36 protein-coding genes and 1 riboswitch are annotated in these 42,055 nt (G+C 71.7%); of the genes, 10 read left to right on the top strand and 26 right to left on the bottom strand.

Annotated elements, in window-relative coordinates; all coding sequences use genetic code 11:
- Positions 1 to 242: 242 nt before the first annotated feature.
- The 4 genes from fxsA to ACGFU6_RS29075 form a co-directional block, all read right to left on the bottom strand.
- On the bottom strand, positions 243 to 818 hold the full coding sequence (gene fxsA, locus ACGFU6_RS29090) for an FxsA family membrane protein (protein ID WP_393615175.1): 576 nt from the start codon (positions 816 to 818) through the stop codon (positions 243 to 245).
- 66 nt (positions 819 to 884) lie between these two features.
- On the bottom strand, positions 885 to 1,652 hold the full coding sequence (locus tag ACGFU6_RS29085; protein ID WP_393615173.1) for a polyprenol monophosphomannose synthase: 768 nt from the start codon (positions 1,650 to 1,652) through the stop codon (positions 885 to 887).
- Positions 1,653 to 2,179: 527 nt separating this feature from the next.
- Positions 2,180 to 3,820: an amidohydrolase gene (locus tag ACGFU6_RS29080; RefSeq protein WP_393615171.1), complete on the bottom strand. Its 1,641-nt coding sequence runs from the start codon at positions 3,818 to 3,820 to the stop codon at positions 2,180 to 2,182.
- Between the two features lie 46 nt (positions 3,821 to 3,866).
- Positions 3,867 to 4,307 carry an Lrp/AsnC family transcriptional regulator gene (locus ACGFU6_RS29075; RefSeq protein WP_393615169.1) on the bottom strand — a complete coding sequence of 147 codons (441 nt, stop codon included), beginning with the start codon at positions 4,305 to 4,307 and terminating at the stop codon, positions 3,867 to 3,869.
- A 203-nt stretch (positions 4,308 to 4,510) separates the two neighbouring features.
- Between ACGFU6_RS29075 and ACGFU6_RS29070 the strand changes: the two genes are divergently transcribed.
- Positions 4,511 to 4,912: a hypothetical protein gene (locus ACGFU6_RS29070; RefSeq protein WP_393615167.1), complete on the top strand. Its 402-nt coding sequence runs from the start codon at positions 4,511 to 4,513 to the stop codon at positions 4,910 to 4,912.
- Positions 4,913 to 5,359: 447 nt separating this feature from the next.
- Here ACGFU6_RS29070 and ACGFU6_RS29065 read toward each other — a convergent pair whose 3' ends face one another.
- Complete coding sequence (locus tag ACGFU6_RS29065; RefSeq protein ID WP_393615165.1) at positions 5,360 to 6,532, bottom strand: acyl-CoA dehydrogenase family protein; 1,173 nt, start codon at positions 6,530 to 6,532, stop codon at positions 5,360 to 5,362.
- 393 nt (positions 6,533 to 6,925) lie between these two features.
- Here ACGFU6_RS29065 and ACGFU6_RS29060 point away from each other — a divergent pair, with 393 nt between their 5' ends.
- The gene (locus ACGFU6_RS29060; protein ID WP_393615163.1) at positions 6,926 to 8,200 is read left to right on the top strand and encodes a glycoside hydrolase family 18 protein; all 1,275 of its coding nucleotides are present in this window, start codon (positions 6,926 to 6,928) and stop codon (positions 8,198 to 8,200) included.
- A 74-nt stretch (positions 8,201 to 8,274) separates the two neighbouring features.
- On the opposite strand, the gene ACGFU6_RS29055 is transcribed toward ACGFU6_RS29060, so the two are convergent.
- The gene (locus ACGFU6_RS29055; protein WP_393615161.1) at positions 8,275 to 8,427 is read right to left on the bottom strand and encodes an SCO1431 family membrane protein; all 153 of its coding nucleotides are present in this window, start codon (positions 8,425 to 8,427) and stop codon (positions 8,275 to 8,277) included.
- A 115-nt stretch (positions 8,428 to 8,542) separates the two neighbouring features.
- A complete protein-coding gene (locus tag ACGFU6_RS29050) occupies positions 8,543 to 9,913 on the bottom strand; it encodes a peptidase C39 family protein (protein WP_393615159.1) in 1,371 nt (456 codons plus the stop codon).
- 174 nt (positions 9,914 to 10,087) lie between these two features.
- Here ACGFU6_RS29050 and ACGFU6_RS29045 point away from each other — a divergent pair, with 174 nt between their 5' ends.
- Both ACGFU6_RS29045 and ACGFU6_RS29040 read left to right on the top strand, forming a co-directional pair.
- A complete protein-coding gene (locus ACGFU6_RS29045; RefSeq protein WP_393615157.1) occupies positions 10,088 to 10,717 on the top strand; it encodes a uridine kinase in 630 nt (209 codons plus the stop codon).
- Positions 10,718 to 11,075: 358 nt separating this feature from the next.
- On the top strand, positions 11,076 to 12,980 hold the full coding sequence (locus ACGFU6_RS29040; RefSeq protein WP_393615155.1) for an AAA family ATPase: 1,905 nt from the start codon (positions 11,076 to 11,078) through the stop codon (positions 12,978 to 12,980).
- Between the two features lie 55 nt (positions 12,981 to 13,035).
- Here the strand turns inward: ACGFU6_RS29040 and ACGFU6_RS29035 are convergent, their stop codons facing one another.
- From ACGFU6_RS29035 to ACGFU6_RS28985, 11 genes are all read right to left on the bottom strand, one after another.
- The gene (locus ACGFU6_RS29035) at positions 13,036 to 14,133 is read right to left on the bottom strand and encodes a hemolysin family protein (protein ID WP_393615153.1); all 1,098 of its coding nucleotides are present in this window, start codon (positions 14,131 to 14,133) and stop codon (positions 13,036 to 13,038) included.
- On the bottom strand, positions 14,130 to 15,500 hold the full coding sequence (locus ACGFU6_RS29030) for a hemolysin family protein (RefSeq protein ID WP_393615151.1): 1,371 nt from the start codon (positions 15,498 to 15,500) through the stop codon (positions 14,130 to 14,132). The genes ACGFU6_RS29035 and ACGFU6_RS29030 overlap by 4 nt, the downstream gene beginning before the upstream one ends.
- A 184-nt stretch (positions 15,501 to 15,684) precedes the next feature.
- Positions 15,685 to 16,149, bottom strand: coding sequence for a PH domain-containing protein (locus ACGFU6_RS29025; protein WP_393615149.1), 465 nt, complete (start codon positions 16,147 to 16,149; stop codon positions 15,685 to 15,687).
- A gap of 22 nt (positions 16,150 to 16,171) precedes the next feature.
- Positions 16,172 to 17,020, bottom strand: coding sequence for an ATP phosphoribosyltransferase (hisG, locus tag ACGFU6_RS29020; RefSeq protein ID WP_393615147.1), 849 nt, complete (start codon positions 17,018 to 17,020; stop codon positions 16,172 to 16,174).
- A 62-nt stretch (positions 17,021 to 17,082) separates the two neighbouring features.
- Positions 17,083 to 17,355, bottom strand: a complete 273-nt coding sequence (locus ACGFU6_RS29015) for a phosphoribosyl-ATP diphosphatase (RefSeq protein ID WP_073739434.1) — start codon at positions 17,353 to 17,355, stop codon at positions 17,083 to 17,085.
- A 34-nt stretch (positions 17,356 to 17,389) separates the two neighbouring features.
- Positions 17,390 to 17,875 (bottom strand): 6,7-dimethyl-8-ribityllumazine synthase, encoded by a 486-nt coding sequence (gene ribH, locus ACGFU6_RS29010; RefSeq protein ID WP_024493156.1) that lies wholly within the window; start codon positions 17,873 to 17,875, stop codon positions 17,390 to 17,392.
- A gap of 54 nt (positions 17,876 to 17,929) precedes the next feature.
- Positions 17,930 to 19,228 (bottom strand): bifunctional 3,4-dihydroxy-2-butanone-4-phosphate synthase/GTP cyclohydrolase II, encoded by a 1,299-nt coding sequence (locus tag ACGFU6_RS29005; RefSeq protein WP_393615145.1) that lies wholly within the window; start codon positions 19,226 to 19,228, stop codon positions 17,930 to 17,932.
- Positions 19,225 to 19,869, bottom strand: a complete 645-nt coding sequence (locus ACGFU6_RS29000) for a nicotinamide mononucleotide transporter family protein (protein ID WP_123528367.1) — start codon at positions 19,867 to 19,869, stop codon at positions 19,225 to 19,227. The genes ACGFU6_RS29005 and ACGFU6_RS29000 overlap by 4 nt, the downstream gene beginning before the upstream one ends.
- Positions 19,866 to 20,483, bottom strand: a complete 618-nt coding sequence (locus ACGFU6_RS28995; RefSeq protein ID WP_393615143.1) for a riboflavin synthase — start codon at positions 20,481 to 20,483, stop codon at positions 19,866 to 19,868. The genes ACGFU6_RS29000 and ACGFU6_RS28995 overlap by 4 nt, the downstream gene beginning before the upstream one ends.
- Positions 20,484 to 21,584, bottom strand: coding sequence for a bifunctional diaminohydroxyphosphoribosylaminopyrimidine deaminase/5-amino-6-(5-phosphoribosylamino)uracil reductase RibD (gene ribD, locus ACGFU6_RS28990; protein WP_393615141.1), 1,101 nt, complete (start codon positions 21,582 to 21,584; stop codon positions 20,484 to 20,486).
- Between the two features lie 157 nt (positions 21,585 to 21,741).
- Positions 21,742 to 21,872: riboswitch (FMN riboswitch) on the bottom strand.
- Between the two features lie 140 nt (positions 21,873 to 22,012).
- Positions 22,013 to 23,209, bottom strand: a complete 1,197-nt coding sequence (locus ACGFU6_RS28985; RefSeq protein WP_393615139.1) for an ROK family transcriptional regulator — start codon at positions 23,207 to 23,209, stop codon at positions 22,013 to 22,015.
- Between the two features lie 153 nt (positions 23,210 to 23,362).
- On the opposite strand from ACGFU6_RS28985, the gene ACGFU6_RS28980 reads away from it, so the two are divergent.
- Both ACGFU6_RS28980 and ACGFU6_RS28975 read left to right on the top strand, forming a co-directional pair.
- The gene (locus tag ACGFU6_RS28980; protein WP_393615138.1) at positions 23,363 to 24,592 is read left to right on the top strand and encodes an MFS transporter; all 1,230 of its coding nucleotides are present in this window, start codon (positions 23,363 to 23,365) and stop codon (positions 24,590 to 24,592) included.
- Positions 24,593 to 24,858: 266 nt separating this feature from the next.
- Positions 24,859 to 26,253 (top strand): uracil-xanthine permease family protein, encoded by a 1,395-nt coding sequence (locus ACGFU6_RS28975; protein ID WP_393615233.1) that lies wholly within the window; start codon positions 24,859 to 24,861, stop codon positions 26,251 to 26,253.
- Between the two features lie 61 nt (positions 26,254 to 26,314).
- Here the strand turns inward: ACGFU6_RS28975 and ACGFU6_RS28970 are convergent, their stop codons facing one another.
- From ACGFU6_RS28970 to ACGFU6_RS28935, 8 genes are all read right to left on the bottom strand, one after another.
- The gene (locus tag ACGFU6_RS28970) at positions 26,315 to 26,710 is read right to left on the bottom strand and encodes a cupin domain-containing protein (protein ID WP_393615231.1); all 396 of its coding nucleotides are present in this window, start codon (positions 26,708 to 26,710) and stop codon (positions 26,315 to 26,317) included.
- The gene (locus ACGFU6_RS28965) at positions 26,710 to 28,158 is read right to left on the bottom strand and encodes an MFS transporter (protein WP_393615136.1); all 1,449 of its coding nucleotides are present in this window, start codon (positions 28,156 to 28,158) and stop codon (positions 26,710 to 26,712) included. Before ACGFU6_RS28965 ends, ACGFU6_RS28970 begins: the two co-directional genes overlap by 1 nt.
- Before the next feature lie 121 nt (positions 28,159 to 28,279).
- On the bottom strand, positions 28,280 to 29,212 hold the full coding sequence (locus tag ACGFU6_RS28960) for a GNAT family N-acetyltransferase (protein ID WP_393615134.1): 933 nt from the start codon (positions 29,210 to 29,212) through the stop codon (positions 28,280 to 28,282).
- Positions 29,209 to 31,344 carry a peptidase C14 gene (locus ACGFU6_RS28955; protein ID WP_393615132.1) on the bottom strand — a complete coding sequence of 712 codons (2,136 nt, stop codon included), beginning with the start codon at positions 31,342 to 31,344 and terminating at the stop codon, positions 29,209 to 29,211. Before ACGFU6_RS28955 ends, ACGFU6_RS28960 begins: the two co-directional genes overlap by 4 nt.
- A 76-nt stretch (positions 31,345 to 31,420) precedes the next feature.
- Complete coding sequence (locus ACGFU6_RS28950; protein WP_393615130.1) at positions 31,421 to 32,260, bottom strand: SDR family NAD(P)-dependent oxidoreductase; 840 nt, start codon at positions 32,258 to 32,260, stop codon at positions 31,421 to 31,423.
- A 181-nt stretch (positions 32,261 to 32,441) separates the two neighbouring features.
- A complete protein-coding gene (locus ACGFU6_RS28945) occupies positions 32,442 to 33,287 on the bottom strand; it encodes an amidohydrolase family protein (protein ID WP_393615128.1) in 846 nt (281 codons plus the stop codon).
- The gene (locus tag ACGFU6_RS28940) at positions 33,284 to 34,471 is read right to left on the bottom strand and encodes a mandelate racemase/muconate lactonizing enzyme family protein (protein WP_393615126.1); all 1,188 of its coding nucleotides are present in this window, start codon (positions 34,469 to 34,471) and stop codon (positions 33,284 to 33,286) included. The genes ACGFU6_RS28945 and ACGFU6_RS28940 overlap by 4 nt, the downstream gene beginning before the upstream one ends.
- Positions 34,471 to 35,841 carry an aspartate aminotransferase family protein gene (locus ACGFU6_RS28935; protein ID WP_393615124.1) on the bottom strand — a complete coding sequence of 457 codons (1,371 nt, stop codon included), beginning with the start codon at positions 35,839 to 35,841 and terminating at the stop codon, positions 34,471 to 34,473. The genes ACGFU6_RS28940 and ACGFU6_RS28935 overlap by 1 nt, the downstream gene beginning before the upstream one ends.
- Positions 35,842 to 36,129: 288 nt before the next feature.
- Here ACGFU6_RS28935 and ACGFU6_RS28930 point away from each other — a divergent pair, with 288 nt between their 5' ends.
- The 4 genes from ACGFU6_RS28930 (at position 36,130) to ACGFU6_RS28915 (ending at position 41,939) form a co-directional block, all read left to right on the top strand.
- Positions 36,130 to 36,987, top strand: a complete 858-nt coding sequence (locus tag ACGFU6_RS28930) for an IclR family transcriptional regulator (protein WP_393615122.1) — start codon at positions 36,130 to 36,132, stop codon at positions 36,985 to 36,987.
- 208 nt (positions 36,988 to 37,195) lie between these two features.
- Positions 37,196 to 39,343: a peptidase C14 gene (locus ACGFU6_RS28925; RefSeq protein WP_393615120.1), complete on the top strand. Its 2,148-nt coding sequence runs from the start codon at positions 37,196 to 37,198 to the stop codon at positions 39,341 to 39,343.
- 41 nt (positions 39,344 to 39,384) lie between these two features.
- Entirely contained in the window at positions 39,385 to 40,641 is a 1,257-nt protein-coding gene (locus ACGFU6_RS28920) for a Gfo/Idh/MocA family protein (RefSeq protein ID WP_393615118.1), read from the top strand.
- Positions 40,642 to 40,682: 41 nt separating this feature from the next.
- Positions 40,683 to 41,939: an ABC transporter substrate-binding protein gene (locus ACGFU6_RS28915; RefSeq protein WP_393615116.1), complete on the top strand. Its 1,257-nt coding sequence runs from the start codon at positions 40,683 to 40,685 to the stop codon at positions 41,937 to 41,939.
- Positions 41,940 to 42,055: the final 116 nt, after the last annotated feature.

Raw genomic sequence — 42,055 nt, 5'->3', positions numbered from 1 at the left:
CGGCCACGGACCACAGCCGGATCACCTCCGCCGGCACCCGGCCCAGCCCTTCGCCGTGCCCCCCCCCCCCCCCCCCCCCCCCCCCCCCCCCCCCCCCCCGCCCGCCCCCCCCCCCCCCCCCCCCCCCCCCCCCCCCCCCCCGCCCCCCCCCCCGCCCCCCCCCCCCCCCCCCCCGCGGCTCTGTTCGTGTTGTCGGCGTTCGGGTGTCGGACGGCTGGGGTGCGCGCGCCGGCCGAGCGGGTCTACGGCGTCAGGGGCGGGCGACGGTCGTCGTCGGGACGGGCGGGGTCGTCCCGGATGACCTCGCCCTGGACGACCTTGCCGTCGGGCCGGTGCATGCGGGCCTGCTGGAAGGCGTCCGAGAGGCCGCCGGGGGCCGCACCGCGCATCCGGCGCTCCAGCGAGCGCTCCGCGTACTTGCTGAGCGCCGACCGGACCGGCGGCACCAGGAGCAGCAGTCCGGCCACGTCCGAGATCATCCCCGGAATCATGATCAGCAGTCCGCCGAGCATGAGGAAGCCGTTGCCCCTGCTGCTCGCCGGAGCGGGCGACGAGCCGTCGGCGCCCGGCTGCCCCGGCATCTGCTGGAGCGTCTCGGTGAGATTGCGGAAGGCACGGCGACCCGCCGACTTCATCACCACGGCGCCGAGCACGACGCCCGCGGCCAGGAGCAGCAGGACGGTGAACCCGCCCGCCACGTCCGCCACCACGATGAGCAGCCAGATCTCCAGCACCGCCCAGGCGGCGATGGCGAGAGGTACGAGGGTCCGGGCGCGCGAGCGCTTGCGGGCGGTCGGGGGCGGTGTGCCGGTCGTCATGTCCCCAGTGTGCCTGGCCACGCGTCCTGGCGCGGTAAGGGGGCGAAGATCATCCGGCCCGGGACGTCAGGGTGCCCGGCGTCCGAGCACCCGGTTCGTGCGGGTGGTGACACCCCAGGCGGTCACCCGCCAGAGCGCCTCGACGAGGATGTCCCGGCTCATCTTGGAGTCGCCGACCTCCCGGTCCACGAAGGTGATCGGGACCTCGACGACGTGGTAGCCGGCCTCGATCGAGCGGCGTGCCAGGTCGACCTGGAAGCAGTAGCCCTGCGAGGCGACCTCGTCGAGTCCGATGCCCTTCAGGGTCTCCGTGCGGAAGGCCCGGTACCCGCCGGTGACGTCCCTGGTCCGCAGGCCGAGCATCAGCCGCGAGTAGGTGCTGCCGCCTCGGGAGATCATCTCGCGGGACTTGGGCCAGTTGACCACCCGCCCGCCCGGGACCCAGCGGGAGCCAAGCACCAGGTCCGCGCTCTTGAGGGCGGTGAGCAGCCGGGGCAGTTCCTCGGGCTGGTGGGAGCCGTCCGCGTCCATCTCGACGAGCACGCCGTAGTCGTGGTCCATGCCCCAGCGGAAGCCGGCGAGGTAGGCCGCGCCGAGCCCTTCCTTGCCCTTGCGGTGCAGCACGTGGACCTGGTCGTCCGCGCCGGCCAGTTCGTCGGCCAGCTTGCCGGTGCCGTCGGGGCTGTTGTCGTCGGCGACCAGGATGTCGGCCTCCGGTACGGCGGCGCGCACCCGGCTGACGATCGGCTTGATGTTCTCGGCCTCGTTGTAGGTCGGAATGATCACCAAGGTTCTGCCGAGCGGGCCGTATCGCCTCTGACCGCCGTCGTTCACTAACCGCCCCTTAAGTCCGTACGCAGACACACACCATATCCAGCGCGGCGGGGCCGCCGAGCGACCCGGTCGGGGCGGTTCGGCGGTGGCGGCGGACAGAAGCGCGGAAGTACGGACAGAACTGCGGATCGGGGCCCGGCGTCCTTCGGGCCGACCTGGGACCCGCCGGCTGCGGGTCGACCTAGAGCCGTTGTCTACTGAACGTCCGGGCCCCACCCGGGTCGCACCCTCCGTCCGGCTGAAACCTTCCCTCGCCCCCGAGGCGCGGGCGCTGAACCTGGCTGTCAGTGGTGGTGCGCCGGTGCGGCACACCACCTCATGACCCAGCGGCGTTCGACGACTGCGTGGAGGTTTAACCGGTCGGACGTCCTGTGGTGGACTCGGCCGAACCTACCGGCCAGTGGGCGCATTCTGTCAATAGTTGCCTGACCTGCACCCTTTACCGAACTTGCCTGGTCAGTACCGGAGATCCCCAGGTCGCGGGAGAACCGGGGCACCTTCGATCGGCGGTACGAAATGTCCGCACATCACTCGTTCGGCCGTACGTAGACAGTTTGTCCGAAGACGACGGTGCGCAGGCAGACGGGGAGTTCGGCCCCCGGGCTGAGGTCGGGCAGTCCGGGCGTCCCCGACCTGGGATCGGTCGACCAGCGGGCGACCCGGTCGTCCGGGGCCTGGACCACCAGGTCATCGGTGCGCCAGACCGCGTAGTCGGCCGGGGCACCCGGCACCAGGGTGCCCGCGTCGTCGCGGCCGACGGCCCGCCAGCCGCCCCTGGTGTGAGCGGTGAAGCCGGCCCGTACGGAGATCCGGTGCTCGGGCGTCCGGTGGAACGCGGCGGCCCGCACGGTCCCCCACGGGTCGAGCGGGGTCACCGGGCTGTCGGAGCCGAACGCGAGGGGCACACCGGCCCGCAGGAGGGCCGCGTAGGGGTTGAGGGTCCTGGCCCGCCCGGCACCCAGCCGTTGGGCGTACATGCCCTCCTCACCGCCCCAGGCGGCATCGAAGGCGGGCTGGACGGAGGCGGTGAGTCCCAGTTCCGCGAAAGCGGCGACGGTCTCGGGGGTGAGCATCTCGGCGTGCTCGATCCGGTGCCTGGCGGCCCGCACCCGGCCCAGGCCGACCCTGTCGGCGGCCGCCCTGACGCCATCGACGACGGCACCGAGCGCGGCGTCACCGATGGCGTGGAAGCCCGCCTGCAGCCCGGCCTCGGTGCAGGCCGCGACGTGGGCCGCGATCTGCCCGGCGTCCAGATGGGCGGCGCCGGTCAGCGAGGCGTCGGCGTAGGGCTCGTGCAGGCAGGCGGTGTGCGAGCCGAGCGAGCCGTCGACGAAGAGGTCCCCGGCCGCGCCCACCGCGCCGAGCTCCCGGATGCGCCGGGCGTCCTTCTCGTCGGCGACCTGCTCGGCCCAGTAGCCGAAGACCCGCGGTCCGGGCCGTCCGGCGGCGAGCTTCAGCAGCGCGGTGAAGTCCTCCTCGTCGGAGATGTCGGGGCCGCCGCACTCGTGGACCGTGCCGATGCCCAGGGACGCGGCACGGTCCAGGGCGGCACGCTGGGCGTCGGCACGCTGGAGCGGTGAGACGGCGCCGTGGGCGGCGGAGCGCACCGCGTGGTGGGCGGCGGCGGTCAGCGGCGCCTCGGGGTGGTAGCCGGCCATCGAGGTGACCGAGGGGACCAGGTCCAGCAGCGCGGTGCTCGCGACCGCCGAGTGCACGTCGATCCGGGGCAGGTAGACCGGCCGGCCGCCGGCCGCCGCGTCCAGCTCGGAGCGCGAGGGCGGACGCCCCTCGGGCCAGCGCGTGGCGTCCCAGCCGTGCCCGAGGACCACCCGGTCGGCCGGGTGCGCCGCCACGTACGTCCGTACGAGGGCGAGGGCCTCGTCCAGGGTGCGGGCGCCGGAGAGGTCAAGGCCGGTGAGGGCCAGGCCGGTCGACGTGGTGTGGACGTGGGCGTCGGTGAACGCGGGGGTGACGAGCGCTCCGTCGAGGTCGATCACCTCGTCGACGCCGCCGGCGAAGGCGTCGGCGGCTCCCTCGGAGCCCACCCAGGCGACATGGCCCCGTTCGACCACCATGGCGGTGGCGAAGGGGTCGGCGGGGCTGTGGACGTCTCCACCGCGCAGCAGCACGGTGCGGTGTTCGCTCTGGGGGGCGGTGCTCTCGGTCATGGGGACCAGTCTCCCGCCTGGAGGGTGCCGCCCCGTGCCCGGCCCCTCAGATCTGCGGCGGCCGGGCCTCGTACGGTGTGGAGAGGACGACGGTGGTGCGCGTGGAGACACCGGCGAGCGAGCGGATGCGCGTCAGCAGGTGCTCCAGTTCGAGCGGGGTCGCGACGCGCACCTTCAGGATGTAGTTCTCGTCACCCGCGACGCTGTGGCAGGCCTCCAGCTCCGGGATCCCGGCGAGCCGCTCCGCGATGTCGTCCGGGGCGCTCGGGTCGAAGGGCTTCACCGAGATGAACGCGGTCAGCGGCAGGCCGACGGCCTCGGGGTCGACGACCGCGGCATAGCCCCGGATCACCCCGCGCTGCTCCAGCCTGCGGACTCGCTGATGCACCGCCGAGGTCGACAGGCCGGTGGCCTTGCCCAGGTCGGTGTAGCTCATCCGCCCGTCCCTGACGAGCAACTCCACGATTTGACGGTCCAGCTCCTCCATATGGATCAATCTATGGCCCCGGGCCCCTCCAGGCACAGCCGCAGGAGCCTTCGCAGGGCACCCCGTGGTGGTCATGTGATGAATGCCACAGGTTTACGGGTCGGTAGCCGGGCACCTCGCGGTTACGGCCGATCCGTGACGGGAAGTGCTTGCTTTGGCCGAGGCCGCGACGCCGTGCCGGCCCACCCGAGGGGGGAATTTCCATGCAGAACGTCAAGGTCACCGGACGTACCGAACCGGAGCCCGTTGATCCTTTCGAGGACACCGGTCCCGACGCGTACGACACGCTTGAGATGTACCGGGTCACCTGCCCGGACTGCGCACAGCCGATCGCTCTCCTGGCGGACGAGACCGCGCTGCCGGAGCACGCACTGTGCCCGACTCCGTGGAACCCGTTCGTCCTCACGGTGTGCGCCGGTACCGGCCGCCCGGCGTCGAAGGCGCAGTCCGCGGACGAGTCGCCCGACGTCCAGGAGCAGGAGACGGCCCTGCTGCTGACGCTCCCTCAGGGGCTCGACTGGAGGATGCAGCCCTTCTCGCACGCCGGGGACATCGGCTCCCGCCCCTTCCGGATGCCGCAGCAGCTCCGGCGCGAGGCCGCCTGATCCCGCGCTCCCGCCCGCGCGGGAGCGCGTACCGCCCGGCACGGCAGAACCGCGCCGCACCACGACGGCCCGGCCGGCGTGGTGCGCTCGGCGAACGGCGCCCGTGCCGCCGCGGAGAACCTGGCGAACGGGCGCCCGAATCAGCCGGACAGTGACCCGGCCCCGCCCCCCGGCGTTGGCCTGGCATGACCCTGCTGCATTCCACGGCCGGCCCCGGTCGACGACGTCTCGCCGTTCCGGCCTCCGAAGAATCGGTTCCGCAGCCCGAGGCCTCACCGCTCCCGCAGCCCGAGCCGCCGCGCCCGGTGCCCCATTCCACCGATCCACCCATCTACCGGGCCATGCTCCGGCACTGGGAGGGCACCGGGCGGACCATGCCGGGCCGCCACGACCAGGAGTGGAACCGGATCATGACGACGCCCGTGTGGTCGGACCGGCCGCTGCGGGTCAGTGCGTCTCAGGACCCGCGAGGTGGCGCGCGATGACCATGCGCTGGATCTGGTTGGTGCCCTCGACGATCTGCAGCACCTTCGCCTCGCGCATGAGCCGCTCGACGGGGAAGTCCAGCGTGTAGCCGTATCCGCCGAGCACCTGGACGGCGTCGGTGGTGACCCGCATCGCGGCGTCCGTGCAGAACAGCTTGGCCATGGCCGCCTGCCGCGAGAACGGGCTGCCCGCGTCACGCAGCCTGGCCGCCTCCAGATAGAGCGCCCGGCCCGCCTCGATCTGGGTGGCCATGTCCGCGAGCATGAACCGCAGCCCCTGGAAGTCCGCGATGGGACGGCCGAACTGCCGGCGCCCGGTGGCGTAGGCGACGGCCTCGTCCAGCGCCGCCTGCGCCACGCCGATGGCGCACGCGGCGATGCCGAGGCGGCCGGAGTCGAGTGCGGACAGCGCGATCGCGAAGCCCTGCCCCTCCTCGCCGATCCGGCGCGCGTCCGGGACCCGTACCCCGTCGAAGTGGAGCTGGGCGGTCGGCGAGCCCTTCATCCCCATCTTCTTCTCGGGTACGGCCGCGCTCAGCCCGTCGGCGTCGCCCGGAACGAGGAAGGCGGTGATCCCGCGCGCGCCGTCGGCGCCGGTGCGGGCGAGCACGGTGTAGAAGTCCGCGACGCCACCATGGGTGATCCACGCCTTGGTGCCGGTGATGACCCAGTCGTCCCCGTCCCGTACGGCCTTCGTCCGCAGCGAGGCGGCGTCCGAGCCGGAGGCGGGCTCGGAGAGGCAGTAGGCGCCCAGCAGGCCGCCCGCGAGCATGGCCGGAAGGTGTTCGGCCTGCTGCTCCTTGGTGCCGTACCCGGCGACCGCGTGGCAGGCCAGGGAGTGGACGCTGACGCCGAGCCCGACGGTGAGGCGGGCGGAGCTGAGCTCTTCGAGTACCTGGAGGTACACCTCGTACGGCTGGTCGCCGCCGCCGTGGGCCAAGTCGTAGGGCAGTCCGAGCAGGCCGGAGCCGGAGAGCAGTGTGAAGACGTCGCGCGGGAACCGGCCGGCGTCCTCCTCCTCGGCCGCTCGTGGCGCGATCTCACGCTGGACGATGTCGCGGACGAGCCCGATGAGCTGCCTGGACTCCTCGGTGGGCAGTCGGCGTTCCACTGACTGCGGGGCACGGTCGGGCATGACGGCGCTCTCCTCCCTGTCGGGCGTTGCGGCGGTCGCGCGCGCGGGGTGGGTGCGGCGCCGCCGGGGGATCTCCGGGCGGAGCCCGAAAAGACTGCGGTCCAGCCGATGTTGCCCTCCCGGATTACGAGAGGTGCCGGTCAGCGGCTGTGGCGGCTTGAGTATGCCCGATAGGACGGTATCCGTCACTGGGCGATGAGGCACTTCGGCCACGGCGCGCGATCACGGGTCGTCCTGGCGGACGATCAGCGGAATTGGTCCGAACCATTGACCCAACTGGTCTAGTCCTTCTACGGTTCACCGCGAACCGGCTTTCCGCGTTCATGCCAATTCTGTGCGAGCGCCGAAAGCCGGTCGTCCACCGGCAAGCCCCCTCCCCCACGAGGAGCAACGATGATCGGACTGCATCGCCCGGGAGCGCGTCTCCGGGCGCTCGCCGCTGCCGCCTGTACCGCCGCCCTGGGCGCCGCCCTGCTGGGCGTCGCGGGCACCGGGTCCGCCGGCGCGGCCCCCGCCGACCTGCAGGCCGCCGCCCCTGCGGCAGCGCCCGCCGCCCCCACAGCGGCCGGCAGCAAGGTGGTCGGCTACTTCACCGACTGGGGTGTCTACGACCGCAATTACCACGTCAAGAACATCGAGACCTCGGGCTCGGCCGACAAGCTCACGCACATCAACTACGCCTTCGGCAACGTCCAGGGCGGCAAGTGCACGGTCGGTGACTCCTACGCCGACTACGAGAAGACCTACACGGCCGACCAGTCGGTCGACGGGGTCGCGGACACCTGGGACCAGGACCTGGCCGGCAGCTTCAACCAGCTGCGCAAGCTGAAGAAGCTGCACCCGGACCTCAAGATCCTCTGGTCGTTCGGCGGCTGGACCTGGTCCGGCGGCTTCGGTGAGGCCGCGAAGAACCCGGCCGCGTTCGCGGACTCCTGCTACAGCCTGGTCGAGGACCCGCGCTGGGCCGATGTCTTCGACGGCATCGACATCGACTGGGAGTACCCCAACGAGTGCGGGCTGACCTGCGACACCAGCGGCCGTGACGCCTACGGCAACCTGCTGTCCGCCCTGCGCTCCAAGTTCGGCACGGACAACCTGGTCACCTCGGCGATCAGCGCGGACGGCTCCGACGGCGGCAAGCTCGACGCGGTCGACTACGGCGGCGCGGCGAAGTACGTCGACTGGTACAACCCGATGACGTACGACTTCTTCGGCGCCTGGGACGCCAAGGGTCCGACGGCACCGCACTCGCCGCTGAACTCCTACCCGGGCATCCCCAAGGAGGGCTTCAACAGCGACGCGGCCATCTCCAAGCTGAAGGCGGCGGGCGTCCCCGCCTCCAAGCTGCTGCTCGGCATCGGCTTCTACGGCCGGGGCTGGAGCGGCGTCACGCAGGACGAGCCGGGCGGCACGGCGACCGGCGCGGCCCCGGGTACGTACGAGGCGGGCATCGAGGACTACAAGGTCCTCAAGAACAGCTGCCCCGCCACCGGCACCGTCGCCGGCACCGCGTACGCGCACTGCGGCACCAACTGGTGGAGCTACGACACCCCGGCCACCATCGGCACCAAGATGGACTACAAGAACCAGCAGGGCCTGGGCGGCACCTTCCTCTGGGAGCTCAGCGGTGACACCACCGACGGCGAGCTGATCAAGGCGGTCAACTGACCTCGGTGCGGCGGTCATGACGGTGGGCGGGGAGCCGGGCGGGCTCCCCGCCCACCGTCACGTCCGCCGGCCGGTCACATCAGGCCGATCTGCGTGACGAACATCGCGATGACGACGACAAGCGTCCAGCCCAGGACGTTCTCCAGCAGCTTGGAGCCGTCGTCGGGCCCGCCGGTCCGTGCGCGGCGGCGGGCATGGGTGGTGGTTGCGGCGGCAGTCGCGCTCATGGCATCTCGTTCGGTCGGCCGGCAGTCGTTGTCCCCCGAGGACCCGACCACAGTGCCAGCCGGAGCGGCCCCCGGGGTAGAGAGCTGCGTCACTGTCCCCGGGAGCAGGGACGCGTCAGCGGACCCCGACAGCGGCCAGAGCCCGGCGCTGGGCGGGTGTCGGGTGTGCGGGGAAGTAGAGGTAGCAGACACCGCCTGTGCCCGAGACCACACTGCCGCTCGCGTTGTAGCGCTTGGTCCGCAGCCAGATCGTCTCCCACTCGTGCCGCCGGTAGACGCGGCGGACCGCCTCGTCGTCCGGGGAGGCGGGGTCGTTGGCGATCACGTCGCCGTCCGCGGTGAAGCCGATGACCGTCATCAGGTGCCCCGAGGTGCCGTACCCCGCGCCCGTCAGCTCCTCCTTCAGGAACGACTGGGACGTTATGGCCGGGATACCCGCCCGGACCAGGGTCTCCAGGTCCTTCAGCGAACCGAGCCGGGTCACCACGGCGCTCATGTCCTCGTAGGTGGCCGCGTAAGCGGCGTTGAACGGCCAGTTGCCGCAGCCCTCGTACTGGTTGTCGTAGGTGAAGCGCGCCGCGTGGCAGACCTGCGGGTCCGCCAGGCCCGGCTTCACCCAGGAGAGGTCCTCGGCGCTGGGGTGGCGTCCCCAGTACTCGATGATCATCTGCGAGGAGGTGGGGCTGCACCACGCCTCGCCGCCGTTGTCGTACTCGGGGTACTGGCCGGCGTGCACGTTCTGCGAGTAGCGCGGCACCGGCAGCTCCCGGACCAGGCCGGGGACCGAGGCGGGCACGGTGAAGCGGTCGGGGATGTCCGAGGCCATCGCGCCCAGGCGCCAGACGGTGGGGGTGAGCCGGGTGCCGGGGGTGCGGTACAGGGTCAGCCGCAGCCGGTAGGACACGAGCCGCAGGCCGCTCGCCGCGTCGTCCACCGAGAAGGTGTCGGTCCAGATCGAGCTCTTGCCGTCGCTCTGGTCGTCGACGGAGGTACGGCGGATGTCGCCGTCGCCGGCCGCCCAGCGCCCCATGACGTACCAGGGGGTGTCGGTACCGTCCGAGTAGGTGCCCCGCAGTTCGATCTGGATCCAGGTACCGGCCGGCGTGTGCGCGTTCCAGGAGGCGATCGCCTCGGTGGCCGGGACGGCGGAGCGGTGGACGGGCGAGGTCCAGGTGGCGTACTCCCAGGCCGCCGTCGTACCGGTGTGCGGATCGGTGTAGTCGGTACGTCCCAGCGGGTGGCCGATCACCAGGCCCGCGCGGCGGCCCGCGACGGCGCGGGTTCCGGCGCCGGACCCGCAGCGCCAGTCGGTGTACGTACTCCAGGAGTGGTTGTCCACGGAGGCTGCCGCCGTCGAGGGTGCGTGGTGCGGGGCGGAAGAGGGCGCTGCGGCCGCGGCGGAAGCGGTGGACGACACCGCTCCGGCTCCGGCCGCTGCCGCGATGGCGGCGGCCAGCACGGTTCGGCGTGAGGTCGGACTGGGCATGGGCGAGACCCCCGGTCGTAGGCGGAATGGGGCTTCAGGTGCACGACAGTGCGCCAACTATTGCGGGTCGCCACCCGGTTCGGCCAGCGATTCGCCTCGTGCCGCAGGACCAATATTGGTCTCGACCACTGGCGTGACCTGCGACGGCCTCGCGCCGGCTCGTAGGGTGGACGGATGAGCGACCTCTCACCGCACGCCGCGCGGCTGCGCACCCTGCCACCGTCCTGCGGGCCGGTCCGGCTGATCGCCGTCGACGGCCACGCCGGATCGGGCAAGAGCACCTTCGCCGCCCGGCTCGCGGCCGAGCTCGGCGACGCGCCCGTCCTGCACCTGGACGATCTGGCCAGCCACGCCGAGATGTTCGACTGGACGGACCGGTTCCGGAGCCAGGTCGCAGGACCGCTGTCGCACGGGGAGCCCGCACGCTACGAGCCCTACGACTGGACGGCCCGGCACTTCGGCCCGCCGCGCACCCTTGAACCCGCCCCGGTGGTCCTGGTGGAGGGAGTCGGCGCCGGACGACGGGCGCTGCGCCCCCTCCTCGCGCACCTGTTGTGGATGGATCTGCCCGCCGCCGAGTCCTGGGAGCGGGGCCGGCGGCGCGACGGGCCGGCCCTGACGGCGTTCTGGGACGACTGGACCACCGCCGAATCAGCTCATTTCTCGGCCGACCCCTCCCGCGCCTCGGCCGATGTGCTGATGCGTCAGTTGCCTGTGGGGTACGAGTGGTTGGAGGGATCCGGCGCGACAGCGCGAGCGAGTCATTCCGTCACCCAAAGTGATCATCCGGTACCGCCATACTGAGCAGTCGGAAATCGGCCCGGAAGTGCCCCGGCTCTGCTTGACCCGGGGCGGTACAGGTCTTACGTTCTCAATGTGCGGCTTTTCGGAGCCCCCGCAGACACGAAGCCCCCGGTTGTTCCCCCGTGATCGGGGGCTTCGTCCTGTGCCCGGCGCCCGGCACCGGCCCCGTTCCACCCCATTCCGCTCACCCTCGGTCACGGCCCCCCTTCGGCCTGCGGCGCCCTTAGTCGGACACTCCCTGCGCAGGTACGATGCCTCTCGGTGCGGTCAATTCCCGTCCACGGCACAGCGGTTCGGCACGCCTTGGCGGGCAGCCGTGCGGCGGGACATCCTGGGGGCACGGTTTGTGGGGGACCAGATGGACATCGGCACGCAGGGCGCACAGGCCCCGGCCGACCTCGCCTGGCTGCGCGGCGTGGACGCCTACACGATGGGCGCCTACCCGCAGGCCGAAGAGGAATTCAGAGCTGCGGTACAACTCGATCCCGGCATGGCGGACGCCTGGCTGGGCCTCCACGCGCTGCGGGTCGACACCACGACGGCGCTGCTGCATATGTACAGCCACCGTGACCGCTTCGGCGAACAGCGCGGCCGTCACCGCCGCACGCTGAACTCCTGGTACTGGCTGGGCTGGTGGGTACAGCCGGTGCTGGAGAGCCCGCGCGACCTGCTGCTGGCGCACGCCTCGCACTGGCTGGACGGACGCCATGTGCCTGAGCTGGACCGGGCACTGGCCGGGTTGCCCCCGGTGGACGCCGACGCACAGGTGCGCTTCCTGCACGCCTGCCGCTCCTACCTGGTCAAGGACTGGGAGCAGCTCGTACGCCATACGGAACAGCTGATCGAGGACCCGCTCCTGGGCATCGAGGCCGGGCTGTTCGGCGGGATGGCGCGGGTGCGGCTGGAGATGTACGGGCAGGCCGAGCCGCTGCTCTCCACCGCCCTGATGCGCTGCCGCAGCGAGCAGCCGCAGCGCAAGGAGCTGCGCTACTGGCTGGCACGGGCGCACGAGGGGACCGGTCGCAGCGCGGCCGCGCTGCCGTTGTACCGGGCGGTGCACCGAATCGATCCGGCGTTCATGGACACCTCGGCCCGGCTGGCGGCGATCGCGGACTACGACGGGCTGGACGGCTCCGACGAGCTGTCCGGGCTGGCCGCCGTGTCCCTGACGGGCCTGGGCGGCGACGGCACCTTCGTGGAGGGCCAGCCGGACGGCGACTCGATGCTGGGCACCGATCTGGTGGACGGCCGGGAGCTGCGCCCCGGCGTCGTCGAGCCGCAGGACCTGCCGGGGGTCGGGGTCTCACCGCCGCCGGGCGGGGCGCGGGAGAAGACCGCGGTGCCGGGTCAGTCGGCGCCGACGCTGTTCCCGGCCGGCCCGAGCGATCCGGTGCTGCTGGCCGAGGCCTTGGCGGAGCTGGAGCGGATGGTCGGGCTGGATCCGGTGAAGCGGCAGGTCAAGGCCTTGTCCGCGCAGCTGAACATGGCGCGGCTGCGGGCCGGCCAGGGGCTGCCCGTACAGCCGCCGAAACGGCATTTCGTCTTCTCCGGGCCGTCCGGTACCGGGAAGACCACGGTGGCCCGCATTCTTGGCCGGGTGTTCTACGCGCTGGGCCTGCTGGGCGGGGACCACCTGGTCGAGGCCCAGCGGGCGGACCTGGTCGGCGAGTTCCTCGGCCAGACCGCGGTCAAGGCCAATGAGCTGATCGACTCCGCGCTGGGCGGGGTGCTGTTCGTCGACGAGGCGTACAGCCTCTCGAACACCGGCTACAGCAAGGGCGACGCGTACGGGGACGAGGCGCTTCAGGTCCTCCTCAAGCGGGCGGAGGACAACCGGGACCACCTCGTCGTCATCCTGGCGGGCTACCCGGAGGGTATGGACCGGCTGCTCGCCACCAATCCCGGGCTGTCCTCGCGGTTCACCACCCGGGTGGACTTCCCCAGCTACCGCCCGCTGGAGCTCACCTCGATCGGTGAGGTGCTGGCCGCGGAGAACGGGGACGCGTGGGACGAGGAGTCGCTGGACGAGCTGCGTGCCATCAGCGGCCATGTGGTCGGCCAGGGCTGGCTCGACGAGCTGGGCAACGGGCGGTTCCTGCGCACGCTGTACGAGAAGAGCTGCGCCTACCGCGATCTGCGGCTCTCCGGTTACGCGACGGTGCCCACGCGGGACGATCTGGCGACGCTGCGGCTGCCGGACCTGATGCAGGCGTACGGCGAGGTGCTGTCGGGGCGCCGGCCCCCGGAGCGGCCGGCCGGGTGAGCCCCGGCCGCCGGGCGGGTACGGTGACCCGCCCGGTGGCCGGGGACGGTGCGGGTCAGCCGACCAGCGCCGTCAGTTCGTCCGAGCCGGACTTCCGCTCATCGGTGCGGCGCGGCTCCGATACCCGGTGGGCCGGGTCCCGTACCTCACCGACGAGCATCTCCAGGACGTCCTCCATGGCGACCAGGCCGAGTACCCGGCCCGAGGCGTCGGCGACCTGGGCCAGGTGCGTCGCGGCGCGGCGCATCACGGTCAGGGCGTCGTCCAGCGGGAGTTCGGCCCGTACCGTCGCCATCGGGCGCCACACGTGCTGCGGGACCGCCCGCTCGCCGTCCTCCAGGTCGAGGACGTCCTTGACGTGCAGGTAGCCCATGAACGGGCCACCGCCCTCGGCGCAGACGGGGAACCGCGAGTAGCCGGTCCGCACCGTGAGCGCCTCGATCCGGTGCGGGGTGACGGACGGGTCGACCGTCACCAGGTTCGCCCGGCGCAGCAGCACATCGGTGACGGGCCTGCTGCCCAGCTCCAGCGCGTCCTCCAGCCGTTCCTGGGCGTCGGGCCCCAGGAGTCCGGCCTGTCCGGAGTCCTCGACCAGCCGGTTGAGCTGCTCGCTGGTGAAGACGGCCTCCACCTCGTCCTTCGGCTCGACGCCGAAGATCCGGAGCACCAGCCGGGCGCAGGCGCCGAGCGCGGAGGTGACCGGGCGGCAGAGCCGGGCGAAGCCGACCAGGCCGGGGCTGAGCCACAGCGCGGTCTTCTCCGGGGCGGCCATCGCCAGGTTCTTCGGGACCATCTCGCCGATGACGAGGTGGAGGAAGACGACGAAGACCAGCGCCAGCACGTAGCCGAGGGGATGGATCAGGCCCTCGGGCAGGTGCACCGCGTGGAAGACCGGCTCCAGCAGCTGGGCGACGGTCGGTTCCGCGACGGCGCCCAGGGTCAGCGAGCAGATGGTGATGCCGAACTGGGCGGCCGCCATCATCTGCGGCAGGTTCTCCAGGCCGTACATCACCTGGCGGGCCCGGCCGGACCCGGTTGCCGCGAGGGGTTCGATCTGGCTGCGGCGTACGGAGACGAGTGCGAACTCGGCGCCGACGAAGAAGCCGTTCGCGAGGACCAGGAGTCCGGCGAAGAGCAACTGGACCAGGCTCATCGCGCCGCCTCCAGGACGCCGCGGCCCGCCGGTTCGGCGGTGACCTGGTCCGCGGCCCCGGCGAGGCGCACGAAGCGGACCTTCTCGGCCCGGTAGTGGCCGACCTGGCGGACCGAGATCCGCCAGCCGGGCAGTTCGGCCCGGTCGCCCGGGGCGGGGATCCGGCCGAGCAGGTCGGCGACGAGACCGGCCACGGTCTCGTACGGGCCGTCGGGCACGTCGAGCCCTATCCGGCGCAGGGTGAGGACTCGGCAGCTGCCCTCGGCGTCCCAGGCGGACCGGCCGTCCTCGGGGGCGGCGGGGGCCAGTTCCGGGCGGTCGGCGCCTTCGGCGTCGTGCTCGTCCCTGACCTCTCCGACGAGTTCCTCGATGATGTCCTCGAGGGTGACGACACCTGCGGTGCCGCCGTACTCGTCGACCACCACGGCGATCGGCTGCTCCTTGCGGAGCCGCTGGAGGAGCTGCTCGACGGGCAGTGTCTCCGGGACCAGCAGCGGGGGCACCGCGATCCGGCCGGCCGTGGTGCGCAGCCGGTCCCTGGCGGGAACCGCGAGCGCGTCCTTGAGGTGGATCATGCCGACGACCTCGTCGATGCGTTCCCGGTAGACGGGGAAGCGGGAGAGGCCGGTGGCTCGGGTGAGGTTGAGGACGTCCGCCGCGGTGGCGGACGTCTGGAGGGCGCTGACCTTCACGCGCGGCGTCATCACGTGCTGGGCGGTGAGCCCGGCGAGCGACAGGGTCCGTACGAAGAGGTCCGCGGTGTCCTGTTCGAGGGTGCCGGCCTCGGCGGAGTGCCTGGCCAGGGAGACCAGCTCGCCCGGGGTGCGGGCGGAGGCCAGTTCATCGGTCGGCTCCACGCCGAGCAGCCGCACCAGCCGGTTGGCGACGGTGTTCAGCAGGCCGATCACCGGCCGGAACACCATGGTGAACCGGTGCTGGGGACCGGCGACGAACCGGGCGACCTGGAGCGGCTTGGAGACCGCCCAGTTCTTCGGTACGAGTTCGCCGATCACCATCTGCACGGCGGCCGCGAGGAGCATGCCGATCACCACGCTGATGCCGGGAACGGCGCCGTCGGGGAGTCCGGTCAGGGCGAGTGGGCTCTCCAGCAGCTGGGCGAGCGCCGGCTCGGCGAGCATGCCGACCACCAGTGAGGTGATGGTGATGCCGAGCTGGGTGCCGGAGAGCTGGAAGGAGAGTTCGCGCAGGGCGTCGACGACGGTACGGGCCCGCCGGTCGCCCTCGGTGGCGGCGCGCTCGGCGTCCGCCCGTTCCACGGTGACGAGCCCGAATTCGGCCGCCACGAAGAATCCGTTGGCGAGGATGAGAAGGAATGCCGCACTGAGAAGCAGCAGGGGGGTGGTCATGCCGCCGCCTCCGCGGAAGGGGCGGCGCAGGTACTACCGGAAGATCCGTCCATTGCTGGAGGGAGTCACTCCTTGGGTCGCAGGAAGGCCCCGCGGGTCTCGGGGACCTCTGGTGGGGGCGGGGCGCCACAGGGCGCCGCCGCCCACCAGAGTAATCAACAAGAGGCCCTGCGGGGCAGGGGGCTCAGCCGTTGTCCGTGCCCGCGCCGTGGTTCTCGGCCAGGGCGCGGAGTGCGCGGGCGTCGCGGATGGCCTGCTCCTTGGCGATTCCGGGCTGGATGCCGAGGGCGGGCATGCTGGTTCCGTCGCTGAGGTCGAGGAAGACCCACGGGTCACCGGCACGCAGGTTGACGCGCACGATCTCGGCCCAGGACAGGCGCCTGGTGCGGGTGAGATTGACCACGGTCACCCCGCTCTCGTCCGCGACGATCTTGGGCCGGCTGAGCAGCGCCAGAACGCCGAGGAAGACCAGCGCGGTGAAGACGAAGCTGGCCCGCTCCCCCGCGCTGAGCTGCTCCAGGGTGAAGGCGACGACGGTGATGACGACGAACATCACCACGCCGACACTCAGCAGGACCACCCGGGTGCGGGTCGGCCGGAAGGTGACCGGGAGGGCGGGAGATCCGGTCCGGGGTGCGGGGGCTGACATGGTCTTCTTCCGTGTCCCGCCGTCAGAGCCGGCAGGCGTGGATGGCGGTGGTGAGGATCGCGCGGGCGCCGAGGTCGTACAGGTCGTCCATGATCCGCTGCGCTTCCTTGGAGGCGACCATCGACCGGACGGCGACCCAGCCCTCGTGGTGCAGCGGGGAGATGGTCGGCGACTCCAGGCCCGGGGTGAGGGCGACCGCGCGCTCCAGGTGCTCGACGCGGCAGTCGTAGTCCATCATCACGTAGCTGCGGGCGACCAGGACGCCCTGGAGGCGGCGCAGGAACTGCTGGACCTTGGGCTCGTCGTCCGGGGCGCCGCTGCGGCGGATGACGACCGCCTCGGACTTCATGATCGGTTCGCCGATGACTTCGAGGCCGGCGTTGCGCAGGCTGGTGCCGGTCTCGACGACGTCGGCGATGATCTGTGCGACACCGAGCTCGATCGCGGTCTCGACGGCGCCGTCCAGGTGGACGACCGAGGCGTTGACCCCGGTCTCGGCCAGGTGCTTGGCGACGATGCCCTCGTAGGAGGTGGCGATCGTCAGCCCGTCGAAGTCCTGCGGGCCGGCGGCCGTGCCGGGCTTGGTGGCGTAGCGGAAGGTGGAGCGGGCGAAGCCGAGCTGGAGGATCTCCTCGGCCTCGGCGCCGGAGTCGAGCAGCAGGTCACGGCCGGTGATGCCGATGTCGAGCCGGCCCGAGCTGACATAGATCGCGATGTCGCGCGGGCGCAGGTAGAAGAACTCCACCTGGTTCTCGGGGTCGACGAGGACGAGCTCCTTGGACTCCTTGCGCTGCTTGTAGCCCGCCTCATGGAGCATCGCCATCGCAGGCCCGGAGATAGCACCCTTGTTGGGGACGGCGATGCGCAGCATGAGGTCGGGTTTCCTTTGCGAAAGGGGTGTGCGGAGCGTGCGGGCGGGTGCGGAGGTCGTGCTCAGAGATGGGCGTAGACGTCGTCGAGCGAGATGCCGCGCGCGACCATCATCACCTGGACGTGGTAGAGCAGCTGGGAGATCTCCTCGGCCGCCGCGTCCTTGCTCTCGTGCTCGGCGGCCATCCAGACTTCGGCGGCCTCCTCCACGACCTTCTTGCCGATGGCATGCACACCCTTGTCCACCAGTTCGGCGGTACGTGAGGTGGAGGGGTCGCCGTCGGCGGCCTTGAGCTGCAGCTCGGCGAAGAGCTCTTCGAAGGTTTTGTTCGCCATGATGTCCTTAGAATACGGGGTGCCCGGCGCGCACTCAGCGCCAGGGTTCGCTGACCGAGCGCAGTGTGGTCGCGGTGGCGACGGCGGCGGTGACCGCTTCGTGCCCCTTGTCCTCGTTGGACCCTTCGATGCCCGCCCGGTCGAGTGCCTGCTCCTCGGTGTCACAGGTGAGGACACCGAAGCCGACGGGTACACCGGTGTCGACCGCGACCTGGGTGAGGCCGTTGGTGACGCCGTGGGACACGTATTCGAAGTGCGGGGTGCCGCCCCGGATGATCACACCGAGGGCGACGATCGCGTCGTACCCGCGGCCGGCCAGCACCTTGGCGACCACCGGGAGCTCGAAGCTGCCGGGGACCCTCAGCAGGGTCGGCTCGTCGATGCCCAGCTCGTGCAGGGCGCGCAGCGCGCCGTCGACGAGTCCGTCCATGACCTTCTCGTGCCACTGCGCGGCGATGACCGCCACGCGCAGGTCACCGCAGTTGCGTACGGACAGTTCGGGTGCGCCCTTGCCGCTCATGTCTCTCCTACCGCTCGTTTCCTTGATGGCTGCCGGCAGTGCCGGTGGTGCTGTCTACTGGTTGCCGCAGGTCGACACCTTGGCGGCGTCGAGCCAGGGCAGGTCGTGGCCCATGCGGTCCCGCTTGGTGCGCAGGTAGCGCAGATTGTGCTCGCCGGCCTGGACGGGCATCGGTTCCCGGCCGGTGACGGCCAGGCCGTGCCGCAGGATCGCGGCGGTCTTGTCGGGGTTGTTGGTCATCAGGCGCAGGCTGCGGACGCCGAGGTCCTTGAGGATCTGGGCGCCGGCCGCGTAGTCGCGGGCATCGGCGGGCAGCCCGAGCTCCAGGTTGGCGTCGAGGGTGTCGACGCCGCGCTCCTGGAGCTCGTACGCGCGCAGCTTGGAGACCAGCCCGATGCCGCGTCCCTCGTGGCCGCGCAGGTAGACGACGACACCGCGTCCCTCGTCCGTGATGCGCCGCATGGAGGCGTGCAGCTGGGGGCCGCAGTCGCAGCGCTCGGACTGGAAGATGTCGCCGGTCAGGCACTCGGAGTGGACCCGGACCAGGACGTCGTCGCCGCCGGCGATGTCGCCGTGGACCAGGGCGACGTGCTCGACGCCGTCCACGGTGGAGCGGTAGCCGTACGCGGTGAACGCGCCGAAGTCCGTCGGCAGCCGGACCTCGGCCTCGCGGCGGACGGTCGGCTCGGAAGTACGGCGGTAGGCGATCAGGTCCTCGATGGAGATGATCGTGAGGCCGTGCTTGCGGGCGAACGGGACGAGCTGGGGAAGGCGCAGCATGACGCCGTCCTCGCCCGCGATCTCGACGATCGCCCCGGCGGGCCGCAGTCCGGCGAGCCGGGCGAGGTCGACGGCCGCCTCGGTGTGCCCGTTGCGCACGAGCACGCCGCCGGTGCGGGCGCGGAGCGGGAAGACGTGGCCGGGGCGTACGAAGTCACCGGGGCCCGCGACGCCGCCGGCGAGCAGCCGGAGTGTGGCGGCCCGGTCGGCGGCGGAGATGCCGGTGGTCACGCCGTGCGCGGCCGAGGCGTCGACGGAGACGGTGAAGGCCGTCTTCATCGACTCGGTGTTGTGGCCGACCATCTGCGGGAGTTCGAGCCGTTCCAGCTCGTCGTTCTCCATGGGCGCGCAGATGAGTCCCCGGCACTCGCTCATCATGAAGGCGACGATCTCGGGGGTGGCCTTCTCGGCCGCGATGACGAGGTCGCCCTCGTTCTCCCGGTCCTCGTCGTCGACGACCACGACGGGCCGGCCGGCCGCGATGTCGCGGATGGCCTGCTCGACGGGGTCGAGGGCGAGGTCGTCGGCGGGCGCGTGCTGTTCCCGGTGCAACCAGGTGGGCTGGGCAGTCATGCCGTGGCTCCTTCCAGAGCGGGTGTCCGCGTACGCAGCCACCAGTCGCGCATGCCCCACAGGACGAGGGCCCCGTAGACGACGTAGATGAGACCGGAGAAGGCGAGACCGCTGTGGAAGTTGAGCGGTACGCCGACCAGGTCGACGAGGAGCCAGGCGAACCAGAACTCGACCATGCCCCGGGCCTGGGCGAGCATCGCCACGAGGGTGCCGGCGAATATGTACGCGTCCGCCCACGGGCTCCAGGAGAGCGAGGGGAAGGCGGTGAACAGGCCGCCGACCGCGAGCGTGCCGACCGCGGCCCCGCCGAGCAGGTAGCCGCGCTCGCGCCAGGTGGCGAACCGTACGGCGATGGTGCCGTCCTGGGCCTGCTGCCTGCCCCGGGTCCACTGCTGCCAGCCCCAGACGGCCACGGCGATGACGATGACCTGCTTGCCGACGCTGCCCGCCTGGTGCACGGAGACGTTGGCGGCGACCAGGACGACGCCGGACAGCAGCTGGGCGGGCCAGGTCCAGATCGAGCGGAGCCAGCCCAGGGTGAGGGCGATCAGACCGATCGTGTTGCCGATCATGTCGGACCAGATGATGTGCTGGTCGAAGACGGTGAACGCCTCCGAGTTCAGCCAGTGCAGGGCGCTCACTTCGCCGGCTCCTCGGGCTCCTGCGCGCGGTGGCCGAGCAGCCGCTCGACGTACTTCGCGATGACGTCCACCTCCAGGTTGACCGGGTCGCCGGGCTGCTTGTGGCCGAGCGTGGTCAGGGCGAGGGTGGTGGGGATGAGGCTGATGGTGAAGTAGTCGGGCCCGGCGTCCACCACGGTCAGGCTCACGCCGTCGACGGTGATCGAGCCCTTCTCCACCACGTACCTGGTGAGCCCGGCGGGCAGGGAGACCTTCACGATCTCCCAGTTCTCGGAGGGCTTGCGCTCGACGATGCGGCCCGTGCCGTCCACGTGGCCCTGCACGATGTGCCCGCCGAGCCGGCCGCCGACCGCCATGGGCCGCTCCAGGTTGACCCGGGAGCCCGCCCGCAGTGCGCCCAGGCTGGACCGGTTCAGCGTCTCGGCCATCACATCGGCGGTGAACTCCTGCTCGCCGTGGTCGACGACGGTCAGGCAGACGCCGTTGACGGCGATCGAGTCGCCGTGCTTGGCGCCCTCGGTGACCACGGGCCCGCGCAGGCGGAATCGGGAGGAGTCGCCGAGGTTCTCGACGGCGGTGACCTCACCCAGTTCTTCGACAATTCCGGTGAACACTCAGTTTCCCTTCGGAGCAGGGCCGGGGACGGCGGTGATGCGCAGATCGGGCCCGATTCGCACGGTCTCGGTCACCTGGAGGCGCAACGCCTTGGAGATGGTGGGGATTCCGGCGTCGGCGAGGGCCGCGGGGCCCGCGCCGAGGAGCACGGGGGCGAGATAGCCGACGATCCGGTCGACCGCTCCCGCCGCGACGAAGGCCCCGGCCAGGGTCGGTCCGCCCTCGAGGAGCACGGAGCGGATGCCGCGCCCGTGGAGGGCGGCGAGCAGCGCGTGGATGTCGAGGCCGGGGCCGGCCTCGGCCCGCGGCAGCCGCAGGACGGCCTCGTCGGGGAGGTGGCGGGCGTCGGCGTCCTCGGCGACCGCGATCAGGGTGCGCGCGACGGTGTCGAGGACCCGGGCTCCGGGGCGTACGGCGGTGGCGGCGGTGTCGACGACGACCCGCAGCGGCTGGACCGCGCCATCGATGCCCCTGACCCCGAGCTGGGGGTCGTCGGTGCGGGCGGTGCCGGAACCGACCAGGACGGCGTCCGCCTCGGCGCGCAGCCGGTGGACGTCGGCGCGGGACTCGGCGGAGGTGATCCAGCGGCTGGTGGCGTCGGCGGCCGCGATCCGGCCGTCCAGGGTGGCCGCGTACTTCCAGGTGACATGGGGGCGCCCCAGCCGCACGGAGGTCAGCCAGGCGGTGTTGCCCTGCTCGGCCTCCTCGGCGAGCAGCCCCTGCTCGGCCTTGACGCCGGCGGCGCGCAGGGTGTCCCCGCCACCGGTGGCCTGCGGGTCCGGGTCACCGACCGCGTACACGACGCGGGCGATCCCGGCCTCGATCAGCGCCTGCGCGCAGGGGCCGGTGCGTCCGGTGTGGTTACAGGGTTCGAGGGTGACGTAGGCGGTGCCGCCGCGCGCCTTCTCGCCGGCCGCGCGCAGGGCGTGGACCTCGGCGTGGGGCCCTCCGGCGCGCTGGTGGAAGCCCTCACCGACCGGCCGGCCCGAGGCGTCGAGAACGACACATCCGACCACCGGATTGGGGCTGGTGGAGCCGAGACCGCGGGCTGCGAGCGCGATGGCTCGGCGCATTGCGGTGGTGTCGGCTGCGGTGTCCACCGGGTCCTCCTGCCTCTTCGGGCACGGACTCCGGGGCCTGTCGATGACGACAGATGAAGCGGTACGCAACACGGGGAGGACGCCGGATGCCGGAAAAACGGATGGATCGGTCGCCCGAAAACCATCGCCGACGGCGGCGTACCCGTGAAACGGCCCGCCGCGCACTGCCTCCCATCCGGACTTTAACCGTCGGTCCAGGAATCCCACCTGGTCAACCGGCCGCTGGCTGCGGACGGGTCGCGGACTATAACCGCCGGTTCGGAATTGCACCGACCCCGGAGTGCGCTGCTACTGGTACCCGAACAGTGTGCCACGAGTGGGCGTGACCCATACGGGTGAACGCTGTGGAGTGGCTCACAGACAGCCTGTGACAAGGGCTGTTTCCGCCACTTTTCCCTTGGCCCCTCGCGGGGTGCGGGGTTCCGTCCTCAAACGCCGGACGGGCTGGATCTGTCCGGCATGAACAGCGCGTCCTGCGCCGCCTCCCGCGCCGCGAGCAGCGCGCCGCGCAGGACCGCGGTGCCGCCGAGCAGACCGGCCCTGACCTCGGTGCGCAGCGGGGACATCATGGCCAGCCGCTCCTCGACCCGGGCGGCCAGCGCGTCGCCGCCCGCGAGGCCGACCTCGCCCGAGAGCAGCAGGCACCCCGGGTCCAGGACCGAGATGACCGCGGACGCGCCCAGGGCCAGCCGGTCAGCGAGCGCGTCGAGGAACGCCTCACTGTCGCCCTCCCCCGCGAGGGCCGAGCGGACGGCGGCCGCCGAGCCCGGCTCCCGGCCGCCGGCCGGGGCGGCGATGCCGTGGGCGGCCGCCAGTTCACAGAGCGCCGCCGAGCCCACCAGGGAGTGGAAGCCGCCGTCACAGTTGACGGCCGAGGGGATGCCGACGGTGCCGGGGACCGGCATGAAGCCGATCTCGCCCGCCCCGCCCGAAGCTCCTCGGCGCAGCTTCCCGTCCAGCATGACGGCCGCCCCGACGCCGTGTCCGAGCCACATCAGGACGAAGGTGTCGTGGTCGCGGGCCGCGCCGGCACGGTGTTCGGCGACGGCGGCGAGATTGGTCTCGTTCTCGACGAGCACGGTCGCGGGCAGCCGCTGCTGGAGCGCGCGCACCAGGGTGCGGTGCCAGGCGGGCAGTCCCGTGGTGTCGCGGAGTTCCCCGGTGACCGGGTCGATCAGGCCGGGGGCGCCGACGCCGACGCTGTGCAGGGGCGCGGTGCCGGCTCGTCGCGCGGTGCGTTCCAGGAGGGCCACCGCCTGTTCGACGGCGTCGTCGGTGGCGGTCTCGCCGCCGATCGGCAGGGTGGCCTCGGCCAGCGTCTCGCCCAGGAGGTCGGCGACGACCAGGGCGAGGCTGTCGGTGCGTACGTCGAGGGCGGCCAGGTGGGCGCGGTCCGAGACGATCCCGTAGAGCCGGGCGTTGGGCCCGCGGCGCTCGGCGCCGGCCTCTCCGACCACCCGGACCAGGCCCGCGCCCTGAAGCCGTTCGACCAGGTCGGCGACGGTGGGCCGGGAGAGTCCCGTCAGGGTCTTCAGCTGCGTGGCCGTCAGCGGGCCGTCCTGCTGGAGGAGCCGCAGGGCGAGCCGGTCGTTGATGGCCCTGGCGGTGCTCGGTGATGCGGGCATGCCGGGATCCTTCCAGACTGCGGCCGCGAACGACGCCGGCACGGTCTATTTATCAGGCAGGGTTCCTGATAGTTTACTGCCCGCATCGTGGAGAAGGGCGCCGGGGAGCGTCACAGCCGCGGCATCGGAGAATTCCCAGGGGGGCACGGCGGTATGACGACGGATTCCACGGCAACGGTCTTCAGCACGGAGCAGGTGAGGCGCGCGAGGTATGCCATCGCCACCGTCTTCGCGGTACACGGAGCGGTGACCGGCAGTTTCGCCACCCGGGTGCCGTGGATCCAGGACCACGCCGGGCTCAGCGCCGGACAGCTCGGCATAGCCCTGGCCTTCCCGGCGATCGGCGCCTCGCTCGCGATGCCGCTGGCCGGCGCGATCAGCCACCGGTTCGGCTCCCGGACCGCGTTGCGCGGGCTGCTGATGCTGTGGACCCTGGCGCTGGTCCTGCCCGCCCTGGCCCCCAACCTGCTGACACTGTGCGCGGCGCTCCTGGTGTACGGGGCGTCGGCGGGCATGTCGGACGTGGCGATGAACGCGCTCGGCGTCGAGGTGGAGAACCGGCTCAACAAGTCGATCATGTCCGGGCTGCACGGGATGTGGAGCATGGGGGCGCTGATCGGTTCGGCGGCGGGCACGGTGGCCGCCCATGTGGGCGCCGACGCGCGGCTGCACCACGTCATCGCCGCCCTCGTCCTCACCGCGCTCGGCCTGATCGCCTGCCGGCGGGTGCTGGACCTGCGCAGCGAGCCGGACGCGGAGGCTCCGCCCCGGTTCACGCTGCCGCCCAGGTCGGCCCTGATCATCGGCGCGGTGGGCTTCTGCGCGGTGTTCGCCGAGGGCGCCAGCCTGGACTGGTCGGCGGTCTACCTCCGGGACGTCCTGGACAGTTCCGCAGGTCTGGCGGCCGCGTCGACGACCGCGTTCGCGCTGACCATGGCGGTGGCCCGGATCGCCGGTGACCGGGTCGTCGACCGCTTCGGCGCGGTACGGACGGTGCGGACCGGCGGCGTTCTCGCCACCGTCGGCGGCGTCCTGGTGGTCGCCGCGCCCAACGCGCTCCTGGCGATGTGCGGGTTCGGGCTGATGGGCCTCGGCATCGCCGTGGTCGTGCCGCTCGCCTTCGCGGCGGCCGGGCGCAGCGGGTCGAACCCGAGCCGGGCGATCGCGGGTGTCGCGACGATCACGTACACCTCGGGGCTGATCGCTCCGTCGGCCATCGGCTCACTGGCCGAGGCGACCTCGCTGGTCGTCTCCTTCGGGCTGGTCTCGGTGCTGGCCTTCGGGCTGGTGCTCGGGGCCGGTGTGCTGCGGGCGGGCGACCGCAAGGTGTCCTCACCGGCCGCCGGTGTGCCGGGCCCGGCGCCGGCCGAGCCGCGTCTCTGAGCCGACACGGGCTCCGCACGGACCGGCCCCCGCACGGCCCGGCCCCCTGACGGGCCGGGCCGTTGCGCCGTACGGATCACCGGGCCGCCCGCGCCCTGAGCCATCCGGGTCACCGGGTGCGGCGGGCGGTGGCCCCGCGCCTCCGTGCCCGGCTCCCGGCCGGAGGCGGGTGACGGACCGGGATTAACATGGCGCTGATCATTTCCGCGGTCCGCGCCGTGCCCCGTGAGGCACCGGCCTGCCGCACCTACACACAGGGAGCAACCATGGGCGGCCTCGGCGTGCGCTGGACCTTGCACGGCGACGGGAAGACGCCCGCACCGGGAGCGGTGGTCCGCCCCGACGAGCGGCTCTCCTGGCCCCGGACCTTCGGGCTCGGCGCCCAGCACGTGGTCGCGATGTTCGGGGCTTCGTTCGTGGCACCGGTACTGATGGGTCTCGACCCGAACCTGGCGATCATGATGTCGGGTGTCGCGACGGCCATCTTCCTGCTGGCCACGCGCGGGCAGGTGCCCAGCTACCTCGGCTGTTCGCTCTCGTTCGTCGGGGTGGCCGCGACCATCCGGGCCGGCGGCGGCAGCAGCGCCGTGGTCACCGGCGCGGTCTTCGTGGTGGGTGCGGTGCTCTTCCTGGCCGGTCTGGCGGTGCAGCGGTTCGGCGCGCGGATCATCCACGCCGCGATGCCGCCGGTGGTGACGGGCGCGGTCGTGATGCTGATCGGCTTCAACCTGGCGCCGGTCACCGCGTCCACGTACTGGCCGCAGGACCAGTGGACGGCGCTGCTGGTGATGCTGTTCACCGGACTGGCCGTGGTCTGCCTGCGCGGGTTCCTCTCCCGGATCGCTATCTTCCTCGGCCTGGTCTTCGGCTACGTCCTGTCCTGGGTCCTGGACCGGGTGTTCGGGAAGATCCACTCCCCCTCGGGCGGCGCCGAGGCCGTGGACCACTGGCGGCTGGACCTGGGCGGGGTCTCGAAGGCCGACTGGATCGGGCTGCCGACCTTCCACGCGCCGATCTTCGAGTGGTCCGCGATCCTGGTCGCGCTGCCCGTCGTCATCGCGCTGATCGCGGAGAACGCCGGCCATGTGAAGGCGGTCGGCGAGATGACGGGCCGCTCGCTCGACGGCAAGCTCGGCACCGCGATCGCCGCGGACGGCGCCGCCTCGATGCTGTCGACCGCGGTGGGCGGTCCGCCGAACACCACGTACTCCGAGAACATCGGCGTGATGGCCGCGACCCGGGTGTACTCCACCGCGGCCTACTGGGCGGCCGCCTGCTTCGCCCTGCTGTTCGGCCTGTGCCCCAAGTTCGGCGCGGTCGTGGCGGCCATTCCCGGCGGTGTCCTCGGCGGGATCACGGTGATCCTCTACGGCATGATCGGTCTCCTCGGTGCCCAGATCTGGTTGAACGCCAAGGTGGATCTGCGCAATCCGCTGAACCTGGTGCCGGCCGCCGCGGGCATCATCATCGGGGTCGGCGGCGTCAGCCTGAAGGTGTCCGACAACTTCGAGCTGAGCGGGATCGCGCTCGGCACCATCGTCGTGATCACCGGCTACCACGTGCTGCGGGCCTTCGCCCCGGCCCACCTCAAGACGCAGGAGCCGCTGCTCGACTCGGGGACGTCCGGCTACGACGGGAAGCCGCCGGCCGACACCGCCTGAGCCTGAGCCGGTGCCGGGCCGGCTCAGGCTCAGGCTCAGGCGGTGTCGGGCCGGCTCCGGATCAGGGGGTACCGGTGCGCTTTTCGAGACGGGTGCCGTTGCGAAGGGTGATCGACATGAGGTCGCTGGGAGCCTCCAGCTCCAGGCGGTGCCAGCGGCCGCGGGGAACGATCACGGCGTTGCCTGCCCGCAGCCGCACCATGTCCTCGGCCCCGCCGGGCTCGTCCGGACGGAAGTGGACGCGGATGCCGCCGGCCAGGCAGCACACCGCTTCCTCGGCCGCCGGGTGCATCTCCCAGTAGTCGGCGTGCACGTCGGCGTCGGTCTCGACGTGGAACGTGGCGATCTGCCAGGCGCCCGAGCCGTCGTTCGTCATCTGCCGTTCGGCGGCGCGGACTTCACCTTCGGGGTGGAAACACAGCGCCGAGGCGAACAGGTCGACGACGGGGGTCGTCATCATGAGTGTGTTCCTTCCAACTGGTTCTCTGTGGAGCCGGTGGGCTGTCGGAGGGGTGTGACGGTCCGGCGGCGCGGCAGCACACAGACGGCCACGACCGCCGCGAGCACGAAGACGGCCGCTGCGAGGGCCAGACCCAGGGCGTAGCCGTCGGTGAGCGCGGCGGCGCCGGTGCCAGTGCCGGTGCGGTGCGCGGCGACGGTGGCCAGGGCTGCCAGCCCCACGGAGCCGCCGAGCTGGCGTGAGCTGTTCATCAGGCCGGAGGCCATGCCCGCCTCGCGCGGAGCGACACCGGTGGTCGCGGCCGCCGCGACCGGGGCCAGGACGAGTCCGGCGCCGACGCTGGTGACCAGGGACGGGCCGAGCACATCGGTGAGGAAGCTGCCGTCGGGGCCGATGAGGGCGAACCAGGCCAGCCCCGCGGCCGCCAGCAGTGCGCCGGGCACCAGGGACACCCGGGGGGTGCGTGTCGCGGTGACGCGGGTCGCGACGACGGTTCCCGCGACCAGGCCCAGGGAGAAGGGCAAGAACGCCATGCCGGTCGCCGCGGCACCCATCCCCAGGACCTGCTGCATGTAAAGGGACACGAAGTAGAAGGCCGTGAACTGCCCGGCCGCTGCCAGGAACACCAGTACGTTCGCACCGGCGACCCAACGGCTGCGCAGCAGGCCGAGGCGCAGCAGCGGCGCCTTGACCCGTGACTCGACGACGACGAAGGCGGCCAGCAGCACGGCCGCGGCGGCGAGGGACGCCCAGGTGACCGGGGAGCCCCAGCCGAGGGTGTCGGTGCGCACGACACCGAGCACCAGCAGCCCGACGCCGCCCGTCGCCAGGACGGCGCCCAGCGCGTCCAGCCTCTCGCGCCGGGCGGGCGAGGTTCCGGCGGGCACCCCTGCGGGGATGAGCGCGAGGGCCGCCGCGACGACGGGCAGGTTGATCAGCATGACCCAGCGCCAGCCCGCGTACTCGGTGAGCAGTCCGCCCGCCAGCACGCCCAGCGCGCCGCCCGCCGCGTTCACCCCGCTCCACACCCCGAGCGCGCGCACGCGCCTGGGGCCTTCGGTGAACGTGGTGGTGAGCATCGCCAGCGCGGCCGGCGCGGCAGCGGCGGCGCCCAGGCCCTGCCCGGCGCGGGCGGCGATCAGCTGCCAGGGCGCCTGGGCCAGTCCGCCGGCCAGCGAGCACAGGCCGAACACGGTCAGCCCCAGCGCGAACATCCGGCGCCGGCCGTACAGGTCACAGGCGCGTCCCCCCAGCAGCAGGAAGCCGCCGAAGGCGAGCGCGTACACGTGTACGACCCACGACAGGTCGAGCGGCGCGAATCCCAGGGCGGTGTGGATCGCCGGCAGCGCGACGTTGACCACGGACATATCCAGGGCGAAGACGAACTGGGCGACGGCGGCTGCCGCCAGCACCACGCCCGGCTTCTCGCGGGAGTTTTTATACATGTAAGAAAACTAGCGTCGGAGGACGGCCCTTGTCGACACCGGGGCATGACGAGGTCGCGCAGCACCCTCGGTGCTGCGCGAGAGCCGGCGCACCCGACCGGGCGAGCCGCGACGGGTTCGGTCAGAAGCAGTCCCCGTACCAGTGCACCGCGCCGGGCGCCGAGACAGTTGCGCGTACCGACCCGGCCGGGGCGCGCAGCGGCCGCGCCATCCCCACGTGCTCCGTGACCTGACCGGCCTCCGTCAGCAGGACCGGCAGCGCGGCCCGCACGCCGGGGGTGACGGGAATCCGGACCCGGGCCCGGGTCAGCCCCGCCGCCCGGCCCCCGGCGGCGGCCGCCGCGAACAGCGGCCCCAGGCACGCGTCCGTACCCGCGAACTCGCGCACCTCCACGCGGTCTTCCTCGTGCCCGGCCACCAGCCAGCCGGCGAGCGCGCCGGAGACCGGGTCCTGGGCCACGAGCGACCGGTCGATCGCGCCGTACCAGGCGGGCACACGTACCGCCCAGTCCTCGGGCGCCCGCAGCGAGCTGAGCGGCCGCTTCGCGTTGTACGCGTGGTGCAGCGCGGCCACCTGGACCGCGTCCCGCGCGGTGGCGGCGCGGACCCGGAAGGCTCCGGCGGCGGAGGGCGCGGCGAGTGTCCCCTCGGTGTACGTGCTCGCGAACTCCTGCCATCCCGAGCCCCGGTAGACGCCGGGCGTCCCGGTGAACAGCAGGGACCAGGCGCACTGTTCGGCCGTCATGGTGCGTTCCGCCGCCGCCAGCAGCCGTCGCACCAGCCCCTGCCCCCTGGCTTCGGGGCGGGTCGCGACACTGCCGATGCCGCCGACGCGGCGCGGGGTGCCTTCCGCGTCGCGGATCAGCCTCGGCACGTAGACGACGACCGCGTCGATCCCCTCCCCCGCGTCGTTCTGCGCGACGAAGGTGTGCCGGTGGCGGTCCGGGTCGAGCGCGTGCAGCGCGGCGAGGTGCGGGGAGTCGAAGCACCGCTTCCACAGGGCGGCCAGCGCCGGGTCGTCGCCCTGGGTGGCGGTGCGGACGGTGGCGCTCACAGGATCAGGTTCCCGTCCGTGCGCACCCGCTCGCCGTCCCCGGGCATCGCGCTGCGCCGGGTGCCGTCCTCCACGCACCCGGTGTGCAGGACCGAGTCCATTGCGTCGGGGGCGAGGTGGAGGAAGCCGCCGGTGAAGCGGCTGCCGGTCGCCGCGTAGTGGTTCACGCCGTCGGCGATCCGCACGTGCGCGGTGTCCGCCGAGGCGGCGGTGCTGCTGAGACCGGTGAGGTCCCAGGTCGTGCTGCCGGGGCCGGGCGCCCGGCCGAGCAGCGTCCCGGCCTTGTTGCCGCCGGTGATCCTGGCGCCGCCGGTGACGGTGATCCGCTGGTCGCGCACGCCGCTCAGTTCGATGCCGGTGTTGCGGAACGTACCGCCGTCCAGGCGCAGATCGGCCGAGCCCACCGAGAGAGGAGCCGCGTCGTCGGAGCCGGTGACGGTGCAGTCGGTGAGGTGGACGGGGCCCGCCCCCCGCAGGACGAGGCCGTCGGCGCCCTTGAACGTGCAGCGCACGAAGTGGACGGGCGCGGTGACGGGGGTCTGCACGAGTACGGCGCCGGCGGGCGGTTCGAAGGAGCAGTCGCTGATGGTGGTCGGCCGGGTGGAGCGGTCCGAGCGCTGGGCGACGGCGAAGGTCTTCGCGGTGCAGCCGCGCACCTGGGCCCCGTCGGCGTTCACGGTGAGGGTGCCGGCCTGGTCGAAGGTCGGGCGGGCGATCACCGTGATGTCCTCCAGGGTCAGGTCGGTGATCTTGGTGTTGGCGGTGAACCAGGAGCAGACATGTCTGCGCACGGTGATCCGCTTGGCGGAGATCCCCCACTGGGCACCCGAGTTGGCGATGTCCATGAGCCCGGAGTTGCCGTCGAAGAGCAGGTCGTGCTCGTACTGGCCGTGGGTGGTGAAGGGGTTGCCGCCGGCGTCGTCGCCGTCGCCGTGGCAGTTGACGACGGTGCAGTAGGCGGAGGCCGTGAGGTCGTTGAGGTGGCGCACGTTGCTGGTCGTGCAGTCGGCCACCCGTCCGTACAGGCAGTAGATCTGCTGGGTGAGGTAGCCCGCGCCGCCGTACTCGACGGTGGGCGGGTTCTTCAGCGAGCACTCCTCGGTGCGGAAGCGGGTGCACCAGCGGCGCATGACGACCGGCCAGAAGGTCCCGGTGGCGTGGATGCCGGAGACGTCGCAGCCGACGGCGTACTCGAAGCTGACGGGGTGGGAGCCGGTGTACTCGTCGGGTCCCGCGCCCTCGAAGAGCATGTTGCGGATGTGGGTGTTGCGCACCGGCTCGGTCCGGGTCCAGGTGAGGGTCCGGCCCTCGGCGAGCTCCCAGCCGTTGAGGTAGCCGATCCGGATGTGGCCCGCGTCGATGATCTCGGTGATCTCGACGAGCTTCTGCAGTTCGCGCTCGTCCCCGCCGCCTCCCGCGACAGGGTCGACCTGCACCTTCCACCACTGGCCGACCGCGAACACCTTCGCGTCGGGGACCGGGAAGGTGTCGGTGAGCTCGATGACCTTGCCGGAGAGTGTGTGTGTGACGGTGGTGTCGGTGATGGTGCCCCGGAAGGAGAGGACGGCGCCGAAGGGGTTGTCGTGGGTGTTCTTCTCGATGCCGGTGGTGGTGATGTGGTGGCCGCCGAAGTCGAGTTCGATGTTGGAGCGGTCGAAGCGGTGGCGTTTGGTGAACAGGAGGTCGGTGTGGGCCTCGATGCGGTGGACGCTTGTGTCGTTGACCATGGTGTCGAGGGCGGTGTCGGCTGGGGTCTTGGCGTCGAGGTGGCCGAAGGTGCGGAAGTCGAGCGTTCCGGTGTGGAGCTGGTGCCAGCGTCCGGTCTTCGCTCCGGTGGGGGCTATGACGGTGCCGCCGTTGTGTGCGGCGGTGGACTTCTTGTTCCAGCGCAGGGCCATGGTGCCGCCGTCGCCGGGGGCGTGGTAGCCGGCCAGCAGGATCTGGGTGCCGTCGGTGAGCGGCTTGGTGTTCAGGGCCCGTAGCGCGGCGACCGTGTCCAGGTTCAGGACGTCGCCGGTGTGGGCGGGGACGGCCTGCGCGGACCCGGCGGCCACGGCCGAACCGGCCATGACCAGACCGGCGAGACCCGAAGCCCGCAGCAGATTCCGGCGGGACGAGGCGTTTGCGGACATGACGGAGGTGCTCCTCGCGTTGTCGATGCGTGCTCGGGGGAACCGCCCACCGGTCGGGCGCGGTCGGAAGGAGCGGTCAGATCGTGTTGCGGTACGGCGGCATGAAGCGCATCCGGGGCATCTGGTCCGCCAGCACCCCGCCGTCCACGACGATCCGCGCCCCGGTCAGATAGGCACCCGCGTCCGAGGCGAGCAGCAGCAGCGCGCCCACACATTCGTCGGGCCGCGCGTACCGGCCGAGCGGGATGCGCTCGCGGTACGCGGCCTCGAAGGCCTCCCGGTCGAAGGGGAACTCGCCGTCGATGGGGGTCTCGACCATGCCGGGGGCCAGGGTGTTGGCGGTGATGCCGTGCGGGGCGAGCTCGATCGCCAGGGTCTCGGTGAGCAGCTGGGCGGCGGCCTTGGAGGCGTTGTAGTGCGTGAGGCCGGCCTCGGCCACCAGGGCGTTCTTCGAGGTGATGGTGATGATGCGGCCGGGCACGGAGTCCGCCGTCATGTGTTCGGCGATGCGCTGGCTGAGGAAGAACACCGCGTCCACGTTGACCCGCATGATGTGCGACCAGCTGGCCGGCGTGATCTCGTTGAAGCGTTCCAGCGCGGCCGTGCCCGCGTTGTTGACCAGGATGTGCAGCGGCCCGTTCTCGGCGCGCACCGCGTCGGCGAAGCCGCCCAGCGCGTCGATGTCCGCGAGGTCCTGGCCGTACACGCGGCAGCGCCGCCCGAGCGCCTCCACCTCCGCCGCCGTCCGCTCGACGCCCTCGGCGCCCGGCAGGTCCACGAGCACCAGGTCGGCGCCCGCCTCGGCCAGCCCCACGGCGAAGGACCGGCCGAGGCCCCGGGCGGCCCCGGTCACCACCGCGGTGCGGCCGGTCAGGTCGAAGCGGTCGGTGCCCCGGGGCGGGACGGCTGCGGTCATGGCGGGAACTCCTCCAGGCGGAGAGATGCGGAACAGGGCCTGCCCGGCCCTGTTCCGGTCGGGGTCGGGCCGCCGCGCGAGGGGACACATGGGTGGTGCGCGGCGGCCCTGCTGCCGGCCGGCGCCCCCGGACAGGGGGATGAACCGGGGCGCCGTGCCGGCAGTTCGGGGGAACGGCGGGTCAGCCGTTCAGGCCCAGCAGATCGAGGGAGGGCCGGTGGATGATCTCCTCGATCGCGTCCGCGTCCAGCGGCGGCAGCCCGGGGATGCCGGGGATGCGGGCGATCTCCCGGAGCCCCTTCACCGAGTCGTCGACCGTCGTGAACGGGTAGTCGCTGCCGAACAGCACCTTGTGGAAGACCCCGTAGTCCTGGACCAGCCGGAGGCTGTGCCAGAGCTGGAAGGGCCGGTAGTGCAGGGCGCTGAGGTCGGCGTACACATGCGGGTGCTTGCGGATGACCGCGATGCACTCGCCCTCGAAGGGGTGGCCGAGGTGGGCCAGGACCATCCGCAGTTCCGGGTGGCGGATGGCGACCGCGTCCAGGTGGCGGGGCATCGCCCACTCCAGCGGTGCGCTGGAGACGAAGGTCGTGCCGGTGTGCACCAGGAGCGGCAGCCCGTGCCGTTCGGCGTAGGTGTACAGCTCGTCGTACTCCTCGGCGGCCGGGTCGAAGCCCGCGTACATCGGCATCAGTTTGATGCCGCGCAGGCCGAGCTCCTGGTGGCCGTGGCGCAGTTCCTCCTGCCAGCCGGGCTGGGTGGGGTCGAGCGCCAGGTAGCCGATCAGCCGGTCGGGCTGCTTGCCGACATACGCGGCCACGGCGGCGTCGTCGACCCAGAGGCCGCTGCGCCTGGCCTTGCCGCCGACGACGATCGTGCGGGTGGAGTCGGGCGCGGTGGCGGCGTACTCCTCCCACTTCACCGTGAGGTCGACTTCGCCCGCGTGGGCGCGGGCGGAGTCGGAGCTGAAGGGGTCGGTGAAGTCGTGGCTGTGCCGGAAGAGGTGGGAGTGGACGTCGGTGATCATGTGCGGTTCCGCTTCTCCCAGCCGTCCGCGAACATGTTCCAGAAGCGGTGGCTGGGCGGGTGTTCCTCGAAGACCTCGTCGACGAGTTCGACGCCGAGCCCGGGGGCGGTGGGCAGCCCGATGCGGCCGTCCTCCATCGGGAGGGTGCCCTTGAGCGCGTCGAAGACGAACGGCTCCAGGAGCCCGTCGAAGGTTTCGAGGATCTTGAAGTTGGGGATTCCGAGCGCCGCGTGCACCGAGACGGTGGTGCAGAGCGGGGAGTTGGAGTTGTGCGGGGCCACCAGCATGCCGTGCGTGTCGGCGATCGCGGCGAGCTTCCTGACCTCGGTGAAGCCGCCGGCCATGGACAGGTCGGGCTGGATGATGTCGACGGCGTTGGTCGCGAACAGCTGCTTGTACTCGTAGCGGTTGTGGAAGTGCTCACCGCCGGAGATCGGGAACGTGGCGCGCTGCCGCAGTTCCGCGTACCGCTCGATGTGGGTCCAGGGCATCGGCTCCTCGAACCAGCCGATGTCGAAGGGCTCCAGCTCCCGCACGAGACGGGCGGCGGTCGGCATGGCGAACCGGGCGTGGCCCTCGATGAAGAGGTCGATGTCCGGTCCGATCGCCTCGCGGACGGCGGCCACGAGGTCGATGGAGCGGCGCAGTTCGGCACGCTCCAGCTCGTGCAGGCCGGGGCCGAAGGGGTCGAACTTGAGGGCGGTGAAGCCCTTCGCCACGGTCTCCTTCGCCTTGGCCGCGAAGGTCTCGGGCTCGCGTTCGCCGGTGTACCAGCCGTTGGCGTAGACGCGTACGTCGTCACGGCAGGCGCCGCCGGTCAGCCGGTAGGCGGGGACGCCGAGCGCCTTGCCCATCAGGTCGTACATCGCCTGGTCCAGGCCGGACAGGGCGACGCCGCCCATGTCGCCGCCGCGCAGGAAGTCGCCCTGGTAGACGCGGAGCCAGAGCTCCTCGACGTCGAAGGGGTCGGCGCCGATCAGGTGCCGGCCGGCGATGGCCTCGGTGAGCGCGCAGACCTCGGCGACGCGGTAGGGGTGGGTGATCTCCCCGATGCCGCTCAGGCCCTCGTCGGTGTGGACCCGGACGTAGCCGAAGTCGCGCCAGGAGGTGCCGAGCATCAGCGTCTCGACGCGGGTGATCCGTCCGGCGGGGCCGGCGGGACGGGTGCGGTTGACGGTCAGCATCAGCGGGTCGCTCCGCCCATGGTCGAGGTGTTCTCCAGGTCGCGGGCGCCGCCGTCGGCCAGGACGGCCTTGACCGCGGCCTCGGTGCCCTCGATGAGACGGTCCACGTCGGCGTCGCTGTGCGCGTAGCTGATGTGGCTGCGCTTGAGGTTGAGCGGCAGCTCGAACAGGCCGTGCTCCAGCAGCTTGCGGCGGTAGCCGACGAACAGCGAGGCGTCGTTGGCCAGCAGGTCCGCGTAGGTGCGGGGGGCCTCGCCCGGCATGAAGTAGCTGACGAAGACGGAGCCGTAGCCGGTGACGACGGCGGGGACGCCGAGGCGCTCGTACAGTGCGGCCAGTTCGGTGCGGACGCGGCCGCCGAGCCGGAAGACGTGGTCGTGGACCGGTTCCTCGCGGAGTTTGCGCAGGGTGGCGAGGGCGGCGGCGACGACGGACGGGTGGCCGTTGTACGTGCCGGCGAAGAAGGCCGGGGCGCCGGGGCGGGTGGAGAAGAGGTCCATCAGGTCGGCGCGGCCGCCGATCGCGCCGACGGGGGCGCCGTTGGCGATGGCCTTGCCGAGGGTGGTGAGGTCGGGGGTGACTCCGGAGATCTGCTGCCAGCCGCCGAGGCTGTGGCGGAAGCCGGTGATGACCTCGTCGAAGATCAGGACGCTGCCGGCCCTCGTGGTCTCCTCGCGCAGGGTGGTCAGGAACTCCTGGTACGGCAGGAGCGCGCCGACGTTGTGCGGGACGGGCTCGACGATGACGGCGGCGATGTCGGAGCCGTGGTCGGCGAAGGCGGTCCGGACGGCCTCGCTGTCGTTGAACGGCAGGACGAGGGTGGCGTCGAGGACCTCGGGCAGGATGCCGGTGGAGATCGGGTCGTGGCCGCCGACCTTCTCGGGCGCGGAGATGACGTTGAGGCTGACCGAGTCGTGCCAGCCGTGGTAGCAGCCCTGGAACTTGACGACGAGGCGGCGGCCGGTGGAGGCGCGGGAGACCCGCAGCGCGTGGAACGTGGCCTCGCTGCCGGTGCTGGTGAGCAGCACCTTCTCGATGGAGGGGATCAGCTCGGTGAGTTGTTCGGCGAGGAGGACCTCGCCCTCGGTGACGCCGACGCCCATGTGGCCGAGGGTGGCGCCGGCCTGGGCGGTCGCGCGGGCCACGTCGGGGTCGTTGTGGCCGAGCAGCGGCGGGCCGAACGCCGAGTGGAAGTCGGTGTACTCGCGTCCGTCGGCGGTACGGAACCGTGCGCCGTCGGTCCCGGTGACGACCAGGTCGGTCAGTCCGGGAACGCTGCGCTGACCGCTGTTCACGCCGCCGGGTACGACCTGGCGGGCGCGTTCGGCGAGTCGGGCTCCGGATTGGTTGCCTACCGGGCCTGAACTCATGGTGCTTGCTCCTTGCGTCGAGAGTCGTCGGTTTTCGCGGGCCCTGCCCGGCCCGTGAGTCCCTGGCGCCATCCGCCCGGCAGTCGCCGCAGGAAGAGGTGATCCGTGGTGCTCGGTACTGCGTTTCGATTTTTCAGAACACTGTTCTGTAGAGCCGAACAGTGCCTGGATATTACGTCCACCCCTGAAACCGGTCAACCCCCTTCCAGCCACACAGAGCCCCGATTCCCGGGATTTCTTGGCTCTCACGTACATCCAGGCATCCCATAGGCACTACGCTGTTCTGCTATGACGAACAGCGCTGCTCCTGAGGAACCGAAATACTGGGTCAAGAGCGTGGCCAGGGCAGCCGACATCCTCGAAGCTCTCGCCGCCCCCTCCCAGGGGAACGGCCTGAGCGTCACCGAGGTCGGCCAGGTCTGCTCCATCTCCAAGAGCGCCGCGTTCGGCATGCTCCAGACCCTGCGCGCCTACGGCCTCGTCTCGGACGACGGCGAGGGCATGAACCGGCGCTACCGGCTCGGCATGAGCCTGGCCAGGCTCGGCGACCGGGCCAGGTCCCAGGTCTCGCTGCGCGGGGTCGCCCACCCCGTCCTGCGCGAACTCACCCGCACCACCGGCATGGCCTCCAGGCTCGCCGTGCCCGAGGACGGCCACGCGGTCGTGGTGGACCAGGTCGAGCTCGACCAGCGCGTCCGGCTCGATCTACGGATGGGCCAGCGCGAGCTGCCGCACTGCACGGGCCTGGGCAAGGCGCTGCTCTCGGCGGTGCCGGCGGGCGAGGCCGCCTCGATCGTCGAGCGGTTCGGGCTGCCCCGGCGCACGTCGCGCACGATCACCGACCCGGCGACCTTCATGTCCCACCTCCGCGACATCGCCAGGGTCGGCTACGCCCTGGACGACGAGGAGGACGCCGAGGGCATCATCTGCATCGGCGCACCGGTCTTCGACGACCGTTCGGTGTGCGCCGGCGCCGTCTCCATCACCGGCCTCAAGACCGGCCTGCCGGCCTGGCGCTACCAGGAACTGGGCGGCCAGGTCCGGGACTCGGCCCGTCGGATCAGCGTCTCGCTGGGCTGGGTCGACGACCCGGAGGACGACACATCGGACACCGTCACCTCACATTCCGACGAAATCGGGTCTTGACCGATCGGCACAACCCGCCGTAGGTTCCCTGCCAACCCCGGTGACGCTCACCCGTCACCGGCGATTTACCCCTCCCGGTCCGATTCCGACGCCTGCCCACCGCGTCGTGAACATCCGACGACCGGACCCTTTTCAGCCATCCGCCGCATGGCAGTCCACCGCAGGAACGCTCCCTCACTTGTCGCGCTTCTTGGAAGGCGAAGTCCGCATGAGCGTTCCGCACCACTCCACCTCTGCCTCGTCCCGTCGCAACGTGCTGCGGGCTTCGGGTCTCGCCGGTCTGGTCATGGCCGGTTCGGCCGTGGCCGCCGGGTCCGCGCAGGCCGTCCCCGCCCACACCGGCGACGTCCTGAACCTGGACACGGTCGCCGCGCTACGGGCCCTGAACACCAAGCCGCTCACCGACGGCACCCAGATCCTGCTGGCCGGCTACCACGCCCCCGGCGACGGCGGCACCATGGCCCTGCGCTGGAACAAGAAGTCCACCGCCGCGCACAACGGTGGCACCGTCATAGCCCCCACCGGAGCGAAGACCGGACGCTGGCACCAGCTCCACACCGGAACGCTCGACTTCCGCACCTTCGGCCACCTCGACGCCAAGACCCCAGCCGACACCGCCCTCGACACCATGGTCAACGACACAAGCGTCCACCGCATCGAGGCCCACACCGACCTCCTGTTCACCCGACGCCACCGCTTCGACCGCTCCAACATCGAACTCGACTTCGGCGGCCACCACATCACCACCACCGGCATCGAGAAGAACACCCACGACAACCCCTTCGGCGCCGTCCTCTCCTTCCGGGGCACCATCACCGACACCACCGTCACACACACACTGAGCGCGGCGATGCCGGACCTCTCGGACCTCTTCGAGGTCGGGGACTCCTCGAAGTTCGCGGTCGGCCAGTGGTGGGCGGTGGAGATCAACGCGCTGTCGGGGCAGTACGAGAAGGAGATCCAGCGACTCGTCCAGGTCACCGGTGTCGTCGACGCCACGCACATCCGGGTCAACTACCAGATCGGCTGGGACCTGGCCGCAGGGCGCACCCTGACCTGGACCCGGATCGAGCCCGTCGACCGCGCCCACGTGCGCAACATGGTCTTCGAGGGCTGGGGCGAGGACGAGATGACCGGCTCGCACCCGGTCGCCTACGAGTACGCGGTGCGCTGCGACGTCTCCGGCATCGAGGCCATCGGCACCTTCTGGCCGGTGGTGATGCGCCGCTGGTGCACGTACTACCGCACCGAACAGTGCTCGCTGACCAACCCGAAGTCCGTCACCTACGGCGGCGCGGGCTACCTCACCCAGCAGATCTACTGCCTCTACGGGCATGTGGAGGACTGTCACACCTCCAACGCCCGCCACCTCAACGACTTCACGGCCTCGGCCTACTGCTACGTCACCAACTGCCACGGCGACGGTGACGACGAGGGCCCGTTCGTCACCCACGGCCAGTTCGAGCACGACCTCACCTACACCGGAAACTCCGGCCTGATGACCTTCGCCAACTCGGGCACTCCCTGGGGCGGCCGGGCCAAGCGGATCACCGTGCGCCGGCACGCCTGCTCCTGGTTCGTGGCCCGCGTCAAGATCACCGACCTGACGCTCGAAGACGTCCTGGTCATCGGCAAGAAGTCCCTGGACGGCTCCGGAATGCTCTGGGTCAACGCGGACGGCGTGCAGATGCGGGGCTGTACGGCGACGGGTCCGCTGATCGTCTCCCGGGCCTCCGACCTGTCCGCCCGCCCCAACGTGATCGCCGACTCCTCCTTCGCCTTCGCGGCGGGCGCGGAGATCACCCAGGCAGGCGTCAGCGCCCCGCTCACCCTCCAGGGCACCACGCTGAAGGGCGTCGACGGCGCGGTGTTCAACGGCACCGGGCCGCTCACCCTCGACCAGTGCACGCTGACCGGCTCGAAGGACACCGCCCCGGTCTCGCTGGCCCACTCCGACGTCAGCGTCCTGGGCGGCGAACTCCGCGACACCGGCCTCAAGCTGACCTCGGCCAAGGACCAGCGGCTGCGCATCGACGGCACACGCCTTTCCGGCACCAACAAGGACGGCGCCCTGCTCGCCCGTACCGGAGCCGGCCGGACCGTCGACTGGCAGCTCAGCGGCCTCGACTCGGCCGCGCCCGGGGGCACCGCCCATGTGCTGCTCACCGAGGGCACCAACCGCTACCGGGCCACCGGCTCCACCTTCACCGGGGGCCGGCTCGAACTGCGGCCGGCGGCGTTCGGCGGCTCCAGCCATCTGCTGCACACCGGCTGCGTCGAGGACGGCACCGAGCGCACCGCGCTCCCGGACGAGGGCGACCGCGTAGCCCACACCGCGGCCACGCTGCGCTTCTGACCACCTGGGCCCCCGCGCCCATCGAGCACCAGGGATACCCCGTGTCCACGCATACCCCGATCACCGGCAGGCCCGTACGCGTCGCACTCGTCGGCGCCGGCAACCGCGGTCAGACGTACGCCGAGTGGATCAAGGCGCACCCCGAGCGCGCCGAACTCGTCGCCGTCGCCGATCCACGCCCCGCGGCGCGGGCGGCGGCCGGCGCGCACGTCGGGTTCGACGACTGGCGGCCGCTCGTGGAGGACCGCATCGCGGACGCCGTGATCGTCGCCACCCAGGACCGCTTCCACGTGGAGCCGGTGCTGGCCCTGGCCGGGGCCGGTTACGCGATCCTCGCGGAGAAGCCGCTCGCCCCGACCGAGGAGGAGACCCGGCGGATCGTCGAGGGGGTGGAGCGGGCCGGGGTGCTGTTCGCCGTCTGCCACGTCATGCGGTACACGCCGTACACCGACCTGGTGAAGGAGGTGGTGGACTCCGGGGTGCTCGGTCAGCTGGTCTCCCTCGACCATCTGGAGCCGGTCGGCTGGTGGCACTACGCGCACAGTTACGTCCGCGGTCCCTGGCGCAGCGAGAAGGACTCCTCCCCGATGCTGCTGGCCAAGTCGTGCCACGACCTGGACTGGATCACGTACGTCATGGGCGGCCGGATCGAACAGGTCACCGGCTTCGGCGGGCTGAAGCACTTCCGGCCCGAGAACGCCCCGGCCGGGTCCGCCGACCGGTGCCTGGACTGCGCGGTCGAGGCGGACTGCCCGTACAGCGCGCTGAAGCTGTACATGCCGACGCTGCGCGAGAAGGGCGCGGTCTGGCCGGTCACCCATGTCACCGAGGCGACCGACGAGGCCGGTCTCGTACAGGCGCTGCGCGAGGGCCCGTACGGGGTCTGCGCCTACCGGAGCGACAACGACGTGGTGGACCACCAGGTCCTCGCCATGCAGCTGACGGACGGGGTGACCGCGACCTTCCAGATGGTCGCGTTCACCGAGCAGACCCACCGCCAGACCCGGATCTTCGGCTCGCACGGCTGGCTCATCGGTGACGGTGAGCGGGTCACGGTGCAGGACTTCCGAACCGGCGAGTCCACCGTCCACGAACTCGGCACGTCCGGTTCGAACGCCGCCGACGGGCACGGCGGCGGGGACGCCGCACTCGTCGAGGCGTTCGTCACCGCCGTCGCCACCGGCGACCCGGGGGCCGTCCGCTCCGGTCCCGCCACCTCGCTCGGCAGCCACCTCGCGGCGTTCGCCGCCGAACGCGCCCGGCACACCGGCACCGTCCAGACGGTCCCGGCGCAGTGACTTCCCCTCTTCCCGCCCTCAGGTTCCCGGAGGACCACCTCATGTCCCGTCTCCTCACCCGCCGTTCCGGAGTCCGCGCCCTCGCCGCCCCCGTCCTGGCCACCGCGCTCGCCGCCGGTGTGCTGGCCGGCTGTTCCGGCAGCGGCGGCGACGACAACACCGTGACCATGTGGACCTACCCGGTCATCTTCGACGAGGCCAAGAACAAGGCGTACTGGGACGGCCTGGTCAAGGCGTTCGAGAAGAAGCACGACGGCGTCACGGTGAAGGTGGAGACCTTCCCCTGGGCCAACCGCGACACCGCCCTGGCCACCGCCATCGCCTCCGGCAAGGGCCCCGACGCCGTCTACCTGATCCCGGACCAGCTGCCGAAGTACACCAAGAACATCGTCCCGGCCGACGACTACATGCCGGCCTCCGCCAAGTCGGACTACACGGACTTCGCGCTGAAGTCCGTCACCGTGGACGGCAAGCCGCTCGCCACCCCGATCCTGACCAGCGCCAACCCGCTGATCTGCGACAAGCGGGTGTTCGACGCGATCGGTGAGAAGACCTACCCGACGAGCTGGGCGGACCTGGAGGCGCTCGCCCCGAAGCTGAAGAAGAAGGGCTACTACGCCACCAGCTACAGCGGCGACACCCAGCAGACCCTGAACATGACCTTCTACCCGCTGCTCTGGCAGGCCGGCGGCGACGTCTTCTCCGAGGACGGCAGACACGTCACCTTCAACGACGCGGCGGGTGTGAAGGCGCTGACGTACCTGAAGAAGCTGGTCGAGGGCGGCTACACCGACAAGGACCTGGTCACGACCACGCCCAAGCTGGAGCAGACCCCGACCGCCAAGGGCAAGGTCGCCTGCACCTGGCAGAACACCCCGGCGGACGTCGAGCCGTTCTGGGGCAAGGAGAACATCGTCGTCCAGCCGCCCCTGAAGGACACCGCCTCGGTCGGCTACGGCACCGTGGGCGCCCTGGCGATGCTGAAGGGCGCCGGCAAGAAGAACACCGGCGACTGGCTGAACTTCGTCGCCGAGTCGAAGAACTCGGCCGCACTGCAGAAGGCCGCCGGCTACTTCCCGGCCCGCAAGTCCGGCGGTGACCTGTACCCGGACGACAAGCTCCAGACCGCCGTCGGCGCCACGCTGCCGAGCATGGACGTCGGCCCGCTCCAGGACAAGGCGCGTGAGGTCCAGGGCGTGCTCGCCCCGGAGATCCAGGCCGCGCTGCTCGGCAAGAAGAGCCCGCAGGACGCGCTGAACACCGCGCAGAAGGCCGCGCAGGCGATGCTCGGCCGCTGATCCACGGTCGGGGGGGGGCGCGCGCCCGCCCCCCCCCCCCCCCGGGGCCGCCCCCCCACCCCCCCCCCACCCCCCCCCCCCCCCCCCGGCACCCCAGGGCGGGGGGGCGGGACCCC

Origin of the sequence: Streptomyces sp. NPDC048462, assembly GCF_043200175.1 — a bacterium.
Lineage (GTDB): Bacteria > Actinomycetota > Actinomycetes > Streptomycetales > Streptomycetaceae > Streptomyces.
Note: the sequence above shows the minus strand (reverse complement) of the source record. Positions and strands in the feature narration are given on the sequence as shown.

Excerpts from the sequence above, each read along its gene's own strand:
- ACGFU6_RS28975 (WP_393615233.1), top strand. The coding sequence starts at position 24,859 with ATGGGCGGCCTCGGCGTGCGCTGGACCTTGCACGGCGACGGGAAGACG.
- ACGFU6_RS28965 (WP_393615136.1), bottom strand. The coding sequence starts at position 28,158 with ATGTATAAAAACTCCCGCGAGAAGCCGGGCGTGGTGCTGGCGGCAGCC.
- ACGFU6_RS29075 (WP_393615169.1), bottom strand. The coding sequence starts at position 4,307 with ATGGAGGAGCTGGACCGTCAAATCGTGGAGTTGCTCGTCAGGGACGGG.
- ACGFU6_RS29030 (WP_393615151.1), bottom strand. The coding sequence starts at position 15,500 with ATGACCACCCCCCTGCTGCTTCTCAGTGCGGCATTCCTTCTCATCCTC.
- ACGFU6_RS28930 (WP_393615122.1), top strand. The coding sequence starts at position 36,130 with ATGACGAACAGCGCTGCTCCTGAGGAACCGAAATACTGGGTCAAGAGC.
- ACGFU6_RS28980 (WP_393615138.1), top strand. The coding sequence starts at position 23,363 with ATGACGACGGATTCCACGGCAACGGTCTTCAGCACGGAGCAGGTGAGG.
- ACGFU6_RS29055 (WP_393615161.1), bottom strand. The coding sequence starts at position 8,427 with ATGAGCGCGACTGCCGCCGCAACCACCACCCATGCCCGCCGCCGCGCA.
- ribH (WP_024493156.1), bottom strand. The coding sequence starts at position 17,875 with ATGAGCGGCAAGGGCGCACCCGAACTGTCCGTACGCAACTGCGGTGAC.
- fxsA (WP_393615175.1), bottom strand. The coding sequence starts at position 818 with ATGACGACCGGCACACCGCCCCCGACCGCCCGCAAGCGCTCGCGCGCC.
- ACGFU6_RS28940 (WP_393615126.1), bottom strand. The coding sequence starts at position 34,471 with ATGCTGACCGTCAACCGCACCCGTCCCGCCGGCCCCGCCGGACGGATC.
- ACGFU6_RS29065 (WP_393615165.1), bottom strand. The coding sequence starts at position 6,532 with ATGCCCGACCGTGCCCCGCAGTCAGTGGAACGCCGACTGCCCACCGAG.
- ACGFU6_RS28935 (WP_393615124.1), bottom strand. The coding sequence starts at position 35,841 with ATGAGTTCAGGCCCGGTAGGCAACCAATCCGGAGCCCGACTCGCCGAA.
- ACGFU6_RS28970 (WP_393615231.1), bottom strand. The coding sequence starts at position 26,710 with ATGACGACCCCCGTCGTCGACCTGTTCGCCTCGGCGCTGTGTTTCCAC.
- ACGFU6_RS29015 (WP_073739434.1), bottom strand. The coding sequence starts at position 17,355 with ATGGCGAACAAAACCTTCGAAGAGCTCTTCGCCGAGCTGCAGCTCAAG.
- ACGFU6_RS28985 (WP_393615139.1), bottom strand. The coding sequence starts at position 23,209 with ATGCCCGCATCACCGAGCACCGCCAGGGCCATCAACGACCGGCTCGCC.
- ACGFU6_RS29070 (WP_393615167.1), top strand. The coding sequence starts at position 4,511 with ATGCAGAACGTCAAGGTCACCGGACGTACCGAACCGGAGCCCGTTGAT.
- ACGFU6_RS29025 (WP_393615149.1), bottom strand. The coding sequence starts at position 16,149 with ATGTCAGCCCCCGCACCCCGGACCGGATCTCCCGCCCTCCCGGTCACC.
- ACGFU6_RS29040 (WP_393615155.1), top strand. The coding sequence starts at position 11,076 with ATGGACATCGGCACGCAGGGCGCACAGGCCCCGGCCGACCTCGCCTGG.
- ACGFU6_RS29080 (WP_393615171.1), bottom strand. The coding sequence starts at position 3,820 with ATGACCGAGAGCACCGCCCCCCAGAGCGAACACCGCACCGTGCTGCTG.
- ACGFU6_RS28925 (WP_393615120.1), top strand. The coding sequence starts at position 37,196 with ATGAGCGTTCCGCACCACTCCACCTCTGCCTCGTCCCGTCGCAACGTG.
- ACGFU6_RS29060 (WP_393615163.1), top strand. The coding sequence starts at position 6,926 with ATGATCGGACTGCATCGCCCGGGAGCGCGTCTCCGGGCGCTCGCCGCT.
- ACGFU6_RS28915 (WP_393615116.1), top strand. The coding sequence starts at position 40,683 with ATGTCCCGTCTCCTCACCCGCCGTTCCGGAGTCCGCGCCCTCGCCGCC.
- ACGFU6_RS29005 (WP_393615145.1), bottom strand. The coding sequence starts at position 19,228 with ATGACTGCCCAGCCCACCTGGTTGCACCGGGAACAGCACGCGCCCGCC.
- ACGFU6_RS28955 (WP_393615132.1), bottom strand. The coding sequence starts at position 31,344 with ATGTCCGCAAACGCCTCGTCCCGCCGGAATCTGCTGCGGGCTTCGGGT.
- hisG (WP_393615147.1), bottom strand. The coding sequence starts at position 17,020 with ATGCTGCGCATCGCCGTCCCCAACAAGGGTGCTATCTCCGGGCCTGCG.
- ACGFU6_RS29050 (WP_393615159.1), bottom strand. The coding sequence starts at position 9,913 with ATGCCCAGTCCGACCTCACGCCGAACCGTGCTGGCCGCCGCCATCGCG.
- ACGFU6_RS29035 (WP_393615153.1), bottom strand. The coding sequence starts at position 14,133 with ATGAGCCTGGTCCAGTTGCTCTTCGCCGGACTCCTGGTCCTCGCGAAC.
- ACGFU6_RS28945 (WP_393615128.1), bottom strand. The coding sequence starts at position 33,287 with ATGATCACCGACGTCCACTCCCACCTCTTCCGGCACAGCCACGACTTC.
- ACGFU6_RS28950 (WP_393615130.1), bottom strand. The coding sequence starts at position 32,260 with ATGACCGCAGCCGTCCCGCCCCGGGGCACCGACCGCTTCGACCTGACC.
- ACGFU6_RS29045 (WP_393615157.1), top strand. The coding sequence starts at position 10,088 with ATGAGCGACCTCTCACCGCACGCCGCGCGGCTGCGCACCCTGCCACCG.